Origin of the sequence: Acinetobacter sp. Tol 5, from assembly GCF_019702905.1 — a bacterium.
Taxonomy (GTDB): domain Bacteria; phylum Pseudomonadota; class Gammaproteobacteria; order Pseudomonadales; family Moraxellaceae; genus Acinetobacter; species Acinetobacter bereziniae.
In genome coordinates, this window is record NZ_AP024708.1 from 3,573,015 (window position 1) to 3,630,685 (window position 57,671).

53 protein-coding genes and 1 pseudogene (2 of these 54 cut by a window edge) are annotated in these 57,671 nt (G+C 37.0%); 22 read left to right on the forward strand and 32 right to left on the reverse strand.

Annotated features, from left to right (window positions below):
• A pseudogene (locus TOL5_RS22535) lies at window positions 1-19 on the reverse strand (IS3 family transposase) (its annotated part extends 173 nt beyond the left edge of the window); the annotation flags it as partial.
• Between the two features lie 160 nt (window positions 20-179).
• On the opposite strand from TOL5_RS22535, the gene TOL5_RS16685 reads away from it, so the two are divergent.
• Together TOL5_RS16685 and TOL5_RS16690 are read left to right on the forward strand one after the other, a co-directional pair.
• A complete protein-coding gene (locus TOL5_RS16685; RefSeq protein WP_199995793.1) occupies window positions 180-1,298 on the forward strand; it encodes a Fic family protein in 1,119 nt (372 codons plus the stop codon).
• 520 nt (window positions 1,299-1,818) lie between these two features.
• Window positions 1,819-3,174, forward strand: coding sequence for an OmpP1/FadL family transporter (locus tag TOL5_RS16690; protein ID WP_004828141.1), 1,356 nt, complete (start codon window positions 1,819-1,821; stop codon window positions 3,172-3,174).
• Window positions 3,175-3,242: 68 nt separating this feature from the next.
• On the opposite strand, the gene TOL5_RS16695 is transcribed toward TOL5_RS16690, so the two are convergent.
• The gene (locus tag TOL5_RS16695) at window positions 3,243-3,857 is read right to left on the reverse strand and encodes a carbonic anhydrase (protein WP_004828139.1); all 615 of its coding nucleotides are present in this window, start codon (window positions 3,855-3,857) and stop codon (window positions 3,243-3,245) included.
• A 323-nt stretch (window positions 3,858-4,180) separates the two neighbouring features.
• On the opposite strand from TOL5_RS16695, the gene TOL5_RS16700 reads away from it, so the two are divergent.
• Window positions 4,181-5,230 (forward strand): alpha/beta fold hydrolase, encoded by a 1,050-nt coding sequence (locus tag TOL5_RS16700; RefSeq protein WP_121773962.1) that lies wholly within the window; start codon window positions 4,181-4,183, stop codon window positions 5,228-5,230.
• Window positions 5,227-6,237, forward strand: a complete 1,011-nt coding sequence (locus TOL5_RS16705; protein ID WP_221260516.1) for a hypothetical protein — start codon at window positions 5,227-5,229, stop codon at window positions 6,235-6,237. Before TOL5_RS16700 ends, TOL5_RS16705 begins: the two co-directional genes overlap by 4 nt.
• 32 nt (window positions 6,238-6,269) lie before the next feature.
• Here TOL5_RS16705 and TOL5_RS16710 read toward each other — a convergent pair whose 3' ends face one another.
• Complete coding sequence (locus TOL5_RS16710) at window positions 6,270-8,303, reverse strand: ligand-gated channel protein (RefSeq protein ID WP_199995795.1); 2,034 nt, start codon at window positions 8,301-8,303, stop codon at window positions 6,270-6,272.
• Window positions 8,304-8,596: 293 nt separating this feature from the next.
• On the reverse strand, window positions 8,597-9,235 hold the full coding sequence (gene nfuA / locus TOL5_RS16715) for a Fe-S biogenesis protein NfuA (protein WP_004828129.1): 639 nt from the start codon (window positions 9,233-9,235) through the stop codon (window positions 8,597-8,599).
• Between the two features lie 423 nt (window positions 9,236-9,658).
• Here nfuA and TOL5_RS16720 point away from each other — a divergent pair, with 423 nt between their 5' ends.
• From TOL5_RS16720 to TOL5_RS16740, 5 genes are all read left to right on the forward strand, one after another.
• The gene (locus TOL5_RS16720; RefSeq protein ID WP_221260517.1) at window positions 9,659-11,209 is read left to right on the forward strand and encodes a hypothetical protein; all 1,551 of its coding nucleotides are present in this window, start codon (window positions 9,659-9,661) and stop codon (window positions 11,207-11,209) included.
• A 274-nt stretch (window positions 11,210-11,483) separates the two neighbouring features.
• On the forward strand, window positions 11,484-12,272 hold the full coding sequence (locus tag TOL5_RS16725) for a crotonase/enoyl-CoA hydratase family protein (protein ID WP_009585800.1): 789 nt from the start codon (window positions 11,484-11,486) through the stop codon (window positions 12,270-12,272).
• A 47-nt stretch (window positions 12,273-12,319) separates the two neighbouring features.
• Complete coding sequence (locus tag TOL5_RS16730) at window positions 12,320-13,237, forward strand: alpha/beta fold hydrolase (RefSeq protein ID WP_221260727.1); 918 nt, start codon at window positions 12,320-12,322, stop codon at window positions 13,235-13,237.
• Between the two features lie 40 nt (window positions 13,238-13,277).
• On the forward strand, window positions 13,278-13,832 hold the full coding sequence (locus TOL5_RS16735; protein WP_151797799.1) for a TetR/AcrR family transcriptional regulator: 555 nt from the start codon (window positions 13,278-13,280) through the stop codon (window positions 13,830-13,832).
• 49 nt (window positions 13,833-13,881) lie between these two features.
• Complete coding sequence (locus TOL5_RS16740; protein ID WP_227543955.1) at window positions 13,882-14,256, forward strand: lysozyme inhibitor LprI family protein; 375 nt, start codon at window positions 13,882-13,884, stop codon at window positions 14,254-14,256.
• Here the strand turns inward: TOL5_RS16740 and TOL5_RS16745 are convergent.
• The 12 genes from TOL5_RS16745 to TOL5_RS16800 all read right to left on the reverse strand — a co-directional run bounded on the left by TOL5_RS16745 (window position 14,250) and on the right by TOL5_RS16800 (window position 26,291).
• The gene (locus TOL5_RS16745) at window positions 14,250-14,831 is read right to left on the reverse strand and encodes a hypothetical protein (RefSeq protein ID WP_042089369.1); all 582 of its coding nucleotides are present in this window, start codon (window positions 14,829-14,831) and stop codon (window positions 14,250-14,252) included. The genes TOL5_RS16740 and TOL5_RS16745 overlap by 7 nt on opposite strands.
• Before the next feature lie 160 nt (window positions 14,832-14,991).
• Complete coding sequence (locus TOL5_RS16750; RefSeq protein ID WP_221260518.1) at window positions 14,992-15,627, reverse strand: hypothetical protein; 636 nt, start codon at window positions 15,625-15,627, stop codon at window positions 14,992-14,994.
• A 136-nt stretch (window positions 15,628-15,763) separates the two neighbouring features.
• The gene (locus TOL5_RS16755) at window positions 15,764-16,681 is read right to left on the reverse strand and encodes an HARLDQ motif MBL-fold protein (protein WP_151959681.1); all 918 of its coding nucleotides are present in this window, start codon (window positions 16,679-16,681) and stop codon (window positions 15,764-15,766) included.
• Window positions 16,682-16,804: 123 nt separating this feature from the next.
• Window positions 16,805-17,947: an acyltransferase family protein gene (locus TOL5_RS16760; protein WP_221260519.1), complete on the reverse strand. Its 1,143-nt coding sequence runs from the start codon at window positions 17,945-17,947 to the stop codon at window positions 16,805-16,807.
• A 58-nt stretch (window positions 17,948-18,005) separates the two neighbouring features.
• A complete protein-coding gene (pgaD, locus tag TOL5_RS16765) occupies window positions 18,006-18,419 on the reverse strand; it encodes a poly-beta-1,6-N-acetyl-D-glucosamine biosynthesis protein PgaD (protein WP_004828110.1) in 414 nt (137 codons plus the stop codon).
• A 45-nt stretch (window positions 18,420-18,464) separates the two neighbouring features.
• Window positions 18,465-19,730 carry a poly-beta-1,6-N-acetyl-D-glucosamine synthase gene (gene pgaC / locus TOL5_RS16770; RefSeq protein ID WP_199979119.1) on the reverse strand — a complete coding sequence of 422 codons (1,266 nt, stop codon included), beginning with the start codon at window positions 19,728-19,730 and terminating at the stop codon, window positions 18,465-18,467.
• Window positions 19,731-19,738: 8 nt separating this feature from the next.
• Window positions 19,739-21,772 (reverse strand): poly-beta-1,6-N-acetyl-D-glucosamine N-deacetylase PgaB, encoded by a 2,034-nt coding sequence (pgaB, locus tag TOL5_RS16775; protein ID WP_004828105.1) that lies wholly within the window; start codon window positions 21,770-21,772, stop codon window positions 19,739-19,741.
• A 480-nt stretch (window positions 21,773-22,252) separates the two neighbouring features.
• Window positions 22,253-22,591, reverse strand: a complete 339-nt coding sequence (locus TOL5_RS16780) for an FKBP-type peptidyl-prolyl cis-trans isomerase (RefSeq protein WP_004828104.1) — start codon at window positions 22,589-22,591, stop codon at window positions 22,253-22,255.
• A 27-nt stretch (window positions 22,592-22,618) separates the two neighbouring features.
• On the reverse strand, window positions 22,619-23,857 hold the full coding sequence (locus tag TOL5_RS16785) for a DUF2252 domain-containing protein (protein ID WP_199995802.1): 1,239 nt from the start codon (window positions 23,855-23,857) through the stop codon (window positions 22,619-22,621).
• 100 nt (window positions 23,858-23,957) lie between these two features.
• A complete protein-coding gene (locus TOL5_RS16790; protein ID WP_004828100.1) occupies window positions 23,958-24,581 on the reverse strand; it encodes an MgtC/SapB family protein in 624 nt (207 codons plus the stop codon).
• A 110-nt stretch (window positions 24,582-24,691) separates the two neighbouring features.
• Complete coding sequence (locus tag TOL5_RS16795; protein WP_199995803.1) at window positions 24,692-25,222, reverse strand: YaeQ family protein; 531 nt, start codon at window positions 25,220-25,222, stop codon at window positions 24,692-24,694.
• Between the two features lie 55 nt (window positions 25,223-25,277).
• Window positions 25,278-26,291 (reverse strand): CobW family GTP-binding protein, encoded by a 1,014-nt coding sequence (locus TOL5_RS16800; protein WP_171497206.1) that lies wholly within the window; start codon window positions 26,289-26,291, stop codon window positions 25,278-25,280.
• A gap of 446 nt (window positions 26,292-26,737) precedes the next feature.
• Between TOL5_RS16800 and TOL5_RS16805 the strand changes: the two genes are divergently transcribed.
• Window positions 26,738-26,965 carry a hypothetical protein gene (locus tag TOL5_RS16805; RefSeq protein ID WP_005030824.1) on the forward strand — a complete coding sequence of 76 codons (228 nt, stop codon included), beginning with the start codon at window positions 26,738-26,740 and terminating at the stop codon, window positions 26,963-26,965.
• A 278-nt stretch (window positions 26,966-27,243) separates the two neighbouring features.
• On the opposite strand, the gene TOL5_RS16810 is transcribed toward TOL5_RS16805, so the two are convergent.
• A complete protein-coding gene (locus TOL5_RS16810; RefSeq protein ID WP_228740321.1) occupies window positions 27,244-27,882 on the reverse strand; it encodes a PoNe immunity protein domain-containing protein in 639 nt (212 codons plus the stop codon).
• Window positions 27,883-28,337: 455 nt separating this feature from the next.
• On the opposite strand from TOL5_RS16810, the gene TOL5_RS16815 reads away from it, so the two are divergent.
• Window positions 28,338-28,679 (forward strand): hypothetical protein, encoded by a 342-nt coding sequence (locus TOL5_RS16815; RefSeq protein WP_004828092.1) that lies wholly within the window; start codon window positions 28,338-28,340, stop codon window positions 28,677-28,679.
• 103 nt (window positions 28,680-28,782) lie between these two features.
• Here TOL5_RS16815 and TOL5_RS16820 read toward each other — a convergent pair whose 3' ends face one another.
• Both TOL5_RS16820 and TOL5_RS16825 read right to left on the reverse strand, forming a co-directional pair.
• Window positions 28,783-29,304, reverse strand: a complete 522-nt coding sequence (locus TOL5_RS16820; protein WP_004828090.1) for an acyl-CoA thioesterase — start codon at window positions 29,302-29,304, stop codon at window positions 28,783-28,785.
• A 387-nt stretch (window positions 29,305-29,691) separates the two neighbouring features.
• Window positions 29,692-30,678: a patatin-like phospholipase family protein gene (locus TOL5_RS16825; protein WP_151780950.1), complete on the reverse strand. Its 987-nt coding sequence runs from the start codon at window positions 30,676-30,678 to the stop codon at window positions 29,692-29,694.
• A 141-nt stretch (window positions 30,679-30,819) separates the two neighbouring features.
• Between TOL5_RS16825 and chrA the strand changes: the two genes are divergently transcribed.
• Entirely contained in the window at window positions 30,820-32,028 is a 1,209-nt protein-coding gene (chrA, locus tag TOL5_RS16830; protein WP_199995804.1) for a chromate efflux transporter, read from the forward strand.
• A gap of 48 nt (window positions 32,029-32,076) precedes the next feature.
• On the opposite strand, the gene gltS is transcribed toward chrA, so the two are convergent.
• On the reverse strand, window positions 32,077-33,312 hold the full coding sequence (gltS, locus tag TOL5_RS16835) for a sodium/glutamate symporter (RefSeq protein ID WP_004828084.1): 1,236 nt from the start codon (window positions 33,310-33,312) through the stop codon (window positions 32,077-32,079).
• A 516-nt stretch (window positions 33,313-33,828) separates the two neighbouring features.
• A complete protein-coding gene (locus tag TOL5_RS16840; protein WP_004828082.1) occupies window positions 33,829-35,073 on the reverse strand; it encodes a DcaP family trimeric outer membrane transporter in 1,245 nt (414 codons plus the stop codon).
• A 1,238-nt stretch (window positions 35,074-36,311) separates the two neighbouring features.
• Between TOL5_RS16840 and prs the strand changes: the two genes are divergently transcribed.
• Together prs and TOL5_RS16850 are read left to right on the forward strand one after the other, a co-directional pair.
• Window positions 36,312-37,205 carry a ribose-phosphate diphosphokinase gene (gene prs / locus TOL5_RS16845; protein WP_199995805.1) on the forward strand — a complete coding sequence of 298 codons (894 nt, stop codon included), beginning with the start codon at window positions 36,312-36,314 and terminating at the stop codon, window positions 37,203-37,205.
• A gap of 46 nt (window positions 37,206-37,251) precedes the next feature.
• Window positions 37,252-38,748, forward strand: coding sequence for a nicotinate phosphoribosyltransferase (locus tag TOL5_RS16850; protein WP_198114420.1), 1,497 nt, complete (start codon window positions 37,252-37,254; stop codon window positions 38,746-38,748).
• A gap of 50 nt (window positions 38,749-38,798) precedes the next feature.
• Here the strand turns inward: TOL5_RS16850 and TOL5_RS16855 are convergent, their stop codons facing one another.
• A complete protein-coding gene (locus TOL5_RS16855) occupies window positions 38,799-40,016 on the reverse strand; it encodes a hypothetical protein (protein ID WP_198114421.1) in 1,218 nt (405 codons plus the stop codon).
• Window positions 40,017-40,149: 133 nt separating this feature from the next.
• On the opposite strand from TOL5_RS16855, the gene TOL5_RS16860 reads away from it, so the two are divergent.
• Together TOL5_RS16860 and TOL5_RS16865 are read left to right on the forward strand one after the other, a co-directional pair.
• The gene (locus TOL5_RS16860; protein ID WP_009585852.1) at window positions 40,150-40,896 is read left to right on the forward strand and encodes an NUDIX hydrolase; all 747 of its coding nucleotides are present in this window, start codon (window positions 40,150-40,152) and stop codon (window positions 40,894-40,896) included.
• The gene (locus TOL5_RS16865; RefSeq protein WP_199995808.1) at window positions 40,893-41,459 is read left to right on the forward strand and encodes a hypothetical protein; all 567 of its coding nucleotides are present in this window, start codon (window positions 40,893-40,895) and stop codon (window positions 41,457-41,459) included. The genes TOL5_RS16860 and TOL5_RS16865 overlap by 4 nt, the downstream gene beginning before the upstream one ends.
• A 21-nt stretch (window positions 41,460-41,480) precedes the next feature.
• On the opposite strand, the gene TOL5_RS16870 is transcribed toward TOL5_RS16865, so the two are convergent.
• On the reverse strand, window positions 41,481-42,113 hold the full coding sequence (locus tag TOL5_RS16870) for a hypothetical protein (RefSeq protein WP_198114422.1): 633 nt from the start codon (window positions 42,111-42,113) through the stop codon (window positions 41,481-41,483).
• A 107-nt stretch (window positions 42,114-42,220) separates the two neighbouring features.
• On the opposite strand from TOL5_RS16870, the gene TOL5_RS16875 reads away from it, so the two are divergent.
• The 3 genes from TOL5_RS16875 (at window position 42,221) to TOL5_RS16885 (ending at window position 47,758) form a co-directional block, all read left to right on the forward strand.
• The gene (locus TOL5_RS16875) at window positions 42,221-42,598 is read left to right on the forward strand and encodes a VOC family protein (protein WP_139419040.1); all 378 of its coding nucleotides are present in this window, start codon (window positions 42,221-42,223) and stop codon (window positions 42,596-42,598) included.
• 300 nt (window positions 42,599-42,898) lie between these two features.
• A complete protein-coding gene (locus TOL5_RS16880) occupies window positions 42,899-44,152 on the forward strand; it encodes an exonuclease SbcCD subunit D (RefSeq protein ID WP_151780626.1) in 1,254 nt (417 codons plus the stop codon).
• Between the two features lie 9 nt (window positions 44,153-44,161).
• On the forward strand, window positions 44,162-47,758 hold the full coding sequence (locus TOL5_RS16885) for an AAA family ATPase (protein WP_199979136.1): 3,597 nt from the start codon (window positions 44,162-44,164) through the stop codon (window positions 47,756-47,758).
• 42 nt (window positions 47,759-47,800) lie between these two features.
• Here the strand turns inward: TOL5_RS16885 and TOL5_RS16890 are convergent, their stop codons facing one another.
• From TOL5_RS16890 to TOL5_RS16910, 5 genes are all read right to left on the reverse strand, one after another.
• Window positions 47,801-48,199, reverse strand: a complete 399-nt coding sequence (locus TOL5_RS16890) for a hypothetical protein (RefSeq protein WP_042089392.1) — start codon at window positions 48,197-48,199, stop codon at window positions 47,801-47,803.
• A gap of 91 nt (window positions 48,200-48,290) precedes the next feature.
• On the reverse strand, window positions 48,291-49,046 hold the full coding sequence (locus TOL5_RS16895; protein WP_058971186.1) for a hypothetical protein: 756 nt from the start codon (window positions 49,044-49,046) through the stop codon (window positions 48,291-48,293).
• 230 nt (window positions 49,047-49,276) lie between these two features.
• Window positions 49,277-50,062, reverse strand: coding sequence for a hypothetical protein (locus TOL5_RS16900; RefSeq protein ID WP_221260520.1), 786 nt, complete (start codon window positions 50,060-50,062; stop codon window positions 49,277-49,279).
• Window positions 50,063-50,240: 178 nt separating this feature from the next.
• Entirely contained in the window at window positions 50,241-51,074 is an 834-nt protein-coding gene (locus TOL5_RS16905) for an undecaprenyl-diphosphate phosphatase (protein ID WP_058971179.1), read from the reverse strand.
• Window positions 51,075-51,466: 392 nt separating this feature from the next.
• Window positions 51,467-52,159, reverse strand: a complete 693-nt coding sequence (locus TOL5_RS16910; protein ID WP_198260401.1) for a YggS family pyridoxal phosphate-dependent enzyme — start codon at window positions 52,157-52,159, stop codon at window positions 51,467-51,469.
• A gap of 446 nt (window positions 52,160-52,605) precedes the next feature.
• On the opposite strand from TOL5_RS16910, the gene TOL5_RS16915 reads away from it, so the two are divergent.
• Entirely contained in the window at window positions 52,606-53,643 is a 1,038-nt protein-coding gene (locus tag TOL5_RS16915; RefSeq protein ID WP_005030845.1) for a type IV pilus twitching motility protein PilT, read from the forward strand.
• Window positions 53,644-53,670: 27 nt separating this feature from the next.
• Window positions 53,671-54,789, forward strand: coding sequence for a PilT/PilU family type 4a pilus ATPase (locus TOL5_RS16920; RefSeq protein WP_121773981.1), 1,119 nt, complete (start codon window positions 53,671-53,673; stop codon window positions 54,787-54,789).
• Window positions 54,790-54,863: 74 nt separating this feature from the next.
• On the opposite strand, the gene fur is transcribed toward TOL5_RS16920, so the two are convergent.
• Window positions 54,864-55,301, reverse strand: coding sequence for a ferric iron uptake transcriptional regulator (gene fur / locus TOL5_RS16925; protein WP_004828050.1), 438 nt, complete (start codon window positions 55,299-55,301; stop codon window positions 54,864-54,866).
• A gap of 112 nt (window positions 55,302-55,413) precedes the next feature.
• Here fur and TOL5_RS16930 point away from each other — a divergent pair, with 112 nt between their 5' ends.
• Window positions 55,414-55,812: an outer membrane protein assembly factor BamE gene (locus tag TOL5_RS16930; RefSeq protein WP_004828048.1), complete on the forward strand. Its 399-nt coding sequence runs from the start codon at window positions 55,414-55,416 to the stop codon at window positions 55,810-55,812.
• Between the two features lie 81 nt (window positions 55,813-55,893).
• Here the strand turns inward: TOL5_RS16930 and TOL5_RS16935 are convergent, their stop codons facing one another.
• The 3 genes from TOL5_RS16935 to TOL5_RS16945 all read right to left on the reverse strand — a co-directional run.
• Window positions 55,894-56,217: an RnfH family protein gene (locus TOL5_RS16935; protein WP_009585850.1), complete on the reverse strand. Its 324-nt coding sequence runs from the start codon at window positions 56,215-56,217 to the stop codon at window positions 55,894-55,896.
• A gap of 17 nt (window positions 56,218-56,234) precedes the next feature.
• A complete protein-coding gene (locus tag TOL5_RS16940; protein ID WP_199934884.1) occupies window positions 56,235-57,317 on the reverse strand; it encodes a hypothetical protein in 1,083 nt (360 codons plus the stop codon).
• 200 nt (window positions 57,318-57,517) lie between these two features.
• Window positions 57,518-57,671, reverse strand: partial view of a bacteriohemerythrin gene (locus TOL5_RS16945; protein ID WP_004828043.1) — the 3' portion only. The gene runs 302 nt beyond the window's last position; only the last 154 of its 456 coding nucleotides appear in the window; the start codon falls outside the window, past its right edge; it ends in the stop codon at window positions 57,518-57,520.

Genomic DNA, 57,671 nt, shown 5'->3' on the forward strand with positions numbered 1-57,671 from the left:
GAAGTTGAAATATGAGACATCTAATTAAAGAAAGTGATTCAGCAATAATGTACCTCATAGTCAATAATAGAAGTACATGAGTATAAATGAACCAAATAAGCATCACATTCAGCTCATTTATTGAGCCAAATATATGTTATATTTAGCTCACCTTGGAAAGGTTCAAGGTGGAGATTAAAATGCAAGATTGGATTTGGCAAAGTGACAACTGGATAAACTTCACATGGGAAGATGAAACCATCTTACCCAAAACTAGACAAATTCATCAAAAAATTGGAATTTTACTTGGGCAAAGTCAATATGATTTAGCCAAAGAACAATTTACCTTAGATATTCTACTTGCCAATCTTGTAGCATCGTCAGCGATTGAAGATGAGACCTTAAATGTGTATTCATTACGCTCCTCTCTTGCCCGACGTTTAGGTGTTACCCTTGAACAACCTTACCCAAGTTCAGACCGATCTGAAGGCTTAGCCAACATCATGCTGGATGCGCTTAACAACGTAAAACAACCACTTACTGTTAAACGTCTTATGCAATGGCACCAATGGCTTTTTAATGACCCTGATTGGACAATGCAGCGCTTACGTATTGGTCAACTCAGAGGTTCAGAACCAATGCAGGTTGTCTCCGATCGATTGGATCACCCAACAGTTCACTTCGAAGCACCTCCGAGAGAGGGACTAGAAGAACGTTTAGAAGCCTTTATCAATTGGTTTAATCATAGTCTAAATAATGCTTTGCTTGACCCCCTACTCCGTGCGGGTATCACACACTTATGGTTTATCACACTCCACCCTTTTGATGATGGTAATGGTCGTATTACACGTACCCTCACAGACCTTGCATTAGCACAAATGGATGAACAGAGCATACGTTTGTATGCGATGTCCCCCGTGATATTAAATAAACGCAAAAGTTACTATGAAATTTTAGAACAAACCCAAAAAAGTGATTCCAATATCACAAATTGGCTTGTTTGGTTTTTAGACACCTTAAGTGATAGCCTTGAAACGACGTTAAAGCAAATTCATCGAACATTGTTTAAAAGTAGGTTTTGGCATAAGTATTCAAACTTAGATCTCCATGAAGGACAACGTAAAGTATTAAATCGTCTATTAGATGGTGGTGAAAATGGCTTTGAACATGGTATCAGTGCCTCACAATATCAAAAGGTTGCTAAAGTGAGTAAAGCAACAGCTACACGGCACTTATCTGACTTGCTGGAAAAAGAGTGTATAATCAAGTTGGAAGGTGGTGGGCGCAATACCCGCTATCAGATCAATACTCAATTATAAACAGAGTACTTTTATTTTTTACGGTAAAATCAATTTGCTTCATAAACTATCAATTTAAAATTCAATGAGATAACCTAACAGTTCGAGTCCCGTAAGACACATAAATAAACTTATTGATAAAAACATGACTTTATAGACAATAATGGATATTTCTTCAGGTCTTATTCTAATAATTGGTTTTCAATCAAACTAAAGTCTCATTTTTTCACCTGATCATATTTCACACAATTACGCGATCAATAATATAGGGAAAAACCAAAACTTTTAATGACAAAACTAAACATATCTATTTAAATAATAATGGTTTTTAATTTAGCACAAAACTTTATGTTTATTAATTAAACTATATAGTTCATTTTTTTTTCGAGAATTAGTGTCCTAGAGTATTTACTCTTATTTTTTATATGTTATTTTGTAACTAGGAGTAACTTTGAGTTGTTATTTAGGTATCAAAATTATTTCTCACTCAAAACTTAAGTAATTCAAAGTATTCATTTTATTATATTAGGGAAAAATTAAAATGAAATTAAAAAATCTATCGGTCGCGTTAATTGTTGCAACTTTGCCAGCAACTGGCGTTTTTGCCGCAGCCTTAGATCGTTCAGGTCAATCCATTTCTGCTTTTTTACAGCCAGGCAATTATTTTGAAGCAGGAATTTCTGTTCTAGACCCAACTGTTGAAGGAAAAGAAACTGCAGCAATGGGTGGACGTAACATTAATGATATGGGCGATGATTATTATTTCCCATCTGCTGCATTAAAGCTTCAACTTACAGATAATTTTTCATTTGGTTTACTCTATGATCAACCATTTGGTGCAGATGCAGCCTACAATGGAACCAATGAATTTGTTGCGGCTCCAACTGATCCAGTATTGACTGGTTTGCCAATTACGACCACTCAACTTGGTGGCGTGACTGGAAACACTAAAGTAAAAGTTGATACGCAAAATATTTCAATGATTTTTGGTTTCCAACCAAATGAAAACTTTAATTTCTATGGTGGTGGTGTTTACCAAACAGTTAAAGGTAATGTAAGTCTTCGTGGTAAAGCATATAGCTTATATAATGGCTATGATGCAAAAATTAAAGAAACAAGTGGTGCAGGTTGGTTAGCGGGTGCGGCATTCCAGATTCCAGATATCGCTTTAAAAGCATCTGTAACTTATCGCTCTGAAATTGATCATGATGCAGATGCTACAGAAACTATTGCTATTGCCGATGCATTAGGTGCAATGCCTGCATCACAATTACAAGGCTTACTTGCAAGCTTAGGCAACACTGGTGCAGCAATGACACCAGCATTATTGAAAGCATTAGCTGCCAACAAAGAGTCTGGGAAAACTAAAATTACAACACCACAATCTGTAAATTTAGACTTCCAAACAGGGATCATGGAAAATACAGTTGCATTTGCAAACTTGCGCTGGGTAGATTGGTCTAGCTTCTCTATCCGCCCTTACAAGTTTGGTAATGTTTCAACTGCAGTTGGTCCCTTATTAGGTTTAGCAAATCCGAACAATGCACGTCCAAATGGCTTTAACCTCGTTGAATATTCTAAAGATCAATTCTCTGCAACTGTTGGTGTTGGTCGTAAACTGAATGAACAATGGGCTGGAAATGTATCTGTTGGTTGGGACTCAGGTGCGGGTAACCCTATTACAACTCTTGGTCCAACTGAAGGTTATTGGAACCTTGGTTTAGGTGTTCAGTATAGCCCTACTCCATCAACATTTATTGCTGGTGGTGTGAAATACTTCTGGTTAGGCGATGCTAAAGCACAAACTGGTGCTCAAGCTGGCGGTAATGATTATGTTGCTGAATTTAAAGACAACAATGCAATCGCATATGGTTTAAAAATGGGTTATAGATTCTAAGCAATCTATAGACATAAAAAATCCCACCTAGCGTGGGATTTTTTTATGTCTTCTATAAAATGATAGGACTAAAAATCATAAAACGAAACTTCACCAGTTTCTAAAGAATATTCAGCCCCGACAACTTTCAGTTTACCTTGCGCAATTAAACTCTCTAAAACGGCTGAACCATGACGTAATTGATTTACAGATGCAAAAACATTTGATTTCACAGCATGCATCGATAATTTTTCTAAATCATCTTTTAATTCTGTTTGCATCAGAATTTCAACGGACGGGCGTACACGATTGACAATTGACATGAGATTTGCAGATGGCGGCGTATTTGGATTTTTGAGCGCCTCGATGGTGGAGTGTATCGCACCACAATGACTATGTCCCAAAACCACAACTAATGGGCAACCAAAACTATCTGCAGCAAACTCAACACTACCTACTTGTGAAGGCGCAACGATGTTCCCTGCCACACGAATCACAAATAAATCACCAAATCCTTGGTCAAATACCATTTCTGCTGGAACACGTGAATCTGAACAACCTAGAATGATGGCAAAAGGTTCCTGACTATCTACCATTTCAGATCGTTGCTGATGCGTCAAAAATTTAGTCAGATTGGTTTCACCATGAGCAAAACGTTCATTACCTTGTTTTAATCGTTCTAAAGCTTCTTGAGCAGTTAGCATATCCTATGTTCCATTGTGCGGAGATTTGGACTATTTTAATGCTGTAAAATTTGAATGTCACTGACTAAAAATAAACTCTGTTACAATTTTTGTTATTGATGAGACTCCCCTTAGAATCACAAAAATATATAGATATAATTCACAATTTTATTTAAATTATTTAACTACATTACAAAATAGTTATTTAATTTGCTCATTTCTTGTCTATTCTTTTGGCAAAAAAATGACAAATATTACTTTCCGAGCAAATGCTGAAAAAATTATGATCATGAATAATATTTTTACTTTATATAATGCCAAGTCTTTTGTTAGGAACTCTATGCATGTTTGATCTGCCCCTAAAGAAAATTCTTCGTTTTTTGAATAACATGTTATTAAGTTTGACAGCTGTCAGTAGCATTCTTTTGGCAAGCCAGACTTATGCAGCTTCCAATACACCAGAATATGTCGACTATTTAAAAATCGTGCAAGAAGAACGTGCTTGGGCAGGGCTAAGTTCTAAAACATTACGTGTGGGTGATGTAGTCTGGTCTTACAGCGAAGGTGGCTCAAAAGATAAACCGACGGTTTTATTGATTCATGGTCTCGCCAGTAGTCGTGATACGTGGAATGAGACTGCGCGATCATTAACACCTTTCTATCACGTAATTATCCCTGATTTACCATCTGCAGGAAGTACCCAGGTTCCAGCAAATTTTGATTTATCTGTACCTAATGTCACGGAACAACTTCGGCGCTTTATTGAAGCGGCACATATCCAAGATAATTTAAACATAGCCGGACACTCTTTGGGTGGAACCATCGCTATGTTTTATGCTTCTCAGTACCCATTTGACACCAAAAGTTTATTTCTGATGAGTACTGGAGGTATTTTTAAATCGACCAATACCAATTATTTAAAAAATCCAATCTACTTGAGGCAGTTGCTCATCACTCAGAAAGGTGATTTAGATTTTGTCATGAAAAAAGTTATGTTCAATCCTCCATTTACAGCCAGTGTAATTAAGGAAGAACAGGAAAAATTATTTATCGCTAAATCACAAGATACAGCAAAAATCATCAATCAAATTGACGCCCTCAATCGACTGTACACCCCTACAACATTCACGACCATGTTAAAAAACATTGAAGCGCCGACATTAATTTTATGGGGTCAACAAGATCAGATCATCAATGCTGATGTTGCCAATGAATTAAAATCCGTATTAAAACGACCTGAAACACCTGTGCTTTTACCTCGTGTTGGTCATATGCCATTATTAGAAGCACCAGAACGAGTTGCGGATTACTATTTAAGTTTTTTAAATAAAGTACAACCCCTGCAAAATCCATTGTCTGAGCCTAGGCATACACAAATCGAGTTCAAAAAATGAAACATCCTCTCATTGAACAATTAATCGACGCTCAATTGGTATTTTTAGATCAAACTTTTTCTCAGCCTGAGACTATTAAAGCTGAATTTACAGAGTTTTATCATTGGTTTAGAAAACAACCTTTAAAAGAAATCTGGTCATTTTCGCAAATTAATGACTTATTATATAAGCAGGTTTTAGCAACGCCTGCGAGTGATTTTCTGATTGAACAGATTGCTGAACATACTCGTTTTGCTTTAATTCATCCAAGCAATGATGAAACCCTAATTGAAGATATTATCCCTGTTACGACGATTGATAAAATCGCCCAATATGTTGCAAGCAAATCAGGACATCGCCAAGCTTTGATCAAACGTAATGTTAATAATCCTGCATTTTCGAGTATGTTGACTCAGCTGATTCACCATTCTATTCAAGATTATATCGATAATTCAGTCATGAATAAAAAAGTTCCTGGTGTTGGACGTTTTATGAAGATGGGAAAATCCGTCTTGGAATCTGTCACAGACACGAATTTGGATGATACTGTTAAGCATTATTTGCAAAAAAATATTATCAAAATCAGCCAACTTAGTGAACAAGTCATTAATCAACAATTTGATGACAACAAGCTGTATCATTTTCAAGCCAATCTATGGCACAAAATTAAAAAAATCCCGATTGGTGTACTTCGTCAGTATGTAGAAATTAATGACTTACCAAAAACAGTAGGGATGGGTCATGAGATTTGGGAACATATCCGTCAAACAGACTATTTAAAGAAACAAGTTCATGATGGCATACTTACTTGGTATGCTCGAAACCAAGAGCGTCAGTTTGATTTGATTTTATCTGACATCAATATTGATGAAGCATTGATTCAACATGAATTACAGGCTTTACTTGAACCTGTGATCCAAAGAATGATTTCATCTACACATTTAAAAAATCGTGCACGAATCTATTTAGAACAGTTCTATTATTCAGATAAAACTTTAAATATTTTAAAATTAGAAAAAGGCGCTTAAAGCGCCTTTTCTTCCTCACTTTAATTTAGAAATTAGAATTTATAAATTAAACCTAAATTGTAACGGCGACCATCCAACACGTAATTATAAGTCGTAGTTTCTATGGTTTTATCAAATAAATTATAAATACCTGCATTGAACTGCAATACTTTTGAAGGTTTATAGTTTAATCCAATATCTACCATTGCATAGGCAGGTTTACCATTACTCATTGATGTACGGCTTAAATACTCAGATGTTTTACTTCTGACGTTTAAACGGCTCCACATTCCCACTTGATCATTGGTTTGCCAATCTAAAGTGGTATTGAACATATGTTTTGGCATTTCGTTTAATGGTTTCCCTTTGAATGCCCCACTCTTCTGTTCAGTATCCGTAAAGGTATAGTTTGTAGCCCATCGAACATCGGGGGTAATTGCCCAACCAAAAGTTGCCTCAATACCTCGCATATTTGCTTTATCTACGTTGATACGTTGACTAACAAAGTCAAAATTTTGCCCCAACCAAGGACAATTCATACTTCCAGAGTCTCCTTGGCAAGTACGGATTTCTGTAATTTTATCTTTGAATTCACTATTGAATACCGTGAAGCCTGCATCTAAATCCTCATTATTGTCCCAGTTGATTGATGCTTCATAGTTCACGCTGGTTTCTGGTTTTAAGTCAGGGTTACCTACAATCATACCACTTGACTGACCACCACCTGTGGCTTGTCCCCATCCTGCAACAGTGGCACGTAATGCTGGTGTTTTATAACCAGTTGACACACCGCCTTTGATAATCCAGTTATCATTCAATGTCCATACACCATAGACTTTCGGACTGAAATGATCACCGAACTTTTCATCTTTGTCGTAGCGTAATGATGCAGTGATCGTGAATGGATCTACAATATTCCATGCATCTTCAGCGAATAGAGCCCAACTATAACGATCTAGGTTTGTTAATTTTGTTCCCCCAACACTCAATTGGTTTCCAAAATCTTCAAGCTCTTCTTTTAAATAACTTCCTCCAAAGCTTAAAGCATGGGAACCTAAATTGATTTGGTTCAAGGTATTAAAAGTTGTATTGATGGCTTCCATGCTACGTGAAGGATTATCATTTTCTTCACGTTGAACATAAGAATGGGTTTTTAAATCACCAATTTCACCACGGTGAGTCAAACTATACTCAGTGCGGTAGTAATCTGTATATGAATCGGTCGGAAGCTTGCCATTTCGTCCTGGCACATTAGCAATAGTTTTACCCACTGTTTGATCACGATTCTGAATCGATCGCTGATATTCTAAATCAATGGTATGTTCAGCATTTGGCGTCAAACTCAGTGTCGCACCGCCTGCTCGTATACGTTGCTTGTTGTAGCCGCCAATGATGTCATCTTCATTACGCTGTGAAAACGTTCCATTGGCTTTTAGACCTAATAAATTACGAATCAATGGACCAGAAACATATAGGTTTGCTTGATGTATATCTCCAGAATCCCTATTTTCTTGGAGTGTCGTGTCTAATTTAACCGAACTGGTCCAAGTATCTGAAACCTTTTTGGTAATAATATTAATAACGCCACCCATAGCATCTGAACCATATAAGCCAGACATTGGACCACGAATGACTTCAATACGTTCAATACTTTCAATACTCGGCATCCACCCTTGCTCAATACCTGAGTTATCACTATTCGGACGAACTGAACGCGTATTTACTTTTTTACCATCAATCAGGATAACCGTATAAGCACTTCCCATACCGCGGATACTAATATCACTTGAACTTCCCCCACCAGTGACCACAACACCTGGCACATCTTTTAATGCATCGGTGATATCACGATATGCTTTTTTATTAATATCTTCTTGGCTTAATACTGAGATAGATGCAGCAGCTTGTTTAACTTCTTGTTCAAAACCACTTGCAGTCACAACTATTGTGTCTAGTTTTGTCGCTTCTGTTGACTGATTTTCTGCTTTATTTGAAGTGTCTTGTGAGTTAGCTGCATATGCAGTGCCCACCATAACGGTAACAATGGAGAGAGATAACGCAGATTGGATGATACGGCGAGTCAACATAAGGTATTCCAAAGAGGCTAAGAATGAATAGACAATGAAGATTGAGATACAATGTGTAATAAAAACACCACAGCATTATAAACAATATTAAGAATTATTCTCATTTTTATTATTTGTTTGATTATTTTTTATACGTTTTTTGCGCTTATATTTAAGATTTTCCTATTTTTTTAAGTTTCATTTAAGGTTGATAAAATTCAAAAAATTAAACCAAAATTAAATTGCCAAAAAAAACCTCCGAATTTTCGAAGGCTTTTTTGAATCACTTTGAATCAGTATATTGATGAGACAAATTATTTGAAGTATGCACCTTCGGCTTGACTATGATCAGTTTGATCTACCACACGACCTAACTCTGGAATGTGCTGTTTTAAGGTAGTTTCAACGCCTTGCTTCAATGTGACATCGATTGCTGAACAACCCTGACAACCACCACCAAATTTCAATACAGCCGTTAAACCATGCTCTTCATCTTCAATAACTTCAACCAAAGCACAGTTACCACCATGCCCTGCAAGTCCTGGATTAATTTCCGCTTGAAGAATATAGGTAATTCTTTCTTCCATTGACGCATCTGGACCAACACGTGGTACTTTCGAGTTTGGCGCACGAAATGTTAATTGACCACCAAAACGGTCTTTATTGTAGTCAATTACCGCATCTTTTAGATATGGAATAGATGGTGTATCAATAAATGCTGGAAAATCAGGATAATCTTGCTTGTAATCTGTTGGAGCAACTTCATCAGGCGCACTGTACGCCATACAACATTCTGCACGTGGAGTCCCTGGATTTTCAACAAATACACGAACGCCAATTCCTGGAGTATTTTGCTTCTCCAAAAGATCTTTTAAATACTCCTGCGCATTTGGAGTAATCAATAAATTTGGAATTTCTTCTGCAACTGCAGTATTGGTGTTCTCAGTCGACATAACTCTATCCTCAAGCTGAAGTCGGTATTTTAACTGAAGATGAGGCTGAATGACCAAAAATCAACTAAAATTGTCGGAATTAAATTAAAAAGATGTAAAAACATAAGATATTCAAAATTCGAGACAAAAATTATCCTCATTCACATCAAAAAAAAGCTTTTCAATCGCTAAATTTTTACCAGTAAGATCAAGTGTAATCCATCAATTCCAAAGCAATACATGACTGAAATATGTGAAATACACTGACTCAGCTAAAGTATTTTTAACAACCCAATCTCATCTCAACATTTCGTTTGATGTGACATTACAATCGCACAACCAATTGAGCTGCATTTTGTCAGATTATGCCACTCGATTCCTGAATTTGGCATGGATAATGTATACATCTGTATATTAATGATGAAGTAAAACGAGATATTTTGCATGTCCAGTTCAAATGAAGGTTTACAATTCACGGTTCATCCTGAAACCCAAAAAAGCAGCAGCTCCCAAGTGGGTAAGGAAATTATTGCTGAGGCACTGTCATTGGTTGACAATATCAATGCTCAAAAGGTGTTGGATGAAAAAAACTGGCGTAAAAATTATCCCATTTATTTTAAAGCATTGGTAGAAAACGGCATTCAAACTACGCATAACGCGATCACGATTGCAAAACAAGGCTTACATAAAGCTCAACACAGCTTTGACTTTTTCAGAGATGGGCAGCGTTATTCCTTAAAAGACGTGATGTCAGTTCCCCTCTTAGACAAAATTCAAACCATCACGATTAAAGGACAATCGGATGCACAACCCGAATGGTTTGTTCCTTATCATGGACAAAAACTTTCAGGTGAAGCCTTACTCAAACAAATTCAGACATGGCAAGAAGCAGGCATTATTGAAACCAGCCATGCGGATGCCTTAAGAGAAGTGGTTGCCCATCCAGAATGGTTTGATTTATCTGACCGTACTTTGGTTTTATTCGGCGCAGCCTCAGAAGCAGGTCCTTTGACGTGGTTAGCTCAATGGAAAGCCAATATTGTTGCAGTGGATTTACCCAATGAGCGTGTTTGGGGGAAAATTCTCGAGACTATTCAAAATGGTAATGCCACCCTCTATGCACCAAGCTTACAACAAATCAATGACAGCAATGATTTGAATGAACTAAAAACCAAGCTTGGAGCAAATTTACTCACCCAAATTCCTGAAATTACGCAATGGTTATGCGAGAACCCACACAAACTAGACTTGGCATCTATTGCATATCTAGATGGTGAAAAGCATGTGCGTGTTTCAATCGCAATGGACAGTATCATGAGCAATGTCAGTGAACAAAAAACTGACTCATCATTGATGTATATGTGTACGCCAACGGATGTCTATGCAGTGCCAAAAGAAGTGATTGAAGGTGCTACAGAAAAGTTTAAACAACGATCAAAATTTGAAACAATACTCAGCCAAAGTATCTCAGCACTCTCTTTAAAACAATTTTTTAAAAATAACAATCAGCAGCTAATACACTCTGAAAATGGCAAAGCTTATGGCATTGCTGACTGTTTAGTAGTTGAGCAAGGTCCGAACTATGCTTTAGCAAAACGCATTCAACAATGGCGTGCGACTTTAGCAAGACATCAAGGGCAACATGTCAGTATCAATATTGCCCCATCAACCACGACCCACTCTGTCACTAAAAATCCATTACTTAAAGCTGCGTTTAATGGTGCAAGTTTATTTGATGTTGAAGCATTTAGCCCTGAAACCACCAATTCGATCATGGCGGCATTGTGGATTCATGATCTCAAAAACCCAAACTCGGTTGCCAACCCAGCAACACAAATGGAACATCCATTAGAGTTGATGATGGAAGGTGCGAATCATGGTGGTTTATGGCGTGTTGCCTACCTTGCTCGTACAGCACTTCCTTTTGCAGCGATTTATGGCTTTGCAACGGATAAGCTTCCTATTCAGAAGATTTTAGGAAAAACCAAAAAATAATTGTTCAACTTTAAAAAGTTGATCAGGTAATGCCCATTTATTTATGATAAATGGGCATTTCTTTTAAATATAAAAATCTTTAACTGTTCAAAGTGTTGATTACAGCATCATGTTATTTACCACTTAAACTCACTTAAGATGAATAAATTTGATCAATTGAATGTTTAAAAAAATATGTTATACACAGTTAAACGATCGCGTCATTTTTATACAATTGACAGTTTTCTAACGATCGTTTAAAAATAGATAAAACAACTAAAGCGAGAACAACAATATGTTAAATTCACAAGGAAAAGTAAGCCGAGAAATCCGAGGTCATATTTTCTTAATCGGCTTAGATCGTGCAGATAAGCGTAATGCTTTTGATAGCCATATGATCCATGACCTATCACTTGCGCTCACGGAATATGAAAACAATCCTGAGCTTCGCTGTGCGGTAGTTTTTGCACATGGTGAACATTTTACCGCGGGTTTAGATTTGGTTGAGTTACAACCCAAATTAGCTGACGGCGTTTTTAGTTTTACTGATGACATGGTTAATCCTTGGGGGACTGTAGGGCGCCAAAGAACAAAACCATTGATTACAGCAGTCCAAGGCTATTGTTATACCGCAGGGATTGAACTGATGTTGAATTCAGATCTTGTCATTGCCAATCAAAATACCCAGTTTACGCAGATCGAGGTACAACGTGGTATCTTGCCTTTCGGTGGCGCAACAGTACGTTTCGTACAAGCCGCAGGCTGGGCAAAAGCCATGAAATATGTACTCACAGGTGATTTGTTCAATGCACAAACAGCCTATGAAATGAATTTGGTTACCGAAGTCGTTGAAGGCAATAATCAGTTGATTCGTGCATTGGAATTAGCTGAACGTATTGCAAGTGCGGCACCACTTGCAGTTAAAGCAGCGCTGCATTCTGCCCATCAAGCATTTTTACACAGCCCTGAAGTTGCGTTTGGTAATTTGCAAAATTTATTGACGCCGTTGCTCAACTCTGAAGATGCACAGGAAGGTGTAAGAGCCATGATTGAACGTCGTGCTCCACAGTTCAAGGGTCAATAAATCATTATTTTAAGATTTAGCAATGCCAAAAAATTAGAGATAAGATGATGTCAAATATAAACCACCTCGCACAAATACAACCCTCGAAAGAAAATGGTTTTAAATGTGAATCGGTCACATTTCAAGCTTTGGATGGTTATACACTCGTTGGAACTCGATATACACCAACCACCCATCCATTTAAAGCCAATTTACTGGTTTCCAGTGCAACAGGTGTACCACAGGCATTCTATCGACGATTCTCTGAATATGCTTCGCAAATGGGCTATCAAGTGCTTTGCTTTGATTACCGTGGTGTAGACAAGTCTGCACCACGGCAACTAAAAGGCTTTAAAATGTCTTATCTGGACTGGGGCAAATTAGATCTTGCAGGTGCGATTGACTACTTTTTTGAAGATGACACTGCTTTATTTGTTGTGGGACATTCTTATGGTGGTCAGGCACTTGGACTAACCCCCAATCACGATAAAGTCACAGCAATGTATTGTTTCGGTACAGGTGCTGGATGGCACGGCTATATGCCTTTGAAAGAAAAACTTAAAGTCCAGGTGATTTGGAATATCGTGTTTCCCCCGATGGTCGCTATCACGGGTTATTTACCTTGGAGTAAACTCAATATGGGGGCTGATCTTCCAAAAGGCGTATATCAACAGTGGCGTAAATGGTGTAAAAATCCAACTTATTTTTTTGCTGATCCTGAACAACAGACATTGCATGACCAATATGCTCAAGTCAAAACGCCGATTTATGCTGTCGCAGCTTTGGATGATGATTGGGCTTTACCGAACTCTCGTTATGCATTTATGCAACATTATAAAAATGCGCCTATGCATTTTATCAATATTTCAGCAGAAGATTTCGGACTTCAACAGATTGGACATATGGGATATTTTCGAAAAGGTTCGGAACAGATTTGGGATAAAATGTTAGCTACTTTTGAGAGTTTAATACCATCTTGTTCATAAATACAGCGCAATATAAATTTGTAGATTTTCTAGGTAAGCTATGCGTCCACAAAAACTTTCTACTGAACAGATGCTCAATAGCTGTGCTTTACAATTTAAAGCACATGGTTATGCTGGGACAAGTATGGATATGTTGGCAAAAGCATGCGGACTGAGTAAAGCCTCTTTTTATTATTATTACCCAAGTAAAGAAGCTTTATTGATGCAAGTTTTAGAACATACTCATCAATATCTAAATCAATCTTTGTTTAAGCTTGAAGACTTTACTGTCATTGATACATCTACCCAGTTTCAAACCATACATGAAAAAGCAGTACTTTTTTTTAGTTATGAAATAAAAGGCTGTCTCATGGGTATTCTTTCATTAGAAGCCAATGATATATCTTACACAGTGTTGCAAAAGATTCGCACCATTTTTCAGGATTGGCAGCATGTTTTATATCAACTCTTTAAACAAACACTCAACGAGCAAGATGCTCAAAATGCAGCCAAAATAACTGTAGCAGATTATGAAGGAGCAATTTTAATGTATCGACTTTATCAAGATATATTCTATTTGGATCAAGTCAAAAAACGTGTGCTGCAACTACTATAAAATAATTTTATTCAACTTTAACCCATGCATAACTTCAGTGATTTAAATGATGAAATATTTAACAAATTTAATTTTTTATGCCTTCCTTTCAACCAGTATCTGTAGCATTGCATATGCCAAATGCAATCAGACAGATCAACTACAGACCTATAGCTGTATGGAGCAGCAGCTCAAAACAGATAAGGTAAAAATGAATAAGATCTATCAACGAATCTACCAACAATATGATGCTAAAAATAAAGCGTTGCTGGAAAAAGCACAAAAAGCTTGGCTGAGCTATCGTGATGCGCAATGTACAGAACTTACGGGAAGCTTATATTATGGTGCAATGGGCTTAGCTTCAGGCTTTGCACATTTAGACTGTGAAATGAATGCGACACAATTTCGACTCAAAGAATTAACCAGTTTATTGGAAAATCAATAACGGTCTTTGAACTCGGCTTTATGTTCTACCCCCTGATGATCGACATGGGCGTAGAACACGCCATAACGCCCAACATAATATTCAAGCGATTGGTCATGATAATTCCAAAAAATAGACCATTCACCAAAGTCAAATGAGCCAACTTGACTTTGTGTATTCATTGGCATCTTACTCAACATATCATGCTGAATATGCCCCGCTTGAGAAAAATCTTTGGTTTGTAGCGCCTGCTGAAAAAACAATTGTGCTGCAGCATCAAATAAACGTTGATCTTCATCAGTGACCTGAAACTCATTGGCAGTTTCTGGTTCGGTCATAACTTGCTGTTCAACTTGATCTATAGGATCTTGTGTTGAGGATATTTCTGTGGTGTTTTTTTGCCGTTCTTGATCAATCATCTGTTTAATCAGCTTGGTTTTTTCAGGCAATTCATGATCTTCGGGTGGATTTTTTATCCATTTGGAAAGGTCTTGCCTTTGCTGTTCAACGGCTGCATTAATTTTATGTTTAGCGAACAAACGCCATAACACATAGAGTGCAATCAAAATGAGTAAAACAATGATTAATTTCAACATAGACTCATCTCAAACATAAAATACAGCTTAGTTCAGACGTATTTGCCAAGTTTAAAGCTAGATATTTTGATTGTTTTTTTAGTGATATACTGATTGAATTGTATAACGATCAAAATCAACTGATCAGCTTTAAACGTAACAATTTCTTTCTTTACAATACCTAATCAGCAGTTGTTTGAAATAGCTTTAAATTCCCACCTGAAAATTCAAGCCCTTTGTTTGGAATCTTCTTTAAAGTAATGGGTTTTCCTACATTTTTATAAATTGGCTTGTCACCATCAAGTTCTTTTAAAACAATTTTTTGAATGTAGATCTGATTGTTTCGACTATAGAGTTTTACTCCCCCTTCATCTGATGCCATATAATGAACTTTTAGATGATGAATATGTTGTAAGTCTTGCATCCAAACAATAATCAGGTCCCCTCCACGTTCGTACATATTGTCAAAGACGATAGTATTTGCATCAACCTTCTCAGATTTACCGCCTACATAACCAATAGCATCAACAATATGATCGACAAAATAGACTGATTTTTTGCCATTAAACTGCAATCCATACGCTGAATAATATTGTTCTTTATTTTGCTTCTTGGTTTGGCATGAATAGCTCTTTAACCCGACTTTTGTTGAACCTAACTGGTAAGTTTGTGCAGTAAATATGTCGCTGTCATCTTGTGTGCATTCATTAGAAAGCTTCGTTTGAACGGCTAATTGTTCAAATGGTTTGGCATAGATTTGTGCTGTTGCCACTAAACCACAGATCAATAAAAAGGATGGGAATGATCGTATTTTCATGTCGATTTTCTATATTTTTAGAATAAAGGATGATCACTTCAATACTTTAGCAAAGAAATGATCGATTCAAGCATCATTGTATCAATATTTAAATGATACAACACCCTATCCGTACGTATAGAACATTTAAAAATGATTATTGTAAGGTCTTTAACTGTGCCAAGCTTTGCTGTTGTTGTAATTGTTGCTCAAATTCTGCTTTACCTTTTGCCACATAATTTTGCAATCCATCTGGATCAATAAATGCATTTTGATCACCTGCTTTCAGTCTAATCAATTTCTGCTTCATATTGAAACGATCAGCTTTATTTGCCAAAAAGATATCAGCATGAATCGCATTTAACGTTTGAAATGTTTTTTGCATATCCGTCACGATATGAGGGTAATTTTTGTTATTTAATAAATGATAGCCCCCTGTAAATAAACTATCAGCATAAATAATTTGATAATGTTTAAAGTGATATTGCACTTCGGTTGTCCATGAAGTCGCTCCCGGTAAATGCCCAGGTGTAGCATGAGCTGTAAAGACTTGTTGCCCCAACTTTAACTGCTCGCCATCTTTAAAAATCAGATCCGCTTTTACAGGAGGAAATGGCAATTGATTTCCCAAAGCAAAATCTGTGCTGGCGCCATTGGCGAGCATCTCAGCATTCTCTGCACTGGCAATCAGTTTTGCCCCACTCCATTGTTTTAATTTGGCAAAACCACCTGCCTGATCCAAACGTGCATGACTATTTAACAGATATTTAACATCGGTGATTTTAAAACCCAATTTCTCAATATTAGTTTTGATCTGCACCGCAGATTGATCAATTCCACTATCAATGAGAACCAAACCTGCACCTGTATCAAATAAGACTGAAGAAAGATTTTCAGTACCGACATAATAAACATGGTTGAAAATTTTAAAAGGCTCAATCGGTGCATTCCACAGCTCAAACAGACTCATCGGTGGGGCTTCAGTCAATGCTTGTTGTGAATTTAAGGTTGCAGCTTGTGAAAATTGAATACTCATTGCCATTAACGAAACAACGATAGATTTGATCAGGCGCATATAAGCGATCCATGCTGACAAAGAGCCGCTATATTTTCTCAAATCCTGATATTTTTCAAACTTTAGCTGTCTAAAAAACAGCTAAATACAGCTGTAATTGTAAAAAACTTTTTCAACTATAACTTATGGCTTATTTCTGGGCTTAAGCACTTTGTTTGCAATACGATTACTGCTATCTATCGCAAATTGATCAACATATCGGCTATAAAAATTTGCAACGATTAAAGTCACAGCAATTGCACTTAAACCAGAAACAAGAACAGCCCACGAATATGCCCAATGCCAAGTTAAAAACAAATTAAACAGTGGAATACACACCAAATACAACATCAACAAATGCAGTAAGTAAATGGAAAAAGATAATTTACCGAGCCACACCAAAATAGGATGATCCAAATGTCGCGATAATAATGGGCTCATCAATACACTATAAACAATCAAGATTCCTGCAATAAAATTGCCATAATCATAGGTGTTTTCACCTAAGATATGATAAAGACCCGCATATGCTGTACTGGTATTGTGCGCTCCTGCAAAATACAAACCTGTGAACAACATGAGAATCGCAATCAAATTGGGCAATGTTTTCGCATAGAGATAAATATAGATTCCAATAATAAAACTCGAAATACCAAAGCTAAACCCTTGTCCGCGCCATATAAATGCAAGGCAGGGAATCAGTAGTGATGCGAACCAAAATGCTATCTTTTTATACTGATAAAGATAAAGTAAAAAAAATAAGACAAATGAACCCATCAACTCAATGGTCATGGTCCACAAGACCCAATTGATATCACTTTCAGAAAATAGAAAAGCACCTATCGTGCCTTCATAAAGTGCATGACTAAAACTGTAATTTTGTACTGCAAATGCTTGTAACCAAGCCCCCACATGCTGGCTATCGATATGAATGATTTTAAAGACTGACCAGATCAGCAAACATGATGCGAGTGCAGGAATCATTAAGCGTGGATAACGCTTAATCATCATATTCTTGATTTTAGAATGAAATTGCTGCGGGCTTTTTAAGATGGCATAGCTCAGTACATAGCCACTCAATACAAAAAAAACAAAAACAGCTGCATCGCCTGAGTAAAAAAAACCAAACGGCGAATGATGTACGTGATACACCCATTTAAGATCCGTGGTTTCATGAGGATCAAAGTGATGTAAATATGGAAAAAAACTCATGGCAAGATGAGAAAATACGACAGCTAAACAGGCTAAGCCTCGGATACTTTCTGCCGAATTTATTTTTGCGGACATCTATTATTCCCTATGAAAACAAAAGCCCCAACCAGTGGGACTTTTATTGACTCAACCCTTAGTCAATGTAAGTAATACGACCATCTGCATCATGGTGTACTGTCGCCACTTTTTGCTGACGAGATTGCACCAATGCATCAGCATTCAGATTAAAATAATCAGCATATTCCTGAGTAGATTTTGCTTCTGCTTCCTTTTTAGTTTTAGCAGGCACAAAGTTACTCCACAACCACAAAGAAATCGCACAAGCAATTAAAGCAAACAAACCACTTTCTAGAGCTTTTGCAAAAGCATTAAAAAAGTAGTGTACCAATTGTGGCTTTTCTAAAGAAAGATATCCAATCAAAATAACAATCGGTCTCCAAAGCAACAACCAAAATGCCCACAACATTGCAGTGATGGTTGTTGAAAAGTAACGACGATGCCAAGGTAACTGCTTGCGTACATCAATAATCAAAGACTCAGTTTTCATTTTCATATCTCAAAAGCACGATATTGGCTTAAGTTATTTAACCTTTTAGTCATCTTGTCGCATCCCACGGTCAGGACTTACCCAACGTGCTCGTTTACTGTCACCACGTAAAAGAACTTTAGGAAATGCCACAATACTTGCCGTTACGGTAATCAACCAAAATACAAAAGGATACCAAATCATCCAATAATAGTTTTTTGCCAAACTTGATTCATAACGACTGTCCATCCATTTGCTGATTGCAAACTGTAATAAACAAGTCATACCGAGTAAGATTCCTGTTCCCATCGGTAATAATGGAGAACTCATCGCTGGGAATCCAGCATAAGGAAGAACCAAATGTAATATCCAGAAAATCACCATAATCAACATTAAATATGACCAGACCAGTGTTAGAATCAACTCAATAATCAAAGGCCATAAAAAATTCAGTTTCGGTTTGAATAATACATCTATATTCTTAATTAAAACTTGCGCACCACCCATTGCCCAACGTAAACGTTGTTTCCATAAACCATTAAAGGTTTCAGGCATCAAAATCCACACCAATGCATTAGGTTCAAATTTGACATCCCAACCTGCACGATGCAGCTTCCAAGTGACATCAATATCTTCAGTCAGCATATTGGGTGACCAATACCCTACTTCATGTACAGCACTTTTTCGAAAAGCCGTGATCACACCTGATACAGTAAATAGACGTCCAAAGGTTCTTTGCGCACGCTTAATCATTCCGACAATCGAAGAAAATTCACCGACTTGAATGCGCCCAAGCAAAGTTGAACGTGTACGAATACGAGGGTTACCTGTAACCGCTGCAACGGTTGGATTATTTAAGAAATGACGAATCATCCATTGTGCAGCATGTGGATCAAGCAAAGCATCACCATCAATCCCGATCAAGAACTCAGCCTCAGTAAGCAAACTCCCCGCTTGTAAAGCCATCGCTTTACCTTGGTTTTCGGCCAAATGTACAACACGCAGTTTGTCGTACTTCAATGCCAATTGATTGAGAATCTCGGCTGTATTGTCAGAGCTTCCATCATTGATTGCAATAACTTCGAAATTGGGATAATTCAACTTTAATGCATGGCTGATGGTTTCGTCAGCATTATCCTGCTCATTAAAACAAGGAACAAGCACTGCAACTAAAGGATATTCTTCTAAAGCTGCTGGCTGAGTATATGGAGGCTCTTTACGCTCTTTCCAATAGAAAATTAAAGCACCAATCATCCATAGATATGACATAAATAATGGATAATAGAAGATAAAATTTAATAAGGACTGCCACAGGTGCTGGATTGCGCTCATATCACACCTTAAGGAACCAATCGTTGTGGTTTAGAATCAAATACTTTACGCATCTCGGCAGTATTTGGATGATCTTCAATCGGATCATCTGGATAATAACCCACATGCATCACCCCTTGTTGGTACAAGGACTGAATTGTTTGAGTAATTTCAGAAGTCGGAATTTTCTGGTTATTACGCCAGTTTACTGCCTGTAACTCAAAAATTGTCTTTTTGATCCCATTGGGTTGCTTCTTCACACGTTGCACTAAATCTTTATAGAATTTAGTTGCGTCAGGGGCTTGCTCCATATAAGGCATTGCCATGATTGCAGTGAAGTCATAATTTTTAAGTGACTGTTCTAAAGACTGCGCATACCAGTTTTCAGAATATGCAGACAGTGCCACCTGCGCATACAAGTTACGAGCTGTGAGTAAAAATGGTTGGTAATAACGTGCTTTCTGCGCCAAATCCATTGCAAAACTGTCGATTGTCTTGGTTTTAAAATCAGTCCATTTTTGTAGTTTCGCATCATCATTACGAATTTCTTCTAAATCCGCAGGTAAGCCAATTTTTTGATAGGCTTGGATCGCTTGAGGGCTTGCATCTTCATAATCGGATAAGGTTGCATCATCATGGAATAAAATTCCATCAAAAGTCGTCGACTTTGCTAAATCCTGATATATACCTTCGATCACTTTACGTGCTTCAGGAGAATAAGGGCTCAAACGGTGATAACCCATGTTGAGATGATCACTGTCTTTGGCTTGTTGAGTTACCACAACATCTTTAGAGGCTGGATTTGATGCAGGTAAATCCCAAGCCAACAACGGCATCCAAGCATATAAACGACTCACATGCGTCCGGGTTTGAATTTGCCAAGCAACACGGTTAAATAAATCTGCACGCATTGGAAGATAACGGTTCGGGAAATAGACCATGTCAGCAGAACCGTTTGCATCTGGATCAGCAAAGGCTTGTAAGAATACTGTGGTCACATTCATTTCACGAATACGATCTAATAAATGTCCTAAATTCTTCTCTTGCTGTGCTTCGTCTGGATCATAAATATAATCAAGGTCGACATGCATCACTTTTTGCGGACGGTTGTTGTCAGTAAAATTCATTTGACGACTTTGGATTTCTTGCGCCAAAGCATCAGTAGTCATATTGCCTTCAACCAAGATGCGGTTTAAATGACCTAATGATTTTTCAATATGATCAGGACCATCATCCAAACTAATTGTTATTGGCATACCTACTTTTTTAGCCAATGCAACTGTTTCCATATTATAGCGACCATATGGCCACACCATCACGCGTGGAGCTTTTAAACCATGTGATTGCAATACTTTATTGTTCTTTTTCAAATCATTAAAAATACGATCTGCATAGACTTTATCCGATTCATAGGTTTTACTTTTTGGATAATATTCACGTGTTACCGCAGCAGGCTCAGAATTCCCTTGAGGATTGCCTAAAATACCCCGGTGTAAGTTATAGCTATGGCTACCAATTTCCACATAACCGCTCTTTTGCATGGTTTTCAGTTCATCCCAAGACAAAAGTTTCTTACGTGGTAATTTATCATCACCAAATTGAACCATTTCATTGGCTTTTGGTTCTAGCCAAGAACCCACAACAGCCAATACAACTGGAATCTTGCGTTGTTTAATTACTGGAAAGCCATATTGATAAAAAGACTGATAACCATCATCGACAGTCAATAAAACGGGTTTGGTCGGTAATTTAAACTTACCTTCATTGGCTTTAATAATTTGGTCAACATTGACAAAGTGATAGCCGTTTTTCTGTAACCAGTCTAAATGCAATTCAAACTGCTTTGTGGTTACTGCATAATCAGGAATGACGGCATCATGATTTGGCGTAATTTCATGATAACCAATAATTGTCAGCGTATTTAAATCAATCTTAGGTAGTTCATGCTCAATAGGAGTTTCAGTAGCAACTTGGTCTACTTCTGCCATAGCACTATTATAAAAGGATGAAAACAATAGTGTTACGCATATCATCGCTGAAGGAGAAAAGTAACGGCTTAGCATATATTTAAATACTCGATCATCATTGTTTTAAATCTGAACCCGCCTATAGCACTTCATTTCTGAAACACTAAAATCCTTTTTTAAGGCGAATTAAAACAGACGTTTTACAGCGATGATTTAAAAGAATAAAACTGAAACGAATCTTAAAAAATAACTCTGAGCAGAATTATTTATTTGCATCATTTAAACACTTTTAGGACAAAAGTATTGTAGAGGATTGTTAAACATTGATCAATTAATAAACAACAATGTCTTTAAATTGTGTTTAAAATCACACTATTACAAATCTATAAGCGATTAAAATAGCACTGACAATATATTTTTATAGCATTGAAATATGAAGAAAAAATGGAGCAATATTTAGCATTTAATCTCACTCTTTTTTCTGTCCATTCATTGTGTTTTTAAGATACAAAAATAGAGGTCTTTTGACCTCTATTGATTGTTTTAAAATCCTTGTATCAAGGAAATTTAATCTACTTAGTCACGTGTTTTTACATCAAACAACTCTATTTCAAAAATCAGATTAGAGTTCGCAGGAATAATTTTACCCATTTTACGTTCACCATATGCCAAGTGTGAAGGCACGATTAACTTACGCTTCCCGCCCACTTTCATTCCCATGATTCCTTGATCCCAACCTTTAATCACACGACCTGTTCCAATCACAGTTTCAAAATAATTGCCACGATCAATTGAAGAATCAAACTTGGTACCATCTTCCAACCAACCCGTATAGTGTGTGGTAATCAAAGCCCCTTTTACAGCTTCTTTACCTTCACCAACTTTTAGATCAATGATTTCTAATTCATTTGACATACATTATTCCTATTCATGATTAGATGATTATTGGGGAGCCTTGTCAGAGTCCGCCATTGCAGCAGCATAACTTTTACAAAAGCTTTGATAATCTTGCCCAACTTGTTGTGCATAATTATACGTGTATTTCAACAATTGCGTTTTCCAAAGTTCTGCATGTTGTGCAAAATTGATTAATTCATCTGCATTTGAAGAACCTTTACGTCCTGCTGAGCGTAATTGGGCATAGGCGAGTAAGCGTGCCATGTTATAACAGGCATCTGTAAACCTCTTGGGTTTATCTACACACTGTTTAAAATCAATTTTATCCTGTTCTGGTTGTAAAGCTTTGACAATATAAGCTTGACCATCAAAATCAAGCCTAGATAATTCAGCTGGTGTTTCATACTGCATGAGTGTTTGAATACACTGAATACGTTGTGCTTGATCTTCCCATTTAGGCTGTTCAATTTTTAAAAAAGGCGACAAACTCAATGATGATGCTTTAGCTTGCTTCACATCAAACAAGGCATATTTTTTATTTTCAATATCATAGACCAGAAACACATAACGATCTAAACCAATACTCCCCGTTCCAGCGACACGTATCGCAACATCTAATACTTGAAAATGGGAGGGAGACTGCAAATTATGGGTATTTAAATAGCCAGTAAACATCGCCATCAATTCAACATAGCGTTGTTTTGAATCAACCTTAAAATACTTCTTTTGGTCTATGTTTAAGTAACGTTGCTGAGTTTTTTTATCTAAAGATGAGTGCGTTTCAATAAACTCAAAAAAATCTCGTTCAGAAACTGTTTGAATATATTTCTTTAACATCCCATCTACGGTTTCTTTTTCGACCGCGTAGGCTTTTCCAAAAGCAAGTGCTTTTAAATATTCATCTAATAGCTGTTCAGCGATTATTTTTAAATCATCATCTTTGATATTCAGTGCTTTACCTGCCAAAAAGACACTACAAATAAATCGAGAAACATCCCAAGTTGGATGAGCCAATATGGCTTCATCAAAATCATTTAAATCAAAATAAACCACTTGATGACGACTGCGGTAACTCCCGAAATTTTCCACATGTAAATCACCGCAGATCCATGTGGTCATTTGATCGGTCCAAGTCTGTTGAGTTGCTAAATCTTCATAATATAAATGACATGAACCTCGGAAAAAACGAAATGCGCTGCTGGTCATCAATTTATATTTAATCGCAGTAAATTGTGCATCTCGTGGTTGGTTAAAACTGCAAACTCGTTCAAAAGGATCACGCATTTGTTAACTCCAATATTTTTATAAAAATTAAACTACGCTGTTAAGCTGAATTTTGGATGAATAAATACTGACGTTGTAACAACAATAGATTGTGTTTCTGTTAAAAGCTGAGCTCTTTAATGTTTGGATCTAACAATAAATAATGCGTTAATTTCTTATGATTTTGTGCAGAACCGATAACCACCCAACGACCAATAATCTGCTTTTCTGTCTTATTTTGTACTCCACGAAGAACTTTCATATTGTACTGTTTAAATAATTCTTCATATTTATCTAAAGTTTCTTGTTGGTAATCACATAAGATCCGATAATTACGAGATTGGTGAATGGCTTCAATTTTATCTTGAAAATACACCAGAAATATTAAGACAATCAGCACCAATATTGTTCCAATAAATGCTAAATATTCATAACCTGCTCCTGCCGCCATTCCCAGCGCTGCTACCATCCAGATGGTCGTTGCTGTGGTGATACCTGAAATCCGATTATCATCTTTAAAAATAACACCTGCACCTAAAAAGCCTAGTCCTGTCAAAATATTAGCAGCCAAACGATCTGGGTTTTCAACACCAATCTTAATGGAAAGAATAGTGAATAAGCAGGATGCTAGGCTGACCATGATCATCGTTCTCAACCCAGCCGACTTACTGCGATACTCACGCTCTGCACCAATAATTGCGCCAATTGCCAATGCCATTAGTAAATGGTAGATGTCGTTGTTCATATGTCATTCAACATGTAGATGTTCGATCACTTTAGATATACGAAATTTAAGCAAAAAAAAGCAAGCGATTCGCCTGCTTTTTCTCAGTATATTTTATTTCATCTTGAGCATTATTGAAGTTGAGTCCACTCAATCACAGCTTGAGCATCATCTCCAATTAAAGTCCATTCACCATCCATCACATTTAATTGCAACTGCATCGTACGTTGACATAAAGCTTGGACCGCAGTTGTACTGGCTTCAGACAATTGCCAAACCTGAACATTGGACAATGTTTTTAACTTGGAACTTCTTTTATACCATTCTGCAACAGATGTTCCATAAGCCACCACAGCAACGTCCTTACAACGTGCCGCAGCTTTTTTGACTTTATCTTCGTCAGGCAAACCTACCTCAATCCATTTGACCAATTGACCAGTCAAATCTTTTTCCCATAATGCAGGCTCATCTGTTTCAAACAAATCTTTGGTAAATTCCAGTTGTTCATCTGCAAAACGAGCAAATGCCAATACACGGACCATCAAACGCTCAATCGTTTCAGACGGGTGCAAAGCCATGGTCAATTGATAATCACCATATTGATGCACATCCATATTGGCAATATTGAGGTCAGCCTTATAAATTGTTGCTTTTAATGCCATGAAAATTCCAAAAGTTCTTCAATATGGCGCACAGTCTATAAGATTTTGCATTGGATTACTGCGTTTTTTCCAATAGGTCTATCCTACAATTCAGTAAAGCATTTTCTAGGCTTTCCCAATCACGATCATGTTGTGTAATGAGCTCTATACGATTATCTATACTTTCCTCACCTGATTTATAGTTGATATGGTCTGGGTTAAAATTAAAAGTCATCCAACCTTGATCGGTATTAAAAATACCTTTAATTCTTAACCAATCTGTTTGCTCACACAAAACATCTAATAATTGGTAAAAATCGAATTGCCAACGTTTTGAAAATTTCCAACCAACCACCGTATAACCATTTGAAGTTTCTACATAGTGATAAGGCAACTGTTTTATCACGGGCAGTTCATATTCAGCAGTTAATTTTTTTTGTGCTTGAATCAAAGGCAGAACTTTACGTTGGATTCCCTGATGAGCAACATCTAACTGTTGAATATCCAAATGTCCTTGCTCTGCAAGCAACCAAGTTTGAATATAAGCAAAATAGTCCTTTTTGAATTCATCTAAAGCCAAGAAATCGGATTCAGACATCAGATCTGTATGAGAAACTACCACCAATTGCGCAGCTTTTAATTGATCTTGATAGAGTTCTTGACTTATCCATTGTTGGTCATTTAATCGACTACCATCAATGACAGTAACCAATGCTCGCATATCAATTTGTGCTTGCCACTGGGGTTCTGTCAATTGTTCCAAAAGTTGTGCAGGATGTCCTAAACCTGTAGGTTCTATAAATAGCCGATCTGGACGCTTATCAAAAATTAAGCGAGATAATGCAATTTGCATGGGAAGTTGCCCAGCACAGCATAAGCACCCCCCCAATAACTCTTTGACTTCATAACCAGAGTCTTGAGGCAATAGTTGCTGGTCAACACCAATTTGCCCAAACTCATTCATTAAAATCGCCCAAGTTTCTCCCTCAGGTTTTTGTTGCAGCAAATGCTGTAGTAAGGTTGTTTTTCCTGCACCCAAAAAGCCAGAAATAATGTGAGTTTTAACTGCTTTTTCAGTAAAAATCTTCAAAATATCACCCAACCTAATAAAATAAACATATGAATGGCTATACTCGACTCTCTCCATTATTACGTAAAATTTGCCAATAGTTTCAAATTTTAAATCTATTTTTTAAATTAAAATTACAATAATAATCCAAAAGTCCAATATAGCATTCATTAAGATCATATAATCAATGTTATTTACAGTAACCAACTGGTATATTTTTTAATCATTTTTTCATATTTACATACATTTTAGCATTGCAAAAAAAGTAGAATAATCACAAAAAAGCAACACAATACAATGATTTGTTTTAAATATGTAATCCACCTTGTTATGCTTTGTTGCTGAGGTTGCCCAATTTTTCATCTGCACTTAGCATGACTCTACTCCCTGTGAACTGCAACGCATTTAACACACGACTGCTTTCACAGGTCGCTTTACGATTAATTTTATGAATTAAGGATGCCAATATGAAACTTGTTAAAACACTTTTAGCGACTACGCTTGCTTTCACTGCTTTCTCAACTTTTGCTGCAACAGATACAGCTGCAACAGAAGCAGAAAAAGTTGTCGTATCAACTCAAGAGCAACCAGCTGCTACTGAAGATGCTCAAGCTGCTGGACAACCAACTGCTCAACCAGCGACTGAAAGTGCTGCAGAAGCACCAGCGACTTCAGCTCCTCAAGCGGGTCAATAAGATTTAAACTCCTCCCGAGTTAGCAATTGAATTGTCTGTAAAGACAATTTGAATAAAAAGACTGGGTCATGCTGCGATTCAGTCTTTTTATTTTTTCTTATGATGCACAATGCTCAGCCAACATTCACGCCACTGATCATGATCTCCATCTGCTCAGCTCTAAACAATTTTGCTTCTATTATTCCGGATAAAATATTGAGATCAATGAATATCATGCTCATCACAAAGCAAGCGTTAAAGATTCATGATTTAACTATTTGTGATTTAATTGGCGTGATTTAATGCTGATGAATCAAATCGAAAGGATAATATCGTTGCCCCTTGAGTATCGTATCATCCAATTTTAAAAGCTTAACAATTGCCGCACTTTCAAAACGCCAATAACCAAAGAAAACATCATTCTTATTTTTATCAAGATCAAACCAATATGTCTGTTTCATACTTGGATACCACTTGCGATCCAGATAATCTTTAAATCCCTCTATATTCTGTGTATCTATTAACTTTTTTATAAATTCAAATTTTTGTGGATAAAGTAATTGCTCAGATTTTTGTCTAGGCAATTGAGTGGAAATCAATACATCTAAAATCATATCTTGGCTGTTTTTACCCTCTAAAGTATTTACGATTCGTTGAAAATCACCCACGGCAACATCCAATAAAATTGCTAGAGAAACCATCCAGAGTGCCTGAATATAACCATCAAAGTAAATTTTATTATCATTGTTTTCAGTATTGCACCAACCTGCTTCAAATCGTGGAATAAGATCTAAAAATGAATCTTTCATTTGTTCAGAGCTAAAATCTGCTGAATACTGTGCAATCACCATATGCAAAGATATATTGAAGACTTGATGTTTGATAGCAGGTATACGTTGTTCTTTCTGATCAGCTGATTTTAAACACTGTTCATAAATGCAATATCATCCAAGTTTAGTTGAATATACACATCAAAATAATGGCGATCTTTTAAATCTGTTCTCATAAGTGCTCCAAATAATTCTCAGTATGATTCAATCACTGTTTTTAAATAATTTTTATTAGGCATTCACTATAACCCAAATTCGCTTAGTTTATATGCATAAAAAACAGATCATGAGGATAGAGCACTTAGATTAAATTTAAACCGCCCACATTTCTGATTTTAAAAAAGCGCTGTAAGGCTGTCACTCATCAATACAACAAAAAAATTATACTCGTTGAGACGCTCACGGTTATATTTTAGTCTCAATATTGCTCAATGCTACAGTTTGTTATTGTGGCGAGTATCCACTGATAATTCGGCTATAATACTTCGGTCTCAAATGACACGATTCAATTTGGGAAATTTATAAATAAAATCTGTGAAATAAAGATCAAAGAGGAAAACTCTATGTTAAAAAAATTTATAGGTCTTGGCTTATTAAGCATATTACTGACAGCATGTGGAAAACCATTGCCTGTAGACAAGCAAAATTATTCGGGTACTTGGCAAAGTGAGGATGGTCGTGTCAATTTGATGATTACTCCTGAAGGGCGCGTTGAATATAGCAATAAACAACCGAATTCAAGCTCATCTGTATCTGCTCCAATTTCTAAATTTGAAGGCAATAACTTTAGTGCTGGCGTTGGACCTCTCTCAACAGAATTTAAAGTTTCACAAGCACCTCAACAAACCGCTGAAGGATCTTGGACAATGACTGTAGATGGTCACGTACTCAACAAAGTGAATTAATCAACAGATTGATATGATCAGCAAATCTTGTACTGATGCTGTTTTAAATACATTGATAATCAAAAATAAACCTCTGTAATCAGAGGTTTTTTGTTGTAAGCAATTAATTGTGCGATGACTTTTTATAAATACTGCAAGAAGGATGATGGTTTTCTTGCAAACGTGCAACTTTACGATGCTCCGCAGCCTCAAAACGACAACGTTTCCAATCATTATCCAAATTCAATGCAGGAATTTGTTTTGGTTTACCATTTTCATCAACCGCAACCATGGTGAAATAACAACTGTTGGTATGACGAACCGTTCTTTTCTGAATATTTTGAGCTTCCACTCGGATACCAATTTCCATTGAAGTACGACCAACATGGTTGACACTTGCTAGAAAGGTGACCATCTCACCAACATGGATCGGTTCTTTAAAATTAACTTTATCTACAGAAAGCGTAACAACATAACTACCAGAATAACGGCTTGCACAGGCATAAGCGACTTGGTCAAGCAACTTGAGGATGGTTCCACCATGTACATTACCTGAAAAGTTTGCCATATCTGGGGTCATCAAAACGGACATGGTTAATTCTGACTGGTCATCTGTAGCTGGGATCAATTGATCTAATGGAGACATCGTATTCTAGACTCTATTTTAGGCAGGAGATTTGTGACTATTATTATATATCTTTTCTACCAAAAAACATGCTTAATTCGGCAATTGACCATTCTCTCAACTTATGACTAAAAACATCTTCATTTATTTGGAATATAGCTTATTGGTTTATCAACTATTTTTGAGATTGATGACATCTTGTAGGCAATAGCCGTTTCAAACAGTATTGCCAAACTGACAAAAAATTTTGAATTTACTTAGGTGAATTGGGCAATTAAATGAAAACCTGATGTGACCTCATGCAATTGAGCATTTGATTGCTCCATTCAAAACACAATAATACGGCGCTATCCGATCTAACTGTATCTCTACACAATCTAAGTATGACGAAAAAGTATAAATTAAACTTTAATTCTGTACTTGATAATGCTGCGAAATATTTTCAGGACTTTTCTTACTGGCAATAACAACCTCTAAATCATGAATACGTTGATTGGCAGCATCAATACCCGCTTGCATGGTATCTTGACGACCTTTCACATCAAAGATATGCGCTTTTTCTCTTAAATCAGGCTGAATCACAATATCTGCATTTTTTAACTCTTCAGCAGCCAATTTGTTTTGCATAATATTAATATTTTGATTAAACAAACCCCAAACATTGGTTGTTTCTGTATTGGCAGGCTGTGCCAAAATATCAACAGCAATGACCACATCCGCACCTAATTCTTTAGCAATATTGACAGGTACAGGACTGACTAAGCCACCATCCACATACTCTTTGCCGTGTATCATGGTCGGAATAAACATACTTGGAATTGAAACAGAAGCTCTCACCGCTTGCCCTGTGTTGCCATAATTAAAAATGGTCTTTTCGCCATGCTGTAGTTCTGTTGCGACCACATACATCGGGATTTTCATTTTTTCTAAAGGCATTTGATTGATTTGTTTGTTGACATAATCTTCAACTTTTTGCCCATCAAAAAAGCCTTTCATGCCGATCTTAAAGTCACGCACATCCCCCACTTTCATATCTAAAGCGATTTGACGTAATTGTTCAGCTGATTTGCCACTGGCATAAATTGAACCGACAATACTGCCCGCACTGGTTCCCACAATAAAGTCAGGTTTAATACCGTGCTGTTCCAATACCTCAATCACGCCAATATGTGCATAGCCACGAGCGCCACCACTCCCTAAAACGAGTGCAATCACCGGTTTTTTCTTTGAGGACTGTTGGTATTGATAAAAGCTTTTGTCCAATCTAGAAGATGCTTCAGAAACTGGATGAATTGACGCCCCTGTAGCCTGAGAATTTCTTATAGGTGAGTGCGTACATGCAGCTAAAGAAAGACTACAAAACAAAGAAATTAAAACTTTATTTAACAATAACATATATTCTCAGATCAGGGCATAATCCAAATGTGCATGTATCTAAGCATACTTTTTATGATATTGCTGTTGTATTTATTTAAACTGTCATCATTTCTGGCTATATTATAAAAATCTTTGAGCTTAAAATAACCCTATTGAAAAATGCCAAAACTAATTGATATCTTTTGGATTTTCTTAAAATTAGGCTGTACAAGTTTTGGTGGTCCTGCAGCACATTTGATCTTTTTTAAGCAGCATTTTGTTGAAAAGAAACATTGGCTGAATGAGCAACAATATGCCCAATTACTCGCACTCACCCAATTATTACCTGGTCCGAGCAGCAGTCAAATGGGCATGGCGATTGGATATTTACACCAACGCCACTTAGGTGCAATTGTCGCTTGGCTAGGATTTACCTTGCCTTCAACACTGCTTATGTTCTTTTTGGCATATTTTATTCAACAACATTATAAGATTTCAGCAGCCTTATTTTCTGCAATACAGTCGATCATTCTTGCCATCATTATTTTTGCGTTTTGGCAAATGTTCAAAAGTTATTGTAGAACTAAATTACAATTTCTGTTGATGTCCCTGAGCGCCATATTACTTCTTATCTTTTCAAATGCTTGGATTCAATTTGCAATCATTTTTATCAGTGCGGTACTGGGTATCTTTATTCATAAAGTAATCTCTATTCAGCCTTCAAAATCCGTTGTTGAACACGAGACTGAACATATCTTCTTCCGATCTGTATTCGCTTTACATCATCACAGTATAAGCTGGCTGGTCATATTTATTTTAATTTTTTTCGGACTGTGGTTAGGCACCCTTTTCTTTACATCTACAGGAGCAATGACTGCATTTAACCTTTATAAAACGGGTGCTTTAGTGTTTGGTGGAGGGCATGTTGTACTTCCAATGTTGTATCAAGATTTTGTGCATACAGGAATGATTAGTCAGCAAAATTTTGAATTTGGCTATACCTTGGCTCAGTTTATGCCAGGTCCGCTATTTACTTTTGCCAGTTATATGGGTTCATTTTTACCACTCAGCCCATTTCCACTCTTCAATGCATTGATAGCAACCTTGTTAATTTTTCTACCCTCCTTCTTCTTCATTTTTACAGCATTGCCCTATTGGTCAAAACTCATCAGCAATGTTCACATTCAAAATTCAGTCACTTTAATCAATGCCGCTGTGGTTGGATTTCTCCTCTCGATCATTGTGCCAATGGCAGAAAAGAACTTGAATCATCTACAAGACATATTCAGTACTGTGCTGATGTTATGTAGTTTAAAACTGAACATTTCGATCTTTATCAGTGTGCCTATTATTTTATTACTGCGTTATATGTGGAATACGATGGCATAAAAAAGCCAGTGATTCACTGGCTCAATACAACATTATAAGACAATCAGATTAAGCAATAAATTTAAGAATCAATTGAATCACTGTCGCATTAATTAAATCGACAAAAAAAGCACCGCATAAAGGAACGATTAAGAATGCTTTATGTGAAGGACCGTACATATTGGTAATTGCTTGCATATTGGCAACCGCTGTTGGTGTTGCGCCCATACCAAAACCACAATGACCTGCTGCTAATACGGCTGCATCGTAGTTTTTCCCCATGACTCGGAATGTCACAAATGCTGCATACAAAGCCATTGTTAATGTCTGAGCAGAGAGAATAACGACTAAAGGACCAGCTAAATCAGCCAATTGCCAAAGCTTTAATGATAATAAAGCCATTGCCAAATAAAGCGATAATGCGGCATTTCCAAAAACATCAATCGCGCGATCGAACATTTTAATGCGTAGAACACCTTCTAGTACATTACGAAGGATAACCCCTCCAGCAAGTGCCCATACAAATGTTGGTAATTCAAACCACTGCCCTTTACTATATCCTGTCATAAACTCAGCAAAAGCCAAACATGCAGCAAAAAGACCTAAAGTCGTAATTGCATTATCTGCTGTGATCAAACGAACTTGATGCGGATACTCGAATGGAACATATTCACCCAGTTCAGTCACTGCTTGCTGATTGGTTTCATCCACTTCTTTTTGTGTCTTTGGACTAGACAATTGGTAGCGGTTGATTAGCAATTTTGCCAATGGACCCCCGATAATACCACCAATAATCAAACCAAATGTCGCACTTGCCATACCCAATGCCAATGCACCTTGTATGCCATGCTGAGTTTCAAGGATTTCACCCCAAGCACCCGCAGTACCATGACCACCCGTAAGGGTAATTGATCCTGCAATCAAACCAACAAGCGGGTCTAAGCCGAGTGCAGTGGCTAAGCCCATTCCGACAAAGTCTTGAACCACGATAAATGAAGCAACACAGACAAGAAAAATGACTAAGCCCAAACCACCTTCTTTTAATTTAGCAAAATTGGCACTTAAACCTATTGATGCAAAAAATACCAACATAAAACTGGTTTGTAATTCACTGCTGGTGGTAATGCTATAACCCCATATATTGTGTACCAACAATGACAGAATTGCGGCAACCAAACCACCTGCGACAGGCTCAGGAATATTGTATTTACGCAAAAACTCAATTTTATTAACAAGGAAGCGCCCCAATAACAATACAATGACTGCAGCAATCAAGGTATAAAAGGCATTAAAAGAAAATTCCATAATAATTATCCATGCTTAGGCTATATTTTTTGCTGTAAAGTGATGCCATTTCATCCTACTAAACTTTGTAATCACTTAAGATTAGCGGTTACTAAATCACCTGATAGACACAACAAAAAAATAAAATAAAAGGCAGATTTTCAATCTTGAAAATCCAAAGATTTTTAGAAAAAATAAACTAAAGATAGACTGAATTACAATGCTGCAAATATTTAGAAAAGAAAATGGTCATGATGTTACTCCTATTATTGATAAAAGATCATTTCATCAAACAATGAGAAATACAGTCCTGATAAGTCGTTCGCTCTACAGAACAGGCCAAAACATGTGATTTATCTATCCGACAGCATCAACATGTAAAAAAAAGAGCGTCAATTATGCATTTTTTTTGACAAATGTCTAACTAAACATTTAAAAAATTTTGTTATAAAAACTATCTTTGGCAGACTTTATTGATGCCATTAAAATAGAAAAGCCGAGGAAAAATCCTCGGCTTTTCAATCACTAATGTCTAAATTAGAAATTATATTTAGCCATTAAGCCCACACGGTTATCTTTATATGATTGACCTGCAAAAGTTTCACGCTTACCGTTGATATACTCGATACCCAAATCAATTGGTTTCGCTGGTGAGTAAATCACGTTTAACCATGCTTGTTGAACTTTCTCATTTGCAGATTGGTTCGCTTTTGCGAAATCAGTGCCATTGTCAGCAAACAATGCACCATACGCTAAAGTTGAACGCAAGTTAGGTAAAATTTTATAAGTACCACCCACTTGAACTGCAGTGAACTCATTCTGTTCAATATCACCATTTACCACAGAGTAAGCACTGTTACTACCGTATAAGTAGTTACTGTTACCTACAACATAAGAAGCATCAGCAAAAAGTTTTAAAGGATCTGCAACTTTAAAGTCTGTACCTACACCAATACCCCAGCCTGTTTTATCTTTACGGATATTGTTGTCTTTATAATTCTCCACCAAAACACGTGCAGAAGCGTTACCGTTACCACCCGCATATGATTGAGTTACTTTACCAGTTAACACAGGAAGACTGTATTTAATTGCAGTACCAGTTATGCCAGCACTATTACCTTCTTCAGCAGCAACCAATAATTTTGTAGTCGGTGCTAGGTTATATGCATAACGAACTTGCGGAATACGTGTCGTACCACCACCTAAGTTAGTTGCAAAGTCAATCATTTCTGGCGCATGGCTAGACAAGAAGTTAGACGTTGTTTGACCGAATAACCAATTGTTATAAGTTAAGTAAGCATGACGAATACGAAGGTTTTCATTCACACCATTACCCGCAAAGTCAACTTCAACTTTACCACCTACTTTTGCATCGCCTACAGGTGTATTAAAGTCTAAACCGATACGCGTAGTTTTCGCAGTAGCACGTAATTTATCTTTCGCTTCACCCGTCGTTGCATTCACTTTGTTGAAGTCATCGTCTGCACCCTCGATGATATAGTTCGCATCACCACGTACAAAACCGTAAATGTTAATGTCAGCGCCAGATTTTGATTTCAAACCTGAAGAAGCTGATGCAGGTGCAGATTCAACTTTAGACTCGACCAGACGAACTTGCTGTTGCTGTTGTTGAAGCAATGCTTTTAATTCTTGAACTTCATTGCGTAATTGTTGAATCTCTTGGCTGTCAGTAGCAGCTTGAGCTGTATTTACCATCAAAGCAGTGACTGTTAATGCTAAGCTTTTGATAATAAATGACTTGCGGTTTGTGAATAGACTCATGAAATACTCCTAGCCTTATTTATGATGTGCATCCGTACAATTTGACCTTTTAACCCCAGAACTTTGCTAAAAAATCAATTTTTCTTGTTTTCTTCAGTAGTCTCTCAAACACCACATTAAAAAAACATTGCACATATATGCTTGCTATTAAATTATGAAAGCGTTGAAACTAAGTTAAAACCCAAAAGTAACAATTTGTGTATAATTATTACACTGTTGTAATCTAGCCTAACTCAACCCCTTATTTAAAATCAGTTTTACCGAATAAGACTTTGATTTCAATTCTTTTTTCAGATTAACATTTCTATAATTATTATATAATCGGGGGGTTAGCGAAATCTTGACAAACGTCAGTCGCTCAATATACGACTATCGTATATAGTCTAATTGATGGAAAACCAAGCTTTATAGGGAAAATTAATAGCGACAATAACGTTCAAATTGTGGATTCAATAATTACAGGTCTTGCTTGATTATTTGAAATGTGTTGTTAAATGAGGGCTCAACGATAACAAATTCTTTCAAACACTCTTAGGGTCTGCGGACATTTCATAAATGGCTTGCGTTGTGGGTTAAAATTGAGCAGGCATGAGGAGTATACTCCGCAAGGAAATGAAGAGAATAGCGAGACTATTTTTAAATTTCATAACGTAGCCTGAGATAATTTTAACCACAACCCTGAGCAAGAACAAAGCACTGCTTTGTTTGCAGCGCAAGGCGTAGCGGGGACTAGCGTGTTTTGTGTCGCTTCGTCGTTCCCTTGCGAAACAGTGTTTCTCATCATTTAGAATGACTAAATTTCGTATTTCGCGCCTAGTATCGCCTACAAAACACACCTAGTCGCAAACATAGACGAATTGTCCACAGCCCCTAATATCTTTGCTACTTTTTACAGCCTTAGAATGTTTCGCTGATCATAAAAATCATTTCAATCAAAATTTATTGTTATCACTTTGCCTTAATCTCATTGCTCATCCCTCTAACACTTCTCTGTACTTAGAAAATATAGTGCTTTTAGCTTAGTAAGCCTTCATTCAGTTGTTGTGTGAACAACGCTATTTATTAGCAAACTTCGTAAAGGATAAAAATTATAAATAACAGAACTTTAATCCAATATAAATCATCATGATCCATTTTTATTTTGCTTTGTAATCTTTTGTAAGTGGATCTTGTTAATTAAAGTGTCTTTATGACACTATATATGTATTGGCAATAAGCCACTTTATGAGAGTCAATTCATGTCTATTCAAATTCAAGATTCAAAACAGAACCTGATTCCTGTACAGACGATCCAATTTGCGGGTGGTGAAAGACATATCCAAATTTCGGCAGAAATTTTGAATACCTTGAAAGGTACAATGCAAATTCAAGCAAAAATTACCAATAGCCAAGAGCTCATAGATTACTTATTGCTCGAAAATGTATTGCTCAATCAAGGTTTAGAAATTGATTTAGAAATCCCTTATTTCCCTTATGCGCGTCAAGATCGCATTTGTGCAACTGGACAAGCTTTTTCATTAGAAGTTATGACAAAGCTATTAAATATCAACAATGAAAAGTTTCCGCAGCAACGTAAATCCATCAAAGTCTGGGATGCTCATAGTGGTGTGACAGAAAAACTTTTGCATGAAAATACACACTTTTTTGACATTGAAAATGTCCAGCCTAGTGAAATAATTTTAAAAAATGAAATGTTAGCGAAGCTTTTAACAGCAAAGAAAACGGTTTTAGTCTGCCCAGATGCAGGTGCAAAACAGCGTACAAAGACAATTGCCAGTGCTGTAAATATATTTCGTGATCGTGAAATTGATCTGGTCTTTTGTGAGAAACGACGCGACCCTGTCACTGGAAAAATCCAAAATGCTCAGGTCAATGCAAAAGATTTATCGGGTAAAACCGCAGTCATTACTGACGATATCTGTGACGGCGGTGCAACGTTTATCGGCATTGCACAAGAGTTAAAAAAATTAAATTGTGAGCATGTGATTTTATACGTTACACACGGCATTTTTAGTAAGGGCTTACAAGTATTCGATGGTTTAGTCGATCAGATTTTTACTACAGACAGCTTCCCTCAAATCGAAAATCCAAAACTTAACGTTATTAAATTCAGCCGTTTCAGTACATTGTAATTATCAAATTTTAACTGCCTAATTTTAATTATCTAGGAGAACAACAATGAGCTTAAAAATTAATCCACTAAATGCCATCGATTTTTATAAAGCAGATCACAGACGTCAATACCCTGCTGGTACAGAATATGTTTATGCCAATTTTACGCCACGTTCTTCGCGTTTAGCTCAAATGCTACCTGATTTTGACGATAAAATCGTGTTCTTTGGTTTACAAGGTTTTATCAAACATTTTTTAATCGAAACATGGAATGAAGGCTTTTTCCAACAAGATAAAAACAAAGTGATCGCTGCTTATAAACGTCGAATGGACAATGCCTTAGGTGAAGGGGCGATTCCAGTCGATCACATTGAAGCCTTATATGACTTAGGCTATTTACCAATTCGGATCAAAGCCCTAGCAGAAGGTAGCCGAGTCAACATGAAAGTTCCTGTACTGACTATTGTAAATACCTTACCTGAGTTCTTTTGGTTAACCAATTATTTGGAAACTGTACTCAGTGCAGAATTATGGAAAAGCTGTACCACTGCAACTATTGCATTTGAATACAAACGTTTACTTACAGCGTATGCGATCAAAACTGGCGCACCTTTAGATTTTGTTCCAGTTCAAGGACATGATTTTAGCAGTCGTGGAATGAGTGGAATCTATGATGCAACACAAAATGGTGTTGGTCACTTAACCAGTTTTATCGGTACAGATGCCGTCTCAGCGATTGATTATGCCGAAGAATATTACAATGCAGACGGTATTGTGGGAGTTTCAGTTCCTGCTACTGAACACAGTGTAATGTGTATGGGCAGTGAAGATAATGAAATTGAAACATTCAAACGTTTGATCACTGAACTTTATCCATCTGGCGTAGTCAGTATTGTGTCAGATACTTGGGACTTTTGGCGAGTCATTACAGAATTCACTGTTGAGTTAAAAGATGAAATTCTTGCTCGCCAGCCTAATGCTCTGGGTCTTGCCAAACTGGTTTTCCGACCTGACTCTGGAGATCCTGTAAAAATCATATGTGGTGATCCTGAAGCACAAGTTGGCAGCCCTGCCTATAAAGGTGCTGTGGAATGTTTATGGGAAATCTTCGGGGGGACTAAAACAGACCGAGGTTATAAAGTGCTCAATGAACGTGTTGGCTTGATTTATGGTGATTCGATCACCTTAGAACGCGCTTTAAAAATTCTGCAAGGATTAGAAGCCAAAGGCTTTGCTTCAAATAATCTTGTGTTTGGAATTGGTAGTTATACGTATAACTATTTAACTCGCGATACTTTTGGCTTTGCAGTAAAAGCGACTTGGGGGCAAGTAAATGGCGTTCCACGTGAATTGTTTAAAGATCCTGCGACAGATTCTGGGATTAAAAAGTCAGCTAAAGGTCTACTTCGTGTTGAAAGATCCGAAACAGGCTTTGTATTGTTCGATCAACAATCGCCTGAGCAAGAACAACAAGGTGAGTTAGTCACGGTATTTGAGAATGGTCAATTGATTCAAGAATGCGCATTGAATGAAATTCGTGAGCGTTTAATATCAAGCCTATAGTATTAAAACCAAGCATTCAGTTTAGGATAAAACTGAATGCTTAAACTAAACTATTGAAAAACACCAGCAAAATAGAAATTCCCATTAATGGTATCTGAACCTATTTTTACACTATTAAAGGTAAAATTTTGCTTTAGGTGATCTACACTCAAGCCTTTACAACTTGTATTTCTGTCCCCACATAAAACTGTATCTTCACCCTGTGTATAGACTAAGCTTAGATGTCCTTTTATCTCTTGATTAATTGTAAGCTCTCCATAATTTTCAAACTCAATTTGATACATTTTTTGATCATTTATTGTTTGAGCATACGTACTCTTATACCTTGGCACTAATTGAATTGACTGGTTTAAGGTTAAATTATATTGATCAAATGGCACATACACATTTGAACTTAAAATTTTAATTTTCTCTGCATCACTTTTTAAAATAATATTGTCTAAATTGAGTTCGAATCCTTTGTTAGAATTAGACCAAATCTCATTTGCTAAGTCTGAAATAGTATAAGTATCTGTGCCATCTAACACTCTGATCGAAATTGCATTTTCAGAATAAGTATTGAGATACTTTCTTATTGATAAAAATATTGTTTTATCGTCTTTTTTTAAAACTAACTCCTTATCAGTCCAATATAGCTTACCCTCCAAGCGAGTATCAAATTCTGCATAACTTTCAATATTATATTCTTCACTATCGTAAATCACTTTACCTTGAACTTTTACAATCGGAAAGCGATTAGTTTGAAAAATTGGCCAATTACTTTGGGCAAAGTAATTTAATTCTCCTGTGATTAAAACAGATTTAAAACCATTAAAATCTTTTAATTCTGAAGCATCTCCACGATAGTATTGGTTTGGCGCATCTTTAAATATAACTTGGATGTGTTTTTTTTGGTTCAATTCTTTAATTGAATAGTTTGTGTTTGAAGAGCAATCATAAAGTGGAAAACAAAAAATAAATTTTACATCTTGCGTATCAAAGTCTTTAAACAGCATAGCGAGTTTAGCCTTGTTGCCGTGATTCAGTTCAACAGCAGAAAAGTCAGAACCATTTTTATTCGCAAAACTAGCAGATGTAATTGGTTGATTTCCTATCGCTGAAATTTTATAAGTGAGTTGGGAATCATCAAAGTTTAAAGTTTGGTTAATTCCCTCACCTTTAATTGTTATATAGCTAGAATGATTCGCTGTCCCAATAGAATTATCACTTCCACCACAACCTGACAGCAATAATAAACTCACTGCCGAATACATCACGATTTTTTTCATTATCCATTCCTTATAAGGATATTTATTAAGTTTTTATAAACAATCTTATAACATTAATTTTCCTTGGCTAATATCCTTTACCCTGTAATAATTCTAACTATCTTTAAATTTAATAAATTAAGCGAGCCTTATTGTGACCTTGAATGCTGAACAGGAATTTCTGTCGAGTTATAATAAAAAAGACTTTGATGCTCCCCTTTTCACAGTCGATATGGCTATTTTTTCTGTGGATGCTGGGCAGCTACAAGTTTTATTGATTAAGCGCTCCAATTTTCCACAAAAAGATAAATGGGCACTGCCGGGTGGTTTTGTTGATTTAACCCAAGATGCAGATTTAATGGCTTCTGCGCATCGTAAATTGGTTGAAAAAACGGGGCTACAATCTCCCCATTTGGAACAAGTGGCAACTGTGGGCAATGCAACGCGTGATCCTCGGGGCTGGGCAGTCACCGCCTTGTACTTTGCGCTCATTGATTTCAAAGAATTTCAGCAAGTCGCTACCGAACAAACTGAACATAGTGAATGGGTTTCAATCTCGGAAGCAAAAAATCGAGATTTGGCATTTGATCATTTACAGCTTTTAGAAATGGCAATTGATCGATTAAGTCGTAAAGCACGCTATACTGCTCTGCCCGTTAGTTTGATGCCAAAACTATTTACATTGACTGAATTACAGCAGATTTATGAAATTATTTTGGGTCAGAGCTTGGAGAAGAAATCGTTTAGACGGCGTATGATTGAAGCAGGTGCAGTTGAGGAAACAAATCAAACTAAAATTGCAGGTAAACGTCCTGCGCAACTGTATAAATATGCTTTCGAGAGCTATGATTTCCATTTTCCAAGAATTTTGGAATATCCACGTGACTTAAATCCGTCATGACTGAGATAAGATTAATTCAAGCTTTTCCTCAAGAACTATTCGATGATGTTATATTGGTGGCTCAATATCTTGAAAATCAGAAAATCCAACTTCATGACAATACCCAATGTGAAGTGATCATTCATCAAGCTTTGATCAAGATACCTGCCAGAATCTATATCAACGCTGTACAATCTGTTGAGTTTCAAAACTTTCCATTGATACAACGTCAAATTCTATGGTGTATTTTCACGCGCCATCATGATGGTTTTGTTCGGCAAAAAGCACTTGAAAAACTACTTCAGCAAAATCTTGAATATTTTATGACGCCATTTATCTTTCAATTGCTAGGTGAATATGTGGCTGAAATTTTGAAAATCATTGAGCCACATCTCAATGAAAATAATCAAAACAAATGGAGTGATTTTATCTTAGAAAATTGTCAGTATTTTCAAACGACACAAAGCAGAATCGTCAGTTATTGGAATGAATACTATCGGTCAAGCTATCCTGATTTTAAAAACTATATTGGTCATCAAATTTTAACCAAGCTCAAAAAATATGAGGAATCACGCTTTAAATGAAATGCGTAATTTAAGTTTGATTTATTGGTTACCAAAAACAATCACATAGGTTCCAATCTGTATTTTTTCTTCTAAGCAGCATGCCAGATGCTCTAAAAAATTCATTATTTTTATATCTTCAAAAGACAAATCCCTAAGGTCTGAAACAATTTTCTCTACTGCATTGTAATCAAAATAATTATCGGAACAAGGATCAAAACTATCCTCGAATTCATTTGTCAGCGGGCTAGACAACGGAAATAAAGACCTAAATATTTCAATCACATAAGCAAAATCATTCTGTGGAATAAAATAAGTTCTATTGTTTTTATCTTGTACTGGCTCTAAGTTTTCATCTTCTGCCCAAATCAAAAAGCCGACTTTATCAACATATTTGGGATTTTCCGCTATCGTCAACTTGATTGGACGTTGATTAAATTGATCAATCTTTTCAATAATTTTTTCAATACTCTGCTGATAAACAGGATTTATATAATATGTGTGAGCAAGCGTTTGGTCACATCCTGTCGCTAAACAAATTTTATTGAGATTATTTTGATGAAACTGAGTAAGCGATTGTTCAATATCGTCATTATTTTGTTTTAATAATGACAATGCTTCTGTCAATGAAACGTTTATTTTTGCTCGTAATATCTTGAGCTTTTCATTATTCATAACGTACTCTTGTATTTATTCCTGATTCCATTTTCAATATTTATACATCGTCACTACCTAAATTATCTTATGTTAATTATACAATTAAATATCGATGGACAATAATAATGAACACCCTATGCTATTTTGAAATTCAGTCTTCAAACCCGGAACGTGAAATGAAGTTTTATCATGAGGTCTTTGGTTGGAAGTTTAACAAAGTCGAAGGTTTACCGATCCAATATTTTCAAATTGAGACAGTAACATTACATGGAGGTTTATTAGAAAGACCAGCGCAAACACCACCGACACAGTGTGGAACCAATGCCTTTACCTGCTCTTTTGAAGTTGAAGATTTTGATCAAACGGCTGAAAAAATTTTAGCCTTAGGTGGGCGCATCGCCATGGAAAAATTTGCCATCCCTAACAAATGCTGGCAAGGCTACTTTTTAGATGCAGACCATAATACCTTTGGTTTGGTTCAAGTTGATCCAAATGCACAATGATTTTAAGAAATGAAACAAATAACTCCATCAAACTCAGATTGATTTAAGTGATGAATTTAGAGAATTGATATTCTAGAGTGTTGGTTTTTTAAAAGCTTAACCAGACGAGTGATTGAGTGAAATACTGTTTGGCTTTTTATCTGCTTACTCAGCCATCATGACCTTTTACTCAATCACTCACTTTAAGCCGAAGCAATCAAAAAAAGTAGTCTATTCAATCACCACAAAAGAACTTCTTATCTGATTCATCCGTGAATTTATGCTACCTTATTTTACAACGCATTAAGATCACACACGCACATGACTGTACGCTTTCTTCATACTTCAGACTGGCATTTGGGACAATTCTTTTATAACCACTCGCGCCAGTATGAACATGAACAGTTTTTAGCGTGGTTATTGCTGCAAATTCAAGAGAAACAGCCAAATGCCTTACTGATCGCAGGTGATATTTTTGATGTGATTAACCCGGCTTCATCGGCTCAAAAACAATTATATCAATTTCTTGCAGATGCCCATGAGATTGCACCACATATGCAAACACTGATGATTGCAGGAAATCATGACTCAGGTTACCGTATCGAACAAGTAGAACCGTTACTTGAGAAATATCATGCCAAATCTGTTGGGGTGATTCATAAAAATAGTGAAGGTCAAATTGACTTAGATCGTTTACTGATTCCTATCTATGATCCGCAACGTCATATTATTGCTTGGTGTCTATGTTTGCCCTTTTTACGTCCTGCTGAAATTACTGGATTTAATGAACAGACTCATAATAGTCAAAACGCAATTGCCTATTTACATCAACAGTTGATTGCAGAAGCTCGTAAGAGAAAAACGGCTGAGCAAGCACTGATTTTAATGTCGCATGCGCATATGCAAGGTGGGGAAACTTCCGATTCGGAGCGCCCAATTATTGTAGGGAATGAAGAAGCTCTTTCAACGACGTTGTTTGAAGACATTCTTGACTATGTGGCACTCGGACATTTACACAAACCACAAAAAGTTGCACAAGCACATATTCGTTATAGTGGTTCGCCCATTCCACTGTCGTTTAGTGAAATCCACTACAAACATCAAATTGTAGACGTAAAAATTGATCCATCCAAAACAGATGAATCCCGCTTTGAGTTTGAAAGTATCTATATTCCACGGAGTATACAGCTCCATAAAATCAAAGGAGAATTGAGCGTTGTTTTTGCTCAGTTACATGCTTTGCCAAGTGGAGAAATTGACAATATTGACCATCGTGAATATGTCGATATTGAATATCATACGGATGTTCCCCCTCCGCCCAATTTACGCCAACAATTTGAAGAAGCCTTACCCAAAGATAGATACCGTTTGGTTCGTATTTCAAGACAATACTTAAGCACAGAAAAAAATGGGGATACACCGAGTACAATCCATCTCGAACCGCCTACGCCAGAAAAACTTTTTCAACAGCTTTGGGAAAAAAATGGTTATGCCAGTGATGATGCTGTTTTCAAAGACTTTTTAAATTTGCTGCAAGAAGCTGAGAAGTCACTCGAAAATGAACCTGAAGCATAGGAGTTTGCTGTGAAAATTTTATCGATACGACTCAAAAATCTAGCTTCGTTGTCTGGTGAACATTTTATTGATTTTGAATCTGAACCATTGGCTTCAGCTGGTTTAGTCGCAATTGTTGGGAAAACCGGGGCTGGAAAGTCCACTATTTTGGATGCGATGTGTCTTGCCTTGTTTAATAAAATCCCACGTTTAAAAGACAGTGATGGTAAGTTACAAGATGTGGATGGTTCAGAACTTTTAACCAACTCCCCACTGACTGTGCTGCGTCGAGGTACCGCGCATGGCTTTGCAGAGCTTTGTTTTGTTGCACAAGATCAAAAACATTATCTGGCTCGTTGGGAGCTAAAACGTTCACGTGAAAAAGCAGATGGAAAACTGCAAAGTGTACAACGTTATTTAAAATGTCTGACCGATGGAACAGTGATAGCGGATAAAGCCAAAGCTGTAGACAACAGTATTTATAAAATTACTCAATTGAGTTTCGAACAATTTACCCGTGCTGTACTTTTGGCACAATCTGAAGTCACAGCATTTTTAAAAGCACGTGATAATGAACGTGGTGAGTTACTCGAGTATTTAACCAATTCAGCAATTTTTGGAAAAATTGGTCAATTGGCATATGAAAAAACCAAGTTGGTGGCTTCAAAACGTAAGGAACTTGAAAACCTACTGGGTCATATTGAACTGTTATCTGATGAAGATTTGGCTGAACTGTCGACTCAATTTCAACATATTGAAAACACCTATCAAAAATTACAATCAGAAAAAATCCAGCTTGAAAAACAACAGCTTTGGTTTGAACGTAAACAAAAATTAGATCAAGAAATTATTCTGAAACAGCAATTTTTAGATGCCCAACTCAAAGTACAACACGACTTACGACCTGAACGTGAACGTTTAATTCGTTTAGAAAAATTTTCGAGTATTCGCTCAAGTGTTTTTCAACAGCAACAGCTGAATAAAAATGAACAACAACTGACACCACAACTGCAAAAACAACAACAACTGTTTGATCAGTTAAAGCTACAATTTGAGCAGCAAAAGCAAAACTTCACTCAAGCTGAAACGGCTTTAAATGATATACAAAGTTTTGAAAACGCACATTTTGATGCTTTAAAAGAAGTACGTAAATGTATCCAAGAACGTGATTTTATTGGTACAGAATTTAAAAAAATTCAATCCAAACTCAATGAATTGGAACAATCAAAACATCCCTTACTAAGCCAGCAACAGGAAGTTGAACAACATATTCAACGCCTTAGCCAACAGCAGCTTAATTTAAGTCAAAAACTTGTCGAGACACAACAATTTTCAAGTCTGGATAAAGGCTTGACAGCGCATATACAACAACTCAGTCAATTTATTCAACACTATCCAAGCGTCGAAAATCAACTCGGTAATTTAAGCCAAGCTGAAGATAAACTCAGACAGCAAAACGCTCAATTACAGGCTTTAATTGATCAATCAGGTACGATCGAGAAGCTAGAAACAAGGCTTGAACAAACCCGCCAACAACGTGAAACGACACTTTACCAACTCAATCAATTTGACATCATCCAACAAAAATTACAGCAATTTTTTGAATTACAGTCAGAGTCTCAACAACTTATTGCTCAAATTCATCAAGGTCATACACAATTTCAACAACTAGAAAAAGCCACAGTTCAAGCTGAACAAGATTATCACAACGCAAAACAGGCTCGAACCAAGCTACAGGATATACTTCAACAACAACGCTTATTACATACAGAAAATGTCGAGAATTTAAGAGCAGCACTTAAAGAAGATCAACCATGTATTGTCTGTGGAAGTACTACCCATCCCTATAAAATGGATGATTCCATTGTTTCCAAAGCCTTGTTCGAACTACAACAACAACAAGAACAGCAAGCTCTGCTTCAAGAGCAAGATACTTTTAACATTTGGCAGCTTAGTCAGCAGAATTTAACCCAATTCAATGCAGAGCAAGAACAACTAAAAACCTCGCAAAAAAGATTGGTTGAACGAATCGCAGTCACTCAACAGACTTGTGCTGAACAAATTGCGTCTGCAAAAATTAAGCTTGATCTCACTCAAACACAAGCTGAAATCATGTTAGAGTTAGGTCAATTTACCCAACAATCTCAACAGCAGATTGAGCAAATCGACCAACAGTCCAAACAATCGATTCAAACGATAAAAACCCAACAACAATTGTTGCAGAGCACTCAGCACACATCACATTTATTACAACAAGCCAAAAACCTTCAGCATCAAATTCAGCATATCGTTTCATGCTTGTCTGAGCAGGAACAACACATGTGGCAACAACAGACAGTCGCCACCGCAGAAAATGTTTGTATCCGTTTAAAACAACGTGCGCAACAACTTGATCAACAGGAACAACACAGTAAGCAATTAGATTTATACGCCCAACAACAACACAGTATTCAACTCAACCTAGACAATATCTCCAAGCAAATTGCTGATACTACTCAAAGCTTAGCGGAGATTAAACTTAAAGGATTACAAAATACAGAAACTGCGAATCAATTGATTTACAGCATGACTGGATTAAATGAAGTGAAGCCGAATGAATGGTTAGCTCAGCACGATCTGAAACGCCAGCAAAGCCAACAACATTATCAGCAACTCAAACAAAACTTTGAGCAATTGCGTAATCAATTTGAACAAGAAAAGAGCCAGCTTGAACAGCTCAAAGCTCAGCTCACCCAAAATCTAAATCATCTCAATCAAGTGCAGTTTGAAATCCAACAATGGTTAACAGAACATCCAGATTTTCAATTAGAAGATTTAAGCAACTTGGCGCAAATTACACCACCACAAGAACAGCAAATTCGAAAGCAATTACAGCAAGCTGAACGCACATTGAATGAAGCCCATTCAGCACTCAAAACCATTCAGGAACAACTCTCAGAACATCTAACGCTTCAACCAGAAATAGTGAGCAATGAGTTACAACAATTGATGATAAGAAATAGTGAAGCGCTAAACACGCAAATTGAAATTCGAGATCAACTCAAACTCAAACTCGAATTACATCAGCAGAATGTCATGAAGCAAAAACAGTTTGCAGATCAAATTCACAACGTCCAGCAAGAAGAACATCGTTGGGGGAAAATTTCAGGTTTGATGGGGGATGCAACAGGTAAAAAATTTAGAGATTATGCGCAACAGTATAATTTGGATATTTTACTTGAACATGCCAATCAGCAATTGGCGATGCTGTCTCAACGCTATACGCTTAAGCGTCTCGAAAACTCTCTAAGTCTCGCCATTATTGATCATGATATGGATGGTGAAACTCGATCTGTTGCTTCACTATCGGGTGGCGAGTCTTTCTTAACAGCGCTGGCGCTCTCTCTAGCAATTGCCAATATGGCTTCAGGTTCAATGAAAATTGAATCCTTATTTATTGATGAAGGTTTTGGAACACTGGATGCTTCATCATTACATATGGTAATGAATGCTTTGGATCAACTGCAAAATCAAGGGCGTAAAGTCGTACTAATTTCACATATACAGGAAATGCATGAACGTATTCCTGTACAAATTCAAGTCCGAGCTTTAGGTGCAGGTGCCAGTACGATAGAAGTAGTCAGTTAAAAAAGGAGGATAATAACCCTCCTCAAACTCGATTTAATGTATTCATTGATTTGCTAAATATTCTTTTTTGGCTTGATCACAAATTTCTTTTTTATCACTCAAGCCTTGGGTCGCTGTTTCGAGGGTTTCATCAAAGGTGGTATCAAACTGTTTGTAATCTCGGTCATACTGTACTTTATATTTTTGATTATTTTTTAATACCGCGATTGAACTTTGAATGGCGACACACATTGGATAAAGTTCCTTCCGATCCTGTGTTTGAGTTGCACGATCAGTAATTTCTTCGATTTTTCCCAAAATCGTATCAAAGTTCTTTTGAAATTTTTCATAACTCGGTTGAGTTGCAATAAGGGATTTATATTGATCTTCGATTGGATTGGCAAATGATTGTATGGAAGCCATACCCAGTAAAGTGATTACACAAACTTTGACTAATTTCATTATATATTGACTCTTTTGATTATTAATGGATTTAAGTGTTTAAAAGCATAGGCTGTTTTCACAAATGCCCTATGCTTGTTGAAAAGATAATTTATCGATCTGCTGGAAATGCATTGGGTGGCGGCGCATATTTATTTACAGGTTTCGCCTTTTCTTCTGGTGCTTCTAAGTCATACACTACAGTACCGATTACTCCTGTATTTTGAATAGAGCCTTGATCAGAATTAGCAGCATAAGCATCTTTAGGCTTACTAAACGTAAAAGAAGCTACAGCAGAATCACTCTTACGGAAACCTTCGATTTTCAAGGTGTCATGCGCATGCAATACATAACCTGCATTGCTCCGAGAAGCTTCACTGCCATTAATTACATCAATACCATCAACACTGGCAACAATTTCAAAGGTCTTACCCGTATTATTTTCATACTGTAATTGATAACTTTGCCCTTCACGCCCTGACAAATAATATTTTTGCCCCACACGATACATGGGAATGAACTGACCATGATCATCGACCACAGAAAAACTAATTTTTCCTGCCGCCATTGAAATAGAATTCACTGATTTTCCTTGATAATTTTTATCAGCATATTGCACAATTGTTTCAGCCAATGACGTTTCAGATTTACGTTTTAACTGCACTTCCGTCACTTTGGAATCAATTTCATCACCCCACTTCGTACCCAGTTTTTCATCAGCGGAGACTTGGTTATTGGCAGCTTCAGCAGCAGCATCGGTACTGGTCGTTTCAGCCGATGAGTTGGATGAACTTTCATCTGTTTTTTTCGCACAAGCAGCAAGAAAAATACACAGCAAAAGGCAGAGAAATATATTTATATTTTTCATTATCAAACCTATTTTAAAGTAATAAGTTACGTTCCAATCATTATAATGTCTTGTATTTATTCAATAACATTGAACAATTAGAAAGATGTTTCAGTTAGATTATTATCAGCCACATCATAACTGAGCAGTGCTTGATGTACTATTTTTTAATTATTGCAATTGTGTAACATTATAACATCCTAGCGCATTCTAGGATGTTAAAAACCTATAGTTTGCCTAAACTCAATCACTTAATCTGCTGGAAAAGCATTAGGAGCAGGTGCATAGCCATCCTTTGAATTTTTAGCAGGCTGATATTGAGGTGCTTTTAATTCATACACCACTGTTCCAATCACACCGGTATTTTGAATAGAGCCATTTGCTGAATTAGCTGCATATGCGTCTTTAGGGCGACTAAAAGTAAATGAAGCGACTGAAGAATTACTCTTTCTAAATCCTTCAATTGCAAATGAACTGTATGGTCGTAACACATAACCACTATTTGAACGTGAAGCTCGGCTGCCATCTAAAACATCTAAACCATCCACACTCGCGACAATTTCAAATGTTTGATTGCTGGTATTTGAATAGCGAAGTTGATAGCTTTGCCCATCTATGGCTGAAAGGTAATAATTTTGTCCATCACGGTAAAGTGGTAAAATTCGACCACGATCATCTACAACAGAAAAACTCACTTTGCCAGCTGCCAGAGAAATGCTGTTAATATTACGTCCCGAAAATTGCTTATTGGCATAACGAATTTGAGTTTCATCAATTGGACGATTGCTTAAGCGTTTTAAATCTACTTGGGTCACATAAGAATTTAGATCATCGCCCCATTTTGTCCCCAAACGTTCTTCTGATCGCACTTGGTTTTGTTTGGATGTTGTACTTGCAGGTCTAGACGCTGGTTTGGCTGAAGGTACAGCTTCTGTCTCTAAACTTATGGCATCGTTTGATGGCGAATACTTTGTTGTACTGCAGGCGCTGATTAAAACACAAAGACACAACCACAATAACATTTTGGATTTATTCATATTCTATTTCCAGTTTCTAAATTTTATTTCACTAAGTATAGTCAACTTAACCAGTGCTGTGCATCGAAAATTGTAGAATATATTTTAAACGAGCTATTCAATTGTTTAGGACAAATATATTGATATAGTTATCCTAAACAAAAAACCTATTTTTTATTTTATCATGATCAGATTATTGTTAGCCCAGTGCCAAAACGATACCTGCAAAGCCAATACAATAAAAACCGAACAGCTGCCAACGTCCATGTTCTAGCCAGCTAGATAACCACTTTAAAGCAGCAAGACCTGCAATAAAGCTAAACACCATTCCCAATACACTCGGAAAAAGGAGTTGAGTTAAATGCATATTTTGAAAGTTCTCTGCATGCATAAGACGATAAAACTCTTTAACAATCACAGCAGGTGTAAGCACTACAGCCAACGCAAAACTAAACTCTTCCGCTTTTTGGCGTGCAACACCTAAAAATAATCCTGTTGAAATGGTGGCACCAGAACGTGAAAAACCTCGAAATGGTAGACATAAAGCTTGTATCGCACCAATCCATGCCGCACTTTTCAAGCTGATTTCACCAGTTTGTCCACGATCTAATCGCGCAGATAAAATAATCAATATCCCTGCTGAGACTAATGCAGCAGCCATTAATTTTGAATTACTAAATAACTGTTCTATTTCAAAGTGATTTGCTCCTGCAAAAAACACATGTTTAATCAAGGCTTGTAGGGTTAATCCAAGTATGCTGGTAATGGCTGTGGCAAGAATAATAAAACCTGCTTGTTTCTTAAAATTAGTGATGGATGAAAAATATGTCTTACGCCAAGATGCCCAGAAATAAACAATGACCGCAAACATTGTACCTGTATGTAGCATGACCAAGAGAAAAGTCATATCAGGTGCAGAAGGATCAAAGCCCATTAATTTTTCAGCCAAAATGACATGGGCAGAACTGGATACAGGAAGCAACTCTGCCAAGCCTTGAATAATGGCAAGAATAAGCACATGAAAAATAGTCATCAATGCTCTCAGGTTTAAAATGATGTTTGCCTTATACGTTTACAGCATTAAAACTAAATTAAAATAAACTTAAACCATTACAAATTCAGAACGCCAATTTCAGTATGAGAGCTTAGGGGCTGTTGACATTTCATAAATGGCTTGCGTTGTAGGTTAAAATTGAGCAGGTAAGGCATGAAACGAAGAGAATAACGAGTCTATTTTCAAGTTTCATAACGTAGTCTGAGATAATTTTAGCCACAACCCTTCGGGACTAGTGTGTTTTTTGCCGATTCGTTGTTACGAACTACTTATTTAGAATGACTAAATTTCGTATTTCGTGCCTAGAATCGCCTAAAAAACACACGTAGTCGCAAAAATAGACGAATTGTCAACAGACCCTAAATATCTTGTTAGTTTTTATTGGAATAATCTCGTGCGCCAAATAATGCTGTACCAATCCGAACCATGGTTGAGCCTGCAGCAATTGCTTCTGCCAGATCTCCTGACATTCCCATACTCAGGGTATCCCAATCTTCAGGACGAACATGGAACACTTTGACTTGGTCAAATAACTGCTTGGCATCTTGAAATGCTTCAGTGTGATGTGGTGCAGGAATCACCATCAGTCCTCTTAACCTTAAATTCGGCAACAGGCTGATTTGCTTGACCAATTCAACAACTTCTTCAGGCTGACAGCCATCTTTGCTGTCTTGTGCATCAATATTCACTTGTAAACAGATATTTAAAGGGTTTTGAGTTGCATCTCTTTGTTTCGATAAACGTTCAGCAATTATAAAACGATCTACGCCATGCACCCATGCAAACTTTTCGGCAAGATGCTTGGTTTTATTGCGTTGTACATGACCGATAAAATGCCACTCAATATCCAAATCTTTTAAATCTTCAATTTTATCCAAGGCTTCTTGTAAATAATTTTCCCCAAACGAGCGTTGCCCTGTGCTGTACATTTCTCGTAATAATAGACTTGGATGTGTTTTAGAAACCGCCAATAACTGGACCTGTCCCAGATCTCGATTTGCAGCCAAGCAGGCATCCTGAATTTGTGCTAATACATGATTTCGAGCTTGATTTAGATCATTCATTGACGGGGTTCTCATTTCATAAAAATTTCAGCTTCCAAGCAATTAAATTGTTGGTTATGCTGAGTGAAAAGCCTTATTATTCTACAAAATAATCAGGGTATGTTGATTGTTCATCAATGGCTTGTACGTGGCAGGCAAAAATTAAACAAACCATGAGTGAAATATAAAGAATAGCAAAACTATTTTAAAATTTCATAACGCAGTTTGAAATAATTTTAGCCATAACTATTGCAAGAACAAAGCATTACTTTGTTCTTAATGTATGACAAAACGAGAAACCGAGGTGTTTTTTTACTGCTAAAACGTTACTTTGCGAAATATGGTTTCTCATCATTTAGAATAACGCCATTTCGTAGTTTCTGCAGAAGAACCAAAAACACTGAGATCGTCAGCAACATAGATGAACGCTCTTTACCCTAGGCTAAGAGATTTTATTCGGGGACATTATGGATATTACAGAATTATTGGCGTTTTCCGTTAAAAATGGTGCGTCTGACTTACACCTTTCAGCGGGTATGCCACCGATGATTCGTGTTGATGGTGAAGTCCGCCGTATCAATTTACCAGCATTGGAACATAAAGAAGTTCATAGACTGGTCTATGACATCATGAATGACAAACAACGTCGAGATTTTGAAGAACAATTAGAGACTGACTTCTCTTTTGAAGTTCCAGGCGTTGCCCGTTTCCGTGTTAACGCATTTAACCAAAACCGTGGTGCAGGTGCGGTATTCCGTACTATTCCATCCAAAGTCCTGACTATGGAGGATCTTGGTTTAGGACAAATCTTTAAAGACCTTTGTGACTTACCACGCGGTTTAATTTTGGTTACAGGTCCAACAGGTTCTGGTAAATCAACCACTTTGGCTTCGATGATTGACTTCATCAATGACAATCGTTATGACCATATTTTAACTGTCGAAGATCCAATCGAATTTGTACACCAATCTAAAAAGTGCTTGATCAACCAGCGCGAAGTGCATCGTGATACACATGGCTTTAACGAGGCGCTACGTTCTGCACTGCGTGAAGATCCAGACATTATCCTTGTCGGTGAGATGCGTGACCTTGAAACTATCCGCCTTGCACTTACCGCAGCAGAAACAGGTCACTTGGTCTTTGGTACACTGCATACCACTTCCGCAGCGAAGACCATTGACCGTGTGATTGATGTATTCCCTGCTGAAGAAAAAGACATGGTACGTGCCATGCTTTCTGAATCATTGCAGGCGGTAATTTCTCAAACGCTATTAAAGAAAAATGGCGGTGGACGTGTTGCTGCACATGAAATCATGATCGGGATTCCTGCAATTCGTAACCTTATTCGTGAAAACAAAGTTGCACAGATGTATTCAGCGATCCAGACTGGCGCAAACTATGGTATGACCACACTGGATCAAAGCTTAAAAGCGCTGGTTGCCAAAGGTGTAATTAGTCCTCAAGTTGCGCGAAATGTTGCAAAACAACCAGAATCATTTCTATAAATAAGATGGACGATTGAGGCTTAAAAGATGGACTTTAATGACTTGCTCAATATGATGATTGAGCAGAAAGCATCCGACTTGTTTATTACCGCAGATGTAGAACCATCAATGAAAATTAATGGTCAAATCGTCCCTGTGGTAAAAACCAAGTTAAACGGCGACATCATCATGCAATTGCTCAACTCAATCATGAGTGAAAAGCAACGCAAAGAATTTGCAGATACGCGCGAATGCAACTTTGCCATTACCAACAGAGATAAAACTGCCCGTTTCCGTGTTAGCGCTTTTCAGCAACGTGATATGCCAGGTATGGTTTTGCGTCGTATCGAAACTAAAATTCCAACCATGGAAGAGTTAAAACTTCCACCTATACTCAAAGATCTTGCCATGACAAAACGTGGCATCATTATCTTTGTTGGTGCGACAGGTACCGGTAAATCCACTTCTCTTGCATCGATTATTGGCTATCGCAATCAGAACTCAAAAGGCCATATCATCACCATTGAAGATCCGATCGAATTTGTTCACGAACATGCTGGCTGTATCATCACCCAACGTGAAGTTGGTATTGATACTGACTCTTTTGAAATTGCTTTGAAGAACACCTTGCGTCAAGCACCTGATGTTATTCTGATTGGTGAGATTCGTTCCCGTGAAACAATGGATTATGCGATTGCCTTTGCAGAAACTGGACATCTGGTCTTTGCGACACTACATGCCAACAATGCCAACCAAGCAATTGACCGCATTATTCACTTCTTTGAATCTGACCGTCATAGCCAATTGTTTATGGACTTATCTCTTAACCTTAAAGCTATGGTCGCACAGCAATTAATTCCAACACCAGATGGTAACTCGCGTCGTGCAGCGATTGAGATTCTGATCAACTCACCACTCGTTTCAGATCTCATCCGTAAAGGTGATGTACATGAAATCAAAGATTTGATGAAACGTTCACGCGAATTGGGTATGCAAACTTTTGACCAAGCCTTGTTTGACCTTTATAAAGCTGGTCAGATTACCTACAAAGATGCGTTGAAACATGCAGACTCACCAAATGATTTACGTCTACAAATCAAATTGGATGAAGAAGGTGGCGCGCAGTTGTTGAATGCCAACAGCAAATTGACTTTTGATGGGCAATAAAGCAACACAAAATCTTTAAAAATGAAAAGGGAGCTTCTAAAAGCTCCCTTTTCATTTGTTGTATTTATGTGATTTTAACGCTTACGATAAGCTTCCTGACATTCAGGCTCATCACAATAACCATATAGATTTAGAGAATGACCAGTTAACTGGAAACCATGCTTCTCAGCAACTGTATGTTGTTCATGCTCAATGATATCATTAGTAAATTCAACGACTTTATTACAATTTTGGCAAACCAAATGATCATGATGATCTTCTTGCATAATTTCGAAAACAGAATGATTGTTTTCAAAATGATGACGCTGAATAATTCCAGCAGCCTCAAATTGTGTTAACACACGATATACGGTCGCTAGACCAACATCTTCACCTTGTTCGAGTAATGTTTTATAAATGTCTTCCGCGCTCAAGTGGTGTTGTCTTGAATTTTCTAATAATTCCAAAATCTTGATTCGTGGTAGGGTAACTTTAAGTCCAGCTTTGCGTAAATCTTGATTTGAAATAGGCATATAAAAAGGTCTCTCAACAAATTTTAAGTTGGAATATGCAACAGAGTTGAGATGCAGTATGATCTATCCTTGGATCAATTGCATCATAATTAATTTGGGATAGTGTAGCAAAATGCAAAAAATCATGCTGACGTTATTCGTCGCTTCTTTACTTGGTGGTTGCTCTGTATTTGGAGTATACAAAGTTGATATACCTCAAGGAACACCATTAACCCAAGCTCAAGCTTCAAAAATTCAAGTCGGTATGACCTACCAGCAAGTGAGATTCTTACTGGGTAGCCCAACAATTTCAGATCCAATGAATCCTGGACGTTGGGATTACATTTACAACTATATCCCTGGAACTTATGCAAAAAAAGCAAAAATTCCAGCAGCACATGGTCAACACTTAAAGGTTTATTTTGATCAATCAGGTATTGTAAACAAAATCGAAGGTTTGGAAACCATTCCTGAGTCACAACCCGGTTTACCCGCTTCTAAAGAAGCAATATTGAATGCGCCCCCACTATAGACATTTTGTCATAAAAAGAAACCCCTCTTTGAGGGGTTTTTCATATGCATTCAATTGTTTAAAGCGATTAGCTATAATCGCTTAAGATTTGAAGAGTAATTGCTGATAACGATTTCCACGGCAATAACGCCCAACAGGATTGGCTTTGGCGCGATTACGACGAATGTCTTTGGGATTAATGGTTAAAGCTCTATAAATTTCAACACGATCACCAGCTTCTAACAAATGTGCTTGATCTTTAATCTTGACACCAAAGATGCCAAAACTAAAATTTTCAGGCAATTCTACTTGCTCCGCCAGACCACTTTGGGCAATTGCATCAGCAACGCTCATGCCCGGAGAAAATTGTAACTCAATGTGAAATTGTTGCTTTTCGGTAGCATATGCTACCCAAATTTTATCCACTTGATTCACCAATACCCTTAAATAAATTGTCCGATATACGCAACCAATGCAATTAAAATGGCTAAAGGTAAAATGATACGCACTGCAATACGCCAAATATTATAAAAGCCTTCTGAACTGAAATTAATTGCTTTTCGTAAGTGACTGATTTTCATCATCCAACCCACAAATACTGAATAAATCAAGCAAATAAGTAAGCCCCAAACCATTAACAATGGATTAAATATCATCGAAATGTTTGGAATCGCCCAAATAAATAATGCCACCAAAAGCACTGCAAATTGAATTACCACAGCCACTTGGCGTTGCACTAACTGTTCTTTGCTCAATTGTAATAATAGAGCAGCAGAAATGATCGCAGTAAATAATAATGCATAAGCTGGAATTTGTGATGAAACAGCAAAGAAACCAAATGCTATTACTGCAATCAATTGTGCAATCCAGATCGGTAGAGCGGTTTTGCTTGCCTCATTGCGCTGTTGGACATTGAGCAAGCTTGTTTGCCAATACAGCCCAAGACCTAACCCTGTTGCAACTAAAGCTAAAATTGTGGCATTACCCCACTCTTTAAACTCAACAGGTGTCACATGCCAAGTCTGCAAACCTGTTCCAAAAAACTGAGCCAAAGCCAATGAAACCAGTACGCCAACAGTTGTTAAACCGACCAAGAACTGACGCGGAACAAAAGATAATGCAAAAGCAACCACAGCACTACCAACAAAAATCAAATGTGGCGCAACTGGAAGTTGAGCAATATGTACAGCACTAGCACTAATATTTGAAAGTATGCCACCCGCTAAGAATGGAATAAAAATGACTGCCAACCATCCTACAATACGCCAGGATTGTGATGCATCTGCGTCACGAGTTAAGCTAGACAAGGCATTTAATGCGGTTGTTTTAGAGCGTTTTGCTAAAGCAACCTCTAAATAGGTAATCGGCAATGCCAAAATCAGCATTGACACTAACCACAATATCCAAAAATCAATTTGTCGATCAATTTGAATACCCAGACTTGGTGCTAAGCCTGCGATAATCATGAATGATAAACAAAATGCCATGAGCGGCGATAACCATCGTGACATAGAATTATCCTGCATGAGGTGTTTCGTAAAAAGTTCTGCTATTTTGCCTTTGTCGATGCTGAAAATCAAAGCTTAAAAGAAAAAAGCAAATCACCCCTCGATGATTTGCTGCGCTAGACTTTTTTATAATCGCTCTTATTTCTTTTTATCCCCTCTGAATTTTTTTAATTAGAGAGCTGGTCATTTCCATAACTTAGGCTGAAATCAGCATGAGGTTATGAAAAAAATCGTGCAAACCAATTCTTGCCTTTTTTCTTTTCATTTTCTTTAATGATCCCCATCATATTTAATTTCACAGCTCCAACATAATCAGCGTCATCGTGCTGAATATGATTAATTAACCATTTAGACAAGACTTCATGTAATTCT

What these genes read in the sequence shown, in the direction of transcription:
- TOL5_RS16685 (WP_199995793.1), top strand. Translation starts at nt 180, where the DNA reads ATGCAAGATTGGATTTGGCAAAGTGACAACTGGATAAACTTCACATGG.
- TOL5_RS16690 (WP_004828141.1), top strand. Translation starts at nt 1,819, where the DNA reads ATGAAATTAAAAAATCTATCGGTCGCGTTAATTGTTGCAACTTTGCCA.
- TOL5_RS16695 (WP_004828139.1), bottom strand. Translation starts at nt 3,857, where the DNA reads ATGCTAACTGCTCAAGAAGCTTTAGAACGATTAAAACAAGGTAATGAA.
- TOL5_RS16700 (WP_121773962.1), top strand. Translation starts at nt 4,181, where the DNA reads ATGTTTGATCTGCCCCTAAAGAAAATTCTTCGTTTTTTGAATAACATG.
- TOL5_RS16705 (WP_221260516.1), top strand. Translation starts at nt 5,227, where the DNA reads ATGAAACATCCTCTCATTGAACAATTAATCGACGCTCAATTGGTATTT.
- TOL5_RS16710 (WP_199995795.1), bottom strand. Translation starts at nt 8,303, where the DNA reads ATGTTGACTCGCCGTATCATCCAATCTGCGTTATCTCTCTCCATTGTT.
- nfuA (WP_004828129.1), bottom strand. Translation starts at nt 9,235, where the DNA reads ATGTCGACTGAGAACACCAATACTGCAGTTGCAGAAGAAATTCCAAAT.
- TOL5_RS16720 (WP_221260517.1), top strand. Translation starts at nt 9,659, where the DNA reads ATGTCCAGTTCAAATGAAGGTTTACAATTCACGGTTCATCCTGAAACC.
- TOL5_RS16725 (WP_009585800.1), top strand. Translation starts at nt 11,484, where the DNA reads ATGTTAAATTCACAAGGAAAAGTAAGCCGAGAAATCCGAGGTCATATT.
- TOL5_RS16730 (WP_221260727.1), top strand. Translation starts at nt 12,320, where the DNA reads ATGTCAAATATAAACCACCTCGCACAAATACAACCCTCGAAAGAAAAT.
- TOL5_RS16735 (WP_151797799.1), top strand. Translation starts at nt 13,278, where the DNA reads ATGCGTCCACAAAAACTTTCTACTGAACAGATGCTCAATAGCTGTGCT.
- TOL5_RS16740 (WP_227543955.1), top strand. Translation starts at nt 13,882, where the DNA reads ATGAAATATTTAACAAATTTAATTTTTTATGCCTTCCTTTCAACCAGT.
- TOL5_RS16745 (WP_042089369.1), bottom strand. Translation starts at nt 14,831, where the DNA reads ATGTTGAAATTAATCATTGTTTTACTCATTTTGATTGCACTCTATGTG.
- TOL5_RS16750 (WP_221260518.1), bottom strand. Translation starts at nt 15,627, where the DNA reads ATGAAAATACGATCATTCCCATCCTTTTTATTGATCTGTGGTTTAGTG.
- TOL5_RS16755 (WP_151959681.1), bottom strand. Translation starts at nt 16,681, where the DNA reads ATGCGCCTGATCAAATCTATCGTTGTTTCGTTAATGGCAATGAGTATT.
- TOL5_RS16760 (WP_221260519.1), bottom strand. Translation starts at nt 17,947, where the DNA reads ATGTCCGCAAAAATAAATTCGGCAGAAAGTATCCGAGGCTTAGCCTGT.
- pgaD (WP_004828110.1), bottom strand. Translation starts at nt 18,419, where the DNA reads ATGAAAACTGAGTCTTTGATTATTGATGTACGCAAGCAGTTACCTTGG.
- pgaC (WP_199979119.1), bottom strand. Translation starts at nt 19,730, where the DNA reads ATGAGCGCAATCCAGCACCTGTGGCAGTCCTTATTAAATTTTATCTTC.
- pgaB (WP_004828105.1), bottom strand. Translation starts at nt 21,772, where the DNA reads ATGCTAAGCCGTTACTTTTCTCCTTCAGCGATGATATGCGTAACACTA.
- TOL5_RS16780 (WP_004828104.1), bottom strand. Translation starts at nt 22,591, where the DNA reads ATGTCAAATGAATTAGAAATCATTGATCTAAAAGTTGGTGAAGGTAAA.
- TOL5_RS16785 (WP_199995802.1), bottom strand. Translation starts at nt 23,857, where the DNA reads ATGCGTGATCCTTTTGAACGAGTTTGCAGTTTTAACCAACCACGAGAT.
- TOL5_RS16790 (WP_004828100.1), bottom strand. Translation starts at nt 24,581, where the DNA reads ATGAACAACGACATCTACCATTTACTAATGGCATTGGCAATTGGCGCA.
- TOL5_RS16795 (WP_199995803.1), bottom strand. Translation starts at nt 25,222, where the DNA reads ATGGCATTAAAAGCAACAATTTATAAGGCTGACCTCAATATTGCCAAT.
- TOL5_RS16805 (WP_005030824.1), top strand. Translation starts at nt 26,738, where the DNA reads ATGAAACTTGTTAAAACACTTTTAGCGACTACGCTTGCTTTCACTGCT.
- TOL5_RS16815 (WP_004828092.1), top strand. Translation starts at nt 28,338, where the DNA reads ATGTTAAAAAAATTTATAGGTCTTGGCTTATTAAGCATATTACTGACA.
- TOL5_RS16820 (WP_004828090.1), bottom strand. Translation starts at nt 29,304, where the DNA reads ATGTCTCCATTAGATCAATTGATCCCAGCTACAGATGACCAGTCAGAA.
- TOL5_RS16825 (WP_151780950.1), bottom strand. Translation starts at nt 30,678, where the DNA reads ATGTTATTGTTAAATAAAGTTTTAATTTCTTTGTTTTGTAGTCTTTCT.
- chrA (WP_199995804.1), top strand. Translation starts at nt 30,820, where the DNA reads ATGCCAAAACTAATTGATATCTTTTGGATTTTCTTAAAATTAGGCTGT.
- gltS (WP_004828084.1), bottom strand. Translation starts at nt 33,312, where the DNA reads ATGGAATTTTCTTTTAATGCCTTTTATACCTTGATTGCTGCAGTCATT.
- TOL5_RS16840 (WP_004828082.1), bottom strand. Translation starts at nt 35,073, where the DNA reads ATGAGTCTATTCACAAACCGCAAGTCATTTATTATCAAAAGCTTAGCA.
- prs (WP_199995805.1), top strand. Translation starts at nt 36,312, where the DNA reads ATGTCTATTCAAATTCAAGATTCAAAACAGAACCTGATTCCTGTACAG.
- TOL5_RS16850 (WP_198114420.1), top strand. Translation starts at nt 37,252, where the DNA reads ATGAGCTTAAAAATTAATCCACTAAATGCCATCGATTTTTATAAAGCA.
- TOL5_RS16855 (WP_198114421.1), bottom strand. Translation starts at nt 40,016, where the DNA reads ATGAAAAAAATCGTGATGTATTCGGCAGTGAGTTTATTATTGCTGTCA.
- TOL5_RS16865 (WP_199995808.1), top strand. Translation starts at nt 40,893, where the DNA reads ATGACTGAGATAAGATTAATTCAAGCTTTTCCTCAAGAACTATTCGAT.
- TOL5_RS16870 (WP_198114422.1), bottom strand. Translation starts at nt 42,113, where the DNA reads ATGAATAATGAAAAGCTCAAGATATTACGAGCAAAAATAAACGTTTCA.
- TOL5_RS16875 (WP_139419040.1), top strand. Translation starts at nt 42,221, where the DNA reads ATGAACACCCTATGCTATTTTGAAATTCAGTCTTCAAACCCGGAACGT.
- TOL5_RS16880 (WP_151780626.1), top strand. Translation starts at nt 42,899, where the DNA reads ATGACTGTACGCTTTCTTCATACTTCAGACTGGCATTTGGGACAATTC.
- TOL5_RS16890 (WP_042089392.1), bottom strand. Translation starts at nt 48,199, where the DNA reads ATGAAATTAGTCAAAGTTTGTGTAATCACTTTACTGGGTATGGCTTCC.
- TOL5_RS16895 (WP_058971186.1), bottom strand. Translation starts at nt 49,046, where the DNA reads ATGAAAAATATAAATATATTTCTCTGCCTTTTGCTGTGTATTTTTCTT.
- TOL5_RS16900 (WP_221260520.1), bottom strand. Translation starts at nt 50,062, where the DNA reads ATGAATAAATCCAAAATGTTATTGTGGTTGTGTCTTTGTGTTTTAATC.
- TOL5_RS16905 (WP_058971179.1), bottom strand. Translation starts at nt 51,074, where the DNA reads ATGACTATTTTTCATGTGCTTATTCTTGCCATTATTCAAGGCTTGGCA.
- TOL5_RS16910 (WP_198260401.1), bottom strand. Translation starts at nt 52,159, where the DNA reads ATGAATGATCTAAATCAAGCTCGAAATCATGTATTAGCACAAATTCAG.
- TOL5_RS16915 (WP_005030845.1), top strand. Translation starts at nt 52,606, where the DNA reads ATGGATATTACAGAATTATTGGCGTTTTCCGTTAAAAATGGTGCGTCT.
- TOL5_RS16920 (WP_121773981.1), top strand. Translation starts at nt 53,671, where the DNA reads ATGGACTTTAATGACTTGCTCAATATGATGATTGAGCAGAAAGCATCC.
- fur (WP_004828050.1), bottom strand. Translation starts at nt 55,301, where the DNA reads ATGCCTATTTCAAATCAAGATTTACGCAAAGCTGGACTTAAAGTTACC.
- TOL5_RS16930 (WP_004828048.1), top strand. Translation starts at nt 55,414, where the DNA reads ATGCAAAAAATCATGCTGACGTTATTCGTCGCTTCTTTACTTGGTGGT.
- TOL5_RS16940 (WP_199934884.1), bottom strand. Translation starts at nt 57,317, where the DNA reads ATGCAGGATAATTCTATGTCACGATGGTTATCGCCGCTCATGGCATTT.